The following is a 55,400-nucleotide window of genomic DNA, read 5'->3' on the forward strand; positions in this document are numbered from 1 at the left end:
GCAAGGACGACGGGCCGGCGAGTCGAGGAGGTCCGAGAAGGGCCGGCAATCGACGGGCGGGTGGAAAACGGCCACGCGGGGCGGTCACCTCGTCGAAACGGTAAAACAAACTCACAGCCGGGCGAGGCCCGGCCGCCCCGCACCCTCCCCAACTTGCGTCGGTCCCCCGCCGGAGGACGAAGACCCGTGTCTGGCGTCCGCCACGGCGAGCCGCTAATCCCGGCGCAAGGAAAATTCAGGGAGACGACGCCATGACCCACACCATCGCCTTCATCGGCCTCGGCAACATGGGCGGCGGCATGGCGGCCAACCAGGCGAAGGCCGGCCATCGCGTCAACGCCTTCGACCTGTCGCAGGCCGCGCTCGGTCGCGCCGCCGAACACGGCTGCACCCCCGCCGGCTCGGTCGCCGCGGCCGTGAAGGACGCCGACGTGGTCATCACCATGCTCCCGGCCGGCCCGCACGTGCTCAAGGTTTATTCGGAACAGATCATCGGCGCGGCCCCGACCAGCGCCCTGCTGCTCGACTGCTCGACCATCGACGTCGAGACCGCGCGCAAGGTCGCCGGCCTGGCGAAGGACGCCGGCTACGCCTTCGCCGACGCGCCGGTGTCGGGCGGCACCGCCGCCGCCGACGCCGGGACCCTGGCCTTCATGGTCGGCTGCGACGAGACCGACTTCGCCCGCGTCGAGCCGGCGCTGGCGCCGATGAGCCGCATCACCATCCGCGCCGGCGACCACGGGGCGGGGCAGGCGGCCAAGATCTGCAACAACATGCTGCTCGGCATCTCGATGATCGGGACCTGCGAGGCCATCGCCCTGGCCGAGCGGCTGGGCCTCGATCCCGAGCGCTTCTTCGAGATCGCCACCAAATCCTCCGGCCAGTGCTGGTCGGTCAGCAACTACTATCCGTGGCCCGGTCCGGTGCCGGCCGCCCCCTCGAACCGCGGCTACGAGGGCGGATTCGCGGGCGCCATGATGCTCAAGGACCTCAAGCTCGCCCAGGACGCCGCCGCCAAAAACGGCGCCACGACCCCGCTCGGCGCCCAGGCCGAGGCGCTCTACGCCCTCTACGACCGCCTCGGCTACGGCGGCCGCGACTTCTCCGGCATGCTTCAGTTGCTGCGCGGCCGGCTCGACGACCTGCCGAAAGCCTGACCTCCGTCGGCCGCACGAATGAACCTGAGAACCGTTATCAATTAGAAGGTTGCGACGATTTAACCGGCTCCGCTGATAGACTTTCGCCCGGCTGCGGCGCAAAACCCGGCCATTCCGGAACGATCAGACGAGCCACAGGTTTGTTCGACTACAAGGCCGCCTTCCAGACCGCCGTGGAGCAGGTCAAGAGCGAGGGACGCTACCGCGTCTTCGCCGACCTGAAGCGCGTGCGCGGCCAATTTCCGAAAGCGATCCGCCGCCGCGCCGACGGCTCCGAGCAGGAGGTCGTGGTCTGGTGCTCGAACGACTATCTCGGCATGGGCCAGCATCCCGTGGTGCTCGAGGCCATGCAGGCCGAGATCGATGCGGTCGGCGCCGGGGCCGGCGGCACCCGCAACATCTCCGGCACGACCCGCTCGGCCGTCGACCTCGAGGCCGAACTGGCCGCCTGGCACCGGAAGGAGGCGGCGCTCCTCTTCACCTCGGGCTACGTCGCCAACGAGGCGACCCTGACCACCCTGCAGCGCATCCTGCCGGGCCTGATCGTCTTCTCCGATTCGCTGAACCACGCCTCGATGATCGCCGGCATCCGCAACGGCGGCTGCGAGCGGCACATCTACGCCCACAACGACCTCGAACACCTCGAAAACCTGCTCCGCGACGCGCCCGCCGGCGCGCCCAAGCTGATCGCCTTCGAGAGCGTCTACTCCATGGACGGCGACATCGCCGACCTGGCCGGCACCATCGCCCTGGCCCGGAAGTACGGCGCCATGACCTATCTCGACGAGGTCCACGCCGTCGGCCTCTACGGCCCCACCGGCGCCGGCGTCGCCGAGCGCGACGGCCTGCTGGACGGCATCGACATCGTCGAATGCACCCTCGGCAAGGCCATCGGCGTCATGGGCGGCTACATCGCCGCCGACGCCGTCATCGTCGACGCCGTGCGCAGCTGGGCCTCGGGCTTCATCTTCACCACCAGCCTGCCGCCGGCCCTGACGGCCGGCGCCCTGGCCTCGGTCCGGCATCTGAAGGCCCATCCGGAACTGCGCGAGGCCCACCAGGAGCGCGCCGCCACCCTCAAGGCCCGCCTCGCGGCGGCCGGCATCCCGGTGCTGCCGTCCGAGAGCCACATCGTGCCGGTGCACGTCGGCGACCCGGTCCACTGCAAGATGATCTCGGACATGCTGCTCGAGGACCACGGCGTCTACGTCCAGCCGATCAACTATCCGACCGTGCCCAAGGGCACCGAGCGCCTGCGTTTCACCCCGTCGCCGAACCACACCGACGCCATGATGGACGACCTCGTCGCCGCCATGGACAAGCTCTGGACCCACTGCAACGTGGCGCGCCTCCCTGCCGTCGCCTGACGCCGATCCGGGCCCCGACCTGGGCGAAGTCATCATCGAGATGACCCGCAACGGGCCCTATCTGAAGTGTTCGGCCGTCCACGTCGCCACCGGTCTTGAAGCCTCCGCCGTCGGCCCCGCCGCCGAGCCGAAAGGCCTCGAACGCATCGCCCTCGCCAAGCTCAGACGCGCGTTGGCGGCCCGCTAACCACAAGATGTTGTGGCCGGCCCTGCACAGGCCTAAATGAAGCGCCGCAATTCGGGGACTCCTGTGACCGCCTTCACCCACGCCGACTATTTCTCGAAATCCCTCGCCGACGCCGACCCCGACATCTTCGGCGGCATCCAGGGCGAACTCCGCCGCCAGCAGGAGCAGATCGAGCTGATCGCGTCCGAGAACATCGTCTCGAGGGCGGTGCTGGAGGCGCAGGGCAGCGTCCTGACCAACAAATACGCCGAGGGCTATCCGGGCCGCCGCTACTACGGCGGCTGCGAATACGTCGACGTCACCGAGGACCTGGCCCGCAGCCGGGCGAAGGAACTGTTCGGCTGCGCCTTCGCCAACGTCCAGCCGCACTCGGGCGCCCAGGCCAACCAGGCGGTCTTCCAGGCCCTGCTGACCCCCGGCGACACCTTCCTCGGCATGGATCTGGCCGCCGGCGGCCACCTGACCCATGGCTCGCCCGCCAACCAGTCCGGCAAATGGTTCCGGCCCGTGACCTACAAGGTCACCGAAGACACCCACCTGATCGACTACGATCACGTCGCGGAAATGGCCGACAAGGAGAAGCCGAAGCTGATCCTCGCCGGGGCCAGCGCCTACAGCCGCCACATCGACTTCAAGCGCTTCCGCGAGATCGCGGACTCGGTCGGCGCGTATCTGATGGTCGACATGGCGCACTATGCGGGCCTGATCGCCGGCGGCGTCTATCCCGACCCGCTGCCGCATGCCCATGTCGTCACCACCACCACCCACAAGACCCTGCGCGGCCCGCGCGGCGGCATGGTGCTGTCGAACGACGTCGAGCTGGGCAAGAAGATCAACTCCGCCGTCTTCCCCGGTCTGCAGGGCGGCCCGCTGGAGCACGTCATCGCCGCCAAGGCCGTGGCCTTCGGCGAGGCGCTGAAGCCCGAGTTCAAGATCTATGCCCGCCAGGTGGTGACCAACGCCCAGGCCCTCGCCGCCGTGCTGGTCGAGCGCGGCGCGGCCATCGTCTCGGGCGGCACCGACAGCCACCTGATGCTGGTCGACCTCAGGCCCAAGGGCGTCACCGGCAAGGCCACCGAGGCGGCGCTCGAACACGCCCTGATGACCTGCAACAAGAACGGCGTCCCGTTCGACACCGCGCCCTTCACGGTGACGTCGGGCGTCCGCCTGGGCACGCCGGCCGGCACCACCCGCGGCTTTGGCGTCGCCGAGTTCCAGCAGGTCGGCCACTGGATCGCCGATGTGATCGATTCGATGAAGGGCACGGACGAGGCCGACGCCGTCGTGTCGCAGCACGTCGCGGAACAGGTGCGCGACCTGACGCGCCGCTTCCCGATATACGGATGACCCGCCGATGAAATGCCCCTTCTGCGGAAACCAGGACACCCAGGTGAAGGACAGCCGCCCGTCCGACGACGGCGCCGCCATCCGTCGCCGCCGGTCCTGTCCGCAGTGCAGCGGGCGTTTCACCACCTTCGAGCGGGTCCAGCTGCGCGAGCTGATGATCCTCAAGCGCAACGGCCGCCGTACGCCCTTCGACCGGGACAAGCTGGAGCGGTCGCTGAACGTCGCCCTGCGCAAGCGCCCGGTGCAGGCCGAGCAGGTCGAACAGCTGGTCAGCCGCATCACCCGCCAGCTGGAAAGCCTCGGCGAGACCGAGATCCCGTCCTCGACCGTCGGCGACTTCATCATGAAGGCGCTGAAGTCGGTCGATGAGGTCGCCTACGTCCGCTACGCCTCGGTCTACAAGGACTTCCGCCACACCAACGACTTCGCCAAATTCCTCGGCGACGAGGGTCTGGACGACGAGCGGAGCTGATGCGCCCGCGCGTCACCCTGAAGCTGGCCACATCGCTGGACGGCCGCATCGCCACCGCCTCCGGCGAAAGCCGGTGGATCACCGGCGAGGCCGCGCGAGCTGAGGGCCACAGGCTGCGGGCCTCCCATGACGCCATCCTGATCGGCGTCGGCACGGCCCTGGCCGACGACCCGATGCTGACCGCCCGGCCGCCGGGGCAGGAGAGTCGCCAGCCGGCCCGGGTCGTTATGGACAGCCGCCAGCGGCTGGACCGGGGCTCCAGGCTGGCCCGTTCGGCCGGCGAGTGGCCGGTGATCGTTCTGACCGTCCAGCTGCCCTCGCCGGCCCTTGTGCGGGCGGGCGTCGAGGTGATCCAGGTGCACACCGGCCGGGACGGCCGCGTCTCCCTGCGGCATGCCCTGACGACGCTGCGGGATCGGGGCTTCATCTCCCTGTTGGTCGAGGGCGGCGGCGAGGTCGCGGCCAGCTTCCTGCGCGCCGACTCGGTGGATCGCATCGAATGGTTCCGCGCCCCCATTCTCCTCGGGGCGGAGGGACGTCCGGGCGTCGGCTCGCTCGCCGTAGGGGAGCTCGGTCAGGCGCGCCGGTTCCGGCGCCTTGCGGCGGAGCCTTGCGGTGACGACCTGTGGGAGCGCTACGAGAGGCTCTGAATGTTCACAGGCATTGTCACAGACATCGGCCGGGTCCGCTCGGTCCGCCAGACCGAGCGTGATCGGCGGTACGAGATCGAAACGGCGTGGGATACCTCGACCATCGATCTGGGAGCCTCGATCAGCCATGCCGGATGCTGCCTGACGGTGACCGGGAAGGGGCCGGGCTGGTTCGCCGTCGAAGTCTCCGGCGAGACGCTGTCGAAGACCAGCCTCGGCGACTGGGCCGAGGGCCGGCGCGTCAATCTGGAGCGGGCGGCGAAGCTCGGTGACGAATTGGGCGGCCATATCGTCTCCGGCCATGTCGACGGGCTCGGACGCATCGTGGCTGTCGAGCCGGAGGGGGGATCGCACCGGGTCCATATCGAGGCTCCGGCGCCGCTGCACCGCTACATCGCCCCCAAGGGCTCGATCACCGTCGACGGCGTGTCACTCACCGTGAACCGGGTCGAGGGCCAGCGCTTCGAGGTGAACATCATTCCCCACACCTGGGAGGCGACCACGCTCGGCAGCCTGAATCCAGGCGACGCCGTCAATCTCGAGATCGACATGCTGGCGCGATACCTCGCGCGGTGGCAGGAGACGGCCTGATGCAATTGGCGGCCAACATGAACGACAGCCCGATCAGCCCGATCGAGGACATCCTCGAGGACGCCCGCAACGGCAAGCCCTACATCCTCGTCGACGCCGAGGATCGCGAGAACGAGGGCGACATCATCATCCCGGCCCAGTTCGCGACCCCGGACCAGATCAATTTCATGGCCCGGCATGCGCGAGGCCTGATCTGCCTGGCCATCACCGCCGACCGCGCCCGCCAGCTTCGCCTGCCGCCGATGGCGGCCGAGAACCGCGAGAGCATGGGCACCGCCTTCACCGTTTCGATCGAGGCGAAGGAAGGGGTCACGACCGGCATCTCCGCCGCCGACCGCGCCCGCACCGTGCAGGTGGCCGCGGACCCGACCCGGGGGGCCGACGACATCGTCTCGCCCGGCCACGTCTTCCCGCTGGTCGCCCGCGACGGCGGCGTGCTTGTCCGCACCGGCCACACCGAGGCGGCGGTGGACATCTCGCGGATGGCTGGCCTGACCCCGGCCGGCGTGATCTGCGAGATCATGAACGACGACGGCTCGATGGCGCGAATGCCCGATCTGGTCGCCTTCGCCCAGTTGCACGGCCTGAAGATCGGGACGATCGCTGACCTGATCGCCTATCGCCGCCGCACCGAGCGCTACGTCGAACGGGTCATGGACACGCCGTTCGAAAGCATCCACGGCGGTCCGTTCCGGCTGATGCTGTACCGCAACACCATCGAGGGCGTCGAACACGTGGCCCTCGTGAAGGGCAAGATCGAAGCGGGCAGGCCCACGCTGGTGCGAATGCACCAGGTCGATTTCGCCGCGGACCTGCTGGGCCATGTCGAGGCCCGTCAGGATTATGTGCCGCGCGCGTTGAAGGCGATCAGCGAACATGCCGGCGCGGGCGTCACCGTGTTCCTGCGCGATCCGGAACTTCATGGTCTGGCCGAGCGGCTGGCCGGCGTTGAAAAGCCCAAGGCGGTCGACCGGGCCCTGCGCAACTACGGCGTCGGCGCGCAGATCCTGCTCGACCTCGGCGTCCGGGACATGATTGTGATGAGCTCGACCCGGCCCAATCCCACCGCGCTGGAGGGTTACGGCCTGCGCATCGTCGGCTGGCGCGACATGGACGGAGAAGACCAATCGTAAGCGACCCCTTTCGCGTTCTCATCGTTGAGGCGCGCTTCTATGACGATCTGGCCGACGCCCTGCTGGACGGGGCGAAGGACGCCCTGCGCGCGCAAGGCGCCGAGTTCGACGTGGTCTCCGTCCCGGGCGCGCTGGAGGTGCCGACCGCCATCGCCCTGGCCGAGGAGGCCGGCCGGTTCCCCACCGCGCCCCGCTATGACGGCTATGTGGCGCTGGGCTGCGTCATCCGCGGCGAGACCTATCATTTCGAGATCGTCGCCGATCAATCGGCGGCCGGCATCCGCAACCTCGGCCTCAAGGGCGTCATCGTCGGCAACGGCATCCTGACGACCGAGGACGAGGACCAGGCCTGGGCCCGGGCCCGGATCAGCGAGGGCGACAAGGGCGGCGGCGCGGCGCGCGCCTGTCTCGACCTGATTGCCTTGCGCAAGCGGCTGCGCGTAGGACTGGCGTCGTGACCGAACCCGCCAGCCTCAAATCCGTGCTCGAGCAACTCGCCGAAGCCGAAAAACAGCGCGCCGAGCCGCAGCTGACCTCCCGCCAGCGCCGCGCCCGCACCGTGGCGCGGCTCGCCGCGGTCCAGGCGCTGTACCAGATGGAGCTGGCCGGAGAGGGCGTGGAGACGGTCATCGCCGAGTTCTCGAACCATCGCTTCGACGCCGACATCGAGGGGGAACCCCTCGCCGAAGCCGACGAGGACTGGTTCGCCGGCATCGTGCGCGGCGTGGTCGACGGCCAACGCGACATCGACGGGGCGGTCAAGGCGCGGCTGGCGTCGAACTGGCGGCTGGAGCGGCTGGACTCGACCTTGCGGGCCCTGTTGCGAGCCGGCGCCTGGGAGTTGCGGGAGCGGCAGGATGTGCCGAAGGAGATCGTGATCGACGAATACGTCGAACTGGCCAAGGCCTTCTTCGACGACGCCGAGGCCAAATTCGTCAACGCGGCGCTGGACGGCGTGGCCCGGGACGCCCGCGGCTCCTGATGGCGGCGGTCGATGTCGCCGGTGAGTTTGAAACCATCCGGCGGCTGTTCGCGCCCCTCGCCCACCCCGAATGGGGCCGGGGTCTGAAGGACGACGTCGCCGTCGTGCCGTCGAAGGCGGGTTACGACCTGGTCCTGACCAAGGATGCCATTGTCGAGGGCGTGCACTTCCTGCCCTCCGATCCGCTCGACACCGTGGCCAGGAAGCTGTTGCGGGTGAACCTGTCCGACCTGGCCGCCAAGGGGGCCGAGCCGTTCGGCTACCTGCTGGCCTGCCACTGGTCGGAACGCTGCGGCTGGCCCGAGCGCATGACGTTCGTCGATGGTCTCCGCGCCGACCAGAAGACCTTCGGCGTCGCCCTGCTGGGCGGGGACACCGTCGTTACGCCGGGGCCGGCGAGTTTCTCCATGACCCTGCTCGGCTGGACGCCGAAGGGGCGCACGGTCGGCCGCGCCGGCGCCCGTCCGGGCGATCTTGTCTTCGTCACCGGATCGATCGGCGACGGTTGGCTGGGCCTTCAGGCGGCGCAGCAAAAGCTCGCCCTGGATCCGGATCGGATCGCCGCCTTGCTCGAGCGGTACCGAACGCCGACGCCGCGTGTCGATTTCATAGTCCCGATCCGCGACTTCGCCAGCGCTTCGATCGACGTGTCCGACGGCCTGATCGCCGATCTCGGGCACATGGCCGAAACGGGTGAGGTCCGGATCGAGATCGATCTGGAGTTGGCGCCGCGCTCAGCCGCGGGCCAGGCCTGGTACGAGGGGCGGGTCGACGAGCAGGCGGCGCTGGAACGGCTGGCCACCGGCGGCGATGATTACGAGATCGCCTTCACGGCCCGTCCGTCCGATGAGGCCGCGCTGCGGCGCGAAGCCGAACGGCGCCACTTGCGGCTGACCCGCATCGGCCGCGTCGTGGCGGGGCAGGGGGTCGTCGCCCGGTTTGCCGGTCAGCCGATCCTGATCGACCGACCGGGCTTCACCCACGGCTGACAACGAAATCTCAAGGCGATCGCTCCATCGTCGCTCCATGCGCCGCCGTGACCTGATCGCCGCCTCCATCGCCCTGCCGTCGATCGCTGCGGGCACGACGGCCAGCGCCAGCGACACGCCCGCGGCGGGGGCCAGCCTGGGGATCGCCGGCCTGGGGCTGCCGATCATCTCGGGCGGCCGCATCCGCAACTACATCTTCGTCTCCCTGCGCCTGCACCTCGGAGGATCGGCGACCCCCGAATCGATGCGGCCGAAAGAGGCCTATCTGCGTGACGCCCTCGTCCGCGCGGGACACCGGACGCCCTTCGTCGTGGAGGATGACTGGACCCGGATCGACACCGCGGCCCTGTCCGCGAGCCTGATGCGCGCCGCGGTCCCGATCGCCGGACGCGGGGCGGTGACACGGGTCGAGGTCATCAGCCAGGCGCCCCGGCGGCGCACCGGCGTGGGCGGAGCCTGAGCCCCGTTCACTAACCCTGTTGCGTCGCCCCGGCGCATTTGGCACGTTTCCGCCGCATTTCCCCAGGGACGCAGACTCGCGTCCGGTGCGCACGGGGGGACCGGAAGGCGGACAGAGGCGAATAACGCCCGCCGCGCCAAGGGTCCGGGCGCCTCTAGAAACACAGGGTTTGGAAACGCCATGAGTAACTATCTGTGGCTGGTCATCGCCGCAGGCGCGCTGGGGGTCCTCTACGGACTGATCCAGACCGCCTCGCTGATGAAGGCCTCGACCGGCACCGACAAGATGCGCGAGATCGCCGCCGCGATCCAGGAAGGCGCCTCGGCCTATCTGCGGCGGCAGTACACCACCATCGCCATGGTCGGCGTCGTCATCCTCGTCGCCGCGTATTTCCTGATCGGCCCGTGGGCGGCCATCGGCTTCGTGATCGGCGCGGTCCTGTCCGGCCTCGCCGGCTTCGCGGGCATGCTGATCTCGGTGCGCGCCAACGTCCGCACCGCGCAGGCCGCCTCCGAGAGCCTGTCGAAGGGTCTCGACCTGGCGTTCCGCTCCGGCGCCATCACCGGCATGTTCGTGGCCGGCGGGGCCCTGCTGGGCGTGGCGGGCTATTACGCCTTCCTGACCGCGGGCATGGGCTTTCCGAGCACCAGCCGCGAGGTCATCGACGGCCTGGTCGCCCTGGGCTTCGGCGCCTCGCTGATCTCCATCTTCGCCCGTCTCGGCGGCGGCATCTTCACCAAGGGCGCCGACGTCGGCGGCGACATGGTGGGCAAGGTCGAGGCCGGCATTCCGGAGGATGATCCCCGCAACGCGGCGACCATCGCCGACAACGTGGGCGACAACGTCGGCGACTGCGCCGGCATGGCCGCCGACCTGTTCGAGACCTATGCGGTGACCACGGTCGCCACCATGGTGCTGGCCGCCATCTTCTTCCGCGACCTGCCCTATGTCGAAACCATGATGCTGCTGCCGCTGGCCATTTGCGGCGTCTGCATCGTCACCTCCATCATCGGCAGCTTCTTCGTCCGCCTGGGCAAGAAGCAGAACATCATGGGCGCTCTCTATCAGGGCCTGATCGTCACCGGCGTGCTGTCCGTCGGCGCCCTCTGGCTGGTGATCAACCAGCTGCTGCCCGGCAACGCCGTGGTCACGCCGGTCGGCGGCGACCCGATCACCGCCATGAACCTGTTCTGGTCCGGCCTCGTCGGCCTCGCCGTCACGGCCGCCATCGTGGTCATTACCGAATACTACACCGGGTCGAACTTCCGTCCGGTGCGCTCGGTCGCCAACGCCTCGGTTTCGGGTCACGGCACCAACGTCATCCAGGGCCTGGCCGTCTCGCTGGAGTCGACCGCCCTGCCGGCGTTGACCATCATCGTCGGCATCATCACCAGCTACCAGCTGGCGGGCCTGTTCGGCATCGCCATCGCCACCACGACCATGCTCGGCGTCGCCGGGATGATCGTGGCGCTGGACGCCTTCGGGCCGGTGACGGACAACGCGGGCGGCATCGCCGAGATGGCCGGACTTCCGTCCGACGTTCGTCACTCGACCGACGCCCTGGACGCCGTCGGCAACACCACCAAGGCCGTGACCAAGGGCTACGCCATCGGCTCGGCCGGCCTCGGAGCCCTCGTGCTCTTCGCCGCCTACACGTCGGACCTGGAGTATTTCGCGGCCAATGCGGCGGAGTTCCCCTTCTTCGCCAACATGGGCACGGTCGACTTCGCCCTGACCAATCCGTACGTCGTCGTCGGCCTGCTGTTCGGGGGGCTGCTGCCCTTCCTGTTCGGCGGCATGTCGATGATGGCGGTCGGGCGCGCGGCCGAGTCCGTGGTGGCCGAGGTGCGCCGCCAGTTCCGAGAGAACCCCGGCATCATGACCTATGAGGTCAAGCCGGAGTACGGCCGGGCCGTCGACATCCTGACCAAGGCGGCGATCCGCGAGATGATCGTGCCGTCGCTTCTGCCGGTGCTGTCGCCCATCGTCCTGTTCGTCGCGGTGCTGATGATCTCGGACAAGGCCACGGCCTTCGCGTCGCTTGGCGCCATGCTGATGGGTGTGATCGTGACCGGCCTGTTCGTGGCCATCTCGATGACCTCGGGCGGTGGCGCCTGGGACAACGCCAAGAAGGTGATCGAGGAAGGCTTCACCGATCGCAACGGCGTCGTCCATGGCAAGGGCTCCGAGGCTCACAAGGCCGCGGTGACCGGCGACACGGTCGGCGATCCCTACAAGGACACCTCCGGTCCGGCGGTGAACCCGATGATCAAGATCACCAACATCGTCGCCCTGCTGCTGCTGGCGGTTCTGGCCAGCGGCAACGTCGGCTGAGCCTCCGCCTTCCCGCCGCGTCCTCCGGGACGCGGCGGACCCCAACGAAAGACGCCCCGGAGAGCGATCTCCGGGGCGTTCTCGTGTGTGGCGATGCGGATGCAGGCCCTAGTCGGGGCGGCGCTGGCCCGGGATATCCTCGTCCGTGCGGGGCAGCTGGCCGCGGCCGACGTTGCCGAGCAGCTGTTCGAGGATCGTCAGCTGACGACCGCGGGTCGGGGTCTCGCGTCCGTTCATGGCGAGCTGCTGCCCGTCATCGAGGCCGAGCGTGCGCACCCCGGCGACCTGCCCGGCGTCGTTGAAGGTGATCTCGGTGACGGTCCGTTGGGTCACCTGGGGGCGGTTGTAGGTGTATTTCTCGGTGACCTGGCTGATGTAGTACCAGATGTTGTCACGCTCGAAGGTCGAGGTCGTGGATGGCGTACCCAGCTTGGTCAGCACGGTCTGCTTGGTGTCCGTGCCAGCCACGATATCGGCCGGCTTGGCGTCAATGGCCTGGAAGCCGTTCTGGCCCACGACGGGAGCGCAGGCCGCGGTCAGGGCGGCGGCCGACAGGGCGGCGATAAGGAGCTTGGTACGGAGCATGGACGGCGCCTGCGAGAGAACAAGGTCTTTGACCTAACCGGACCCGAGCCTTAGTTCAACGGCGCGGCGGAAAAGGGGCCGCATGATCATGCTTCAGAATCTCTTCCGAACCCGTCCCCGCGAGCGTCTGGGCGAGCCGCTGTATGAACGGGCGGTGCAGCAGGCGCGCGATCCGGGCTTCTATACGCGAATGGGCGTCGCCGACCGGATCGACGCCCGATTCGAGCTCTACACCCTGCACGTGCTGCTGCTGGTCATGCGGTTGCGCGATGAGGGGGAACAGGGCGCCGAGGCCGGGCAGGCGCTGTTCGACACCTATGTGTCGGCTCTGGACCACGCGCTTCGCGAGCTCGGAGTCGGCGATATCTCGGTGGGCAAGAAGATGCGCAAGCTCGGCGAGGCCATGTACGGTCGCATGTCCGCCTATGAGCCGCCTTTGCGCCAGGGAGACGCGGCGGCTCTGGCCGCGAGCCTGTCCCGCAACGTGTTCGAGAGCCACGACCCGGTCGTGGGCGAGGCCCTGGCGGCCTATGCGCTGGCCAGCCGCGCCCGGCTGGCGGCGCAGGACTATTCGGCCGCGACAACGCGGCCTGACTGGGCGGAGATCAAGGCATGAGCGGCATGGACCTGCCCTATAGCGAACCGGTGCGACTGCATCAGGTCGGCGGCGGCGTGACGCGGACCCTGCAGCCCGACGCAGCGGCGCGGGCGCGGATCGCCAAGGCCCTGGACCTCGTCTCGCTGGACGCCTTTGTGGCGGAGATGACCCTCGCACCGTCGCCCGGCGGCTGGCGGCTGTCCGGCCGGGTGCGGGCCAGCCTGGCCCAGACCTGCGGCATCACCCTTGAACCGTTGCCGGTCGAGATCGACGCGCCATTCACCGTCTCTCTGGCGGAGGCGATCGACGAGAATTCCGACGAGATTGTCATCACCCTGGACGATGAATCGCCTGATCCCATCGAGGGCGGACAGGTCGATCTGGGGCAGTATGCGGTCGAACAACTCGCCCTGCGGCTGGATCCTTTTCCGCGCAAGCCCGGCGCGGAATTCGTGCAGCCGCCCGAGCCGACGGAAATCTCGCCCTTCGCGGTGCTGAAGCAGCTTCGGCCGTCCGACGAAGGTTGACGCAAGAGCGGCGCGGTTGCATCCCCCCGGTGCGGCGCTATCGTCGCCCCAGACGAGCGCCGGGCTGACGGCGCGACGGAGTCGAAACGGCTTGCCATCCCCAGTTCTGATTTCGCTCGACGCCATGGGCGGGGACCACGGCCCGCCAGTCGTGGTGGCGGGGGTGCGTGACTACCGAAAGCGCCATGGCGGCGAGGGTGTGCGCTTCCTCCTGCACGGCGACGAGGCGGCGATCCGCGCCGAAATGGCGAAATGCGCGCTCGGCGACGATGTCTGCGAGGTGCGGCACACCGACAAGGTCGTGGCCATGGACGAGAAGCCGGCCCAGGCCATGCGCCGGGGCAAGGGCTCGAGCCTGTGGAACGCCATCGAGGCGGTGAAGTCGGGCGAGGCGGGCGCCGTCGTGTCGGCCGGCAACACCGGCGCGCTGATGGCCATTTCCAAGCTGATCCTTCGCATGTCGGCCCACGGTCTGGAGCGGCCCGCCATCGTCGCCAGCTGGCCGACCCTGCGCGGCATCACCGCGGTTCTGGATGTCGGGGCGAACATCGAAAGCGATGCCGAGCAACTGGTCGAGTTCGCCATCATGGGCGAGGCCTTTCATGCCGCCGTGCATGGCGGCGGCCAGCCTACAATCGGGCTGCTGAATGTCGGTTCGGAGGACATGAAGGGCCATGAGGAGGTCCGCGAGGCGGGGCGCATCCTGCGCGAGGGCGGTCTGGGCCTCGACTACAAGGGCTTCGTCGAGGGCGACGACATCGCCAAGGGCACGGTCGACGTGGTCGTCACCGACGGCTTCACCGGCAATATCGCGCTGAAGACCGCCGAGGGCGTGGCGCGGTTCATCTCGGCGCTGATGAAGGAGGCGCTGACTTCCAGCGTGCCGGCGAGGGCGGGCGCCCTGCTGGCCCTGCCGGCCCTGAGGCGGATGCGCCAGAAGATCGACCCCAGCGCCATCAACGGAGGCCCGCTGCTGGGTCTGAACGGCATCGTGGTCAAGAGCCACGGCGGGGCCGACGCCAAGGGATATGGAAATGCGATCCGCATCGCTGTCGATCTGGCCCGCAGCGACTATCTGAAGAAGGTCAGCGAAAGCCTCAACCGGCTGACCGTCGTGCTTGAACAGCCGGCCGCGGAGAATGCGGCCATGGAGACTCCCCAGTGAGCGTAATTCGCAGCGCCGTGACCGGCGTCGGCTCCTATCTGCCGGAACAGGTCGTGACCAACGCCGACCTCGCGAAGATCGTCGACACCTCGGACGAGTGGATCGTCGAACGCACCGGCATTCGCCAGCGGCACAGGGCGCGCGACGACCAGCCGACCAGCGATCTGGCCGTCGAGGCGTCGAAGCGGGCGCTGCGCGACGCCGGTCGGACCGCCGCGGACGTCGACATGATCATCGTCGCGACGACCACGCCCGACATGACCTTCCCGTCGGTCGCCTCCATCGTGCAGCGCAAGATGGGCGTGCCGACCTGCATCGCGTTCGATGTCCAGGCGGTCTGCTCCGGCTTCGTCTATGCGCTGAGCGTCGCCGACGGTTTCGTGGCCCGCGGCATGGCCAAATGCGCCCTGGTCATCGGCGCCGAGGAAATGACCCGGCTGATGGACTGGACCGACCGCTCGACATGCGTGCTGTTCGGCGATGGAGCCGGAGCCGTGGTCATGGAGCCGCGCGAAGGGCAGGGGACCAAGGCCGACCAGGGTCTGCTCGGCTTCGCCCTGCGCTGCGACGGAACCAAGACCGACCTGCTGTATGTCGACGGCGGGCCGGCCACGACGGGGACGGTAGGGCACCTGCGGATGGCCGGCAACCAGGTGTTCCGCAACGCCGTGGTCAATATCGCCGAAGCGATCACGGCCGCCTGCGCGGCCTCGGACATTGAGATCGCCGACGTCGACTGGTTCGTGCCGCACCAGGCCAACCAGCGGATTATCAAGGGCGTCGGCGACCGCCTGGGCCTGGACGAGAACAAGGTGATCTCGACGGTGGCCCTGCACGCCAACACCTCGGCGGCCTCGATTCCGCTGGCGCTGGACGCGGCGATTCAGGACGGACGGATCAAGCGCGGCGACCTCGTTCTGGCGGAGGCGATGGGCGGCGGCCTGACCTGGGGGGCCTGCGCCTTTCGCCTGTAGGGCGCAATTCGGCTTTCCATTTGAAGGCGCTTGCTCTTTTATGGGTGCTACGGACTTTTCGAGGGGAGCGGACGATTGGCTCAGCACCAGACCCTGACGCGGGCGGACCTGTGTGAGGCGGTCCACGAGGAGGTCGGCCTGTCGCGGCAGGAATGTTCGGCCCTGGTCGAGCGGACCCTCGAGCTGATCATCGAATCCCTCGAGCGCGGCGAGACGGTGAAGCTGTCCGGCTTCGGCGTCTTCCAGGTCCGCGAGAAGCGGGCCCGGATGGGCCGCAATCCCAAGACCGGCGAGCCTGCGGCGATCCATCCGCGGCGCGTGATCAGCTTTCGCGCCTCGCAGATCATGAAGGGCCGGGTTCACGACGCCGTCGTGGAGGCCTGACGCGCTGTGGCCAAGAGCCCGAACGCCTTCCGCACCATTTCCGAAGCGGCTGACGAGGTCGGGGCGCCGCAGCACGTGCTGCGCTTCTGGGAGACCAAATTCCCGTTCATCACCCCGCTGAAGCGGGCCGGGGGGCGGCGGTTCTATCGACCGCAGGACGTGGTGCTGCTCAAGGCGGTCAAGCGGCTGCTGCATCAGGACGGCCTGACCATCAAGGGCGTGCAGCGCCTGCATCGCGAGCAGGGGCTGAAGCGGCTGGCCGCCTACGGCGACCCCGAGGGCGCCGTGCCGTTCGAGCCTGAGGGCGGCGCCGGAGCGGCTCCGGAGCCGACGGTTCGGACGGGCGCTTCGTCGGTCCGGCTGCGTCAGATCCTGGCCGAACTGGAGGGCGCGCGGGCGCGTCTCGAGGCCGTTCTTTCGAGAACCGCCTGAGAGGTCGCTTTTGGGTTTGCGGGGCGGCGGCGCCCCGTCTATAGGGAGCGCCTCTCGGAGCGTGGCGCAGCCTGGTAGCGCACTTGACTGGGGGTCAAGGGGTCGCAGGTTCGAATCCTGTCGCTCCGACCATTCTTCCCTTGACCCGGAAACCGCGGCGGCGCCGCGAACCTCAATCCCGTTTCTTGCCCGAGCCGCGTTCGGCCCAGCGGAACAACGGATAGAGGGGCACGCCCCACCCGATGCCGGCGACGGCGAAGAACAGCAGATCGAGCAGTTGCGAGGGCGGCAGCAGGCCCCGGATGCTGATCGCGCCCCAGATCCAGACCGCGAGGAAGGCCAGCACGCCGAGCATGGCGATGAAGCGGCGGGTGCGCGGACCCATGTCAGCGCTTGTTGCGGAACAGGAAGAAGGTCGCCAGCGCCAGCGTCGAGGCGACCAGCGACCAGCCGACCCAGGTCCAGCCGTCCATGGTCGAGACGGCGAAGACGCGAACGGCCAGGAACCAGCCCGCGATCGCGGCCACGGCCGAGACCAGCGAGGTGGCGAACAGGCCGCGCCGGCCCGTCAGCTGGTCGGCCGTCCACGCCAGGGCGAAGGCCCCCGCGACGGCGACGACGATATCGGCGTATTGCACCCGGCTTCTCCTGACCTGCGACGCAGCGGCGTCCAAAAGCGACTCGATCTCGCCGTCGTGGGCGGGCATACCGCTCGCTCGGGCGTCGGACCAGCGGCGCGCCGCGTATTGTAACGGTCGGGACGGCGGGCGTCGAATGAAGCGTTTCAGCACGGGCGATCAGAGCAGGGCTGTGGCCATCTGGCTGTTCGTCACGGCGGCGCTGGTGTTCGCGATGGTGGTGGTCGGCGGCGTCACCCGGCTGACCGGATCGGGTCTGTCGATCACCGAGTGGAAGCCGATCATGGGCACCCTGCCGCCGATGACCGCGGCGGACTGGGCCGGGGCGTTCGAGAAATACCGCGCCATCCCGCAGTACGAGCAGGTCAACGCCGGCATGACCCTGGGCGAGTTCAAGGGCATCTTCTGGTGGGAGTGGTTCCACCGGCTGCTGGGGCGGCTGATCGGCGTGGTCTTCGCCGCGCCGTTCGTGGTCTTCCTCGTGCTGCGCAGGATGCCGCGGCGGCTGATCGGGCGCTGCGCGGTGCTGCTGGCGCTGGGCGGGCTGCAGGGGCTGATCGGCTGGTGGATGGTGTCGAGCGGGCTGAGCGAGCGGGTCGACGTGGCGCCGGAGCGGCTGGCGGTTCACCTCGGCCTGGCGCTGCTGATCTTCGCGGGGCTGATCTGGACCGGGCTGGAGGCCTGGAACGGCGAGGAGCGGTCGCGCCATCCGGCCGGCTGGAGCCGGGGCGCGGCGATCCTGCTGGGCGCGGTGTTCGTGCAGTGCCTGCTGGGCGGGCTCGTGGCCGGGGCCAAGGCCGGCTTCGTCTATACCGACTGGCCGTTGATGAACGGCGAGGTGCTGGCGCCGGTGGAATGGAGCCGGGGGGCGCTGGCCTTCCTGCACGACCAGGCGCTGGTGCAGTTCAATCACCGGATCATGGCCTACGGCCTGCTGATCGGCGGGACGATCTATGCGCTGCAGGCGTGGCGCTGGCGGCTGGCCGAGGGGCTGGGCGCGGCGGCCTTCACCCTGGCGGCGGCGCTATGGCTGCAGGCGGCGCTGGGCGTGATCACCCTGATCAACGCCGTGCCCCTGTGGCTCGGCGCCCTGCATCAGGCCGGCGCGGCGCTGGTGCTGGCGGCGGCGACGGTGAACCTGTGGCTGGTCCGCCGCTCGCAGCCGCGGCTGTTCATGTCCGGACCGAGGTCCAGGGTCCTCTGATCGCGAAGGTCACGCCCGGGTACATGATGTTGACGAACAGCACCTCGCCGTCGGGCGAGAAGACCGCGCCGGCGAACTCGCTGTTGCCGGTGAAGACGTTGCGGCCGATCGTATAGACCTTGCCGTCCGGGGTGACGCCCTTGAGGTGGTTGCGGATGTCGGACGAGTAGTTGTCCTCGCAGACGATCAGGTGGCCCCAGGGCGCGATGGTGATGTTGTCGCCCATGTTCATGGTGCGCTCGTCGGCGCTTTCGAGAAACAGCTGGATGCGGCCCGGGCGGCGCGCCTCGCCGCGACGGCCCTCGTCGCGCGAGGGGACGTAGCGCATGATCTGGCCCCGGCGGAGGGGACCGCCCGAGGTCGCGGTCATGTAGAGTTCGCCGTCGCCCCAGAAGATGCCTTCCCCGCGGGCGACCAGGGCGGCGCCGGCGGCGTGGCCGCGGAAGCGCAGGTCGGCGTTCGGGGCCTCGACGTCCTCCATGTCGATCCAGACCACCTCGCGCCAATCTCCGACGGCCCATTCCCGGGCTTCCTGATTGGTCGAGTCGGCGCCGGGCCTGCCCTTGAAGGCCATGGCCTGGAGGCGGCCGCCCTCGACCAGCTTGCCGGGCGTGGTCGGGATGAAGCGGTAGAACAGGCCGTCGTTCTTGTCCTCGGTCAGGTAGACGATGCCGGTGCGGGGATCGACGCAAACGGCCTCGTGCTCGAACCGGCCCATGGCCTTGAGCGGGACGGGATCGACGAGGCCGGTCGCGTTCGCGGGGACCTCGAAGACGAAGCCGTGGGGTTTGGTCACGTCGGCGTCGGCCGGGGTCTCCTCGTTCTCCTCGCAGGTCAGCCAGCTGCCCCAGGGCGTGTGGCCGCCGCAGCAGTTGGTCGAGGTGCCGACCAGAGACAGGTGCTGGCTGACGGTGCGGCGGGTCTCAAGATCGTAGACCAGGGTGGTCGTGCCGCCGGGCAGGGCGCGGCCGTCCTTGTAGGTGTCGTAGCCCTTCGCGGGATCGAGCAGGCCGATGCGCTCCTGATGGAAGCCGCCGGGGCCGAGGTTGCGGTGCAGGGCGCTGGAGCCCTTGAGCTCGTGGTTGCGGACCAGGGCGACCTTGCCGCCGCCGAGATCGAAACAGCCCATGCCGTCAGGCTGGCCGGGGACGAACAGGCCGTCGTCCATGGTGTCGCCGCTCTGGGAGATGACCTGGTAGGTGAAGCCCTCGGGCAGGTCGAGCAGGCGGTTGGGGTCGCGGACCAGGGGGCCGTAGCCGTGGATTTCGTTGACGTAGGTCTCTTCGGTCGCGGCGGCCGCCGGAGTTTGGGCCTGAACGTTGCGGGCGAGGCCGGTGAAGGCGACTGCGGCGGCCGAGCCGGTGAGAAGGTCGCGACGCTGCAGGCGCATGGGAATCTCCGAGAGGGCCGGGGGACTTATGGCGAGCCGGGCGGCGGCGGTCATCATGGTTCTGTGACGGTGGGGCGGGGCGTCCGGGTCGGGCGGCCCGGCGATCGCGATTCAGACTCAAAACACAGTCTGAACAGTCTGAAGAGTCTGACTCCGCCGCGTCCGGTTGGGAATTGCGACGCGCCTGTGCCGGTGCGCGGCGGTTCGATTGTCAAAGACCCGGCGCTCAGTCTGCGGCGCCCGTCTCCTGTGGCGGGAAGAACGGGTCGAGAATCGGGGATATGATTGAAAGGGCAAGCTATTTTCCGCCGAACCCGACTATAGATTCGCGGATTGTCAGCACAGCGTCACGGCGCTTCCGTCTCCTCCCTGTCGCGCAGCGATCGGGAGGGGGACCGCGAAGCGGTGGAGGGGCTCGGCGGACACAACGGTCGAGCGTCGGAAAGGCGCCCCTCCGTCACGGCGCGTAGTCGCGCCGCGCCACCTCCCCAACGCTGCGCGACAGGGAGGAGACACGAGGGCGACGCCATCCGGATGCGGTATTTTAATACCGTGTCTGATATATGTTTCAAAAACAATGCTCTAGCGCTCCATGTGCTCACCATCCCGCATTGACCTTCCGATCCGCTTCCTCTATCAGCGCGCCTTCCGCTCATCCCGGTCACGGGACGGGCACTCCGTTCGTCCTCCCGGGAACCCTCGTCATGCTGAAGAGCACCACGGCTTCGCTGAAGCCGGCCGAGGTCACGAAGAAATGGATCCATATCGACGCCGAAGGCGTCGTGGTGGGCCGTCTCGCGACCTTCATCGCCAACCGTCTGCGCGGCAAGCACCGCGGCGACTACACCCCGCACGTCGATTGCGGCGACTATGTCGTCGTCACCAACGTCGACAAGGTGGTGTTCACCGGCAAGAAGAACACCGACAAGATCTACTACCGCCACACCGGCCACCCGGGCGGCGTCAAGCAGACGACCCCCGAGAAGGTGCTGAACGGCCGCTTCCCCGAGCGCGTGCTCGAGAAGGCCGTCGAGCGCATGCTGCCCAAGGAGAGCCCGCTGGCCCGCCTGCAGATGACGCACCTGCGCCTGTTCGCCGGCGCCGCGCACACCCACGAAGCCCAACAGCCGGAAACGATCGACTTCAAGTCGGCGTCTCCCAAAAACACCCGGAGCGTCTGAGCATGACCGACGTGACTGCTGAAACGCCCGCCGTGGAAACCCCCGCCGCCGAAACCCTGACCGGCTTCGACGCCCTGAAGGGGATGCAATCCCCGGGCGCGGGCGAAGAGCACCCGGTGTACGTCCAGAAGCTGGACGCCCAGGGCCGCGCCTATTCGACCGGCAAGCGCAAGAACGCGATCGCCCGCGTGTGGATCAAGCCGGGCACCGGCAAGATCACCATCAACGGCAAGGATCAGCTGCAGTATTTCGCCCGCGAAATCCTGCGCATGATGATCGCCCAGCCGCTGGAAGTGACCGACCGCGTCACCCAGTTCGACGTCGACTGCACCGTCCAGGGCTCGGGCCTGTCGGGCCAGGCCGGCGCCATCCGCCACGGCCTGTCGCACGCCCTGACCCACTATGAGCCGGCGCTGCGCCCGGTCCTGAAGCCGCACGGCTTCCTGACCCGCGACAGCCGCGTCGTCGAGCGCAAGAAGTACGGCCGCGCCAAGGCCCGCAAGTCGTTCCAGTTCTCGAAGCGCTAGGCCGTTTCAACACGGTTTGGATGGGGGCGCTTCGGGAAACCGGAGCGCCCTTTTTCATTGGCTGGAGCCACCGATGTACGAATTCCCGCCCTCAGAGAAGCTGGCGTTCCTGCTCGATGAGCCGGCGCGGCTGATCCAGATCGCGCTGAACGCGGCATCCCTTCGCCTCGTGTTCGATAACGACTGCTATGTCGATGTCGGCTTGAACATGACGTACGTCAGACCGGACGAGACGCGCGTGGCCTATGCCAAGGAGTGGTTCGCCGAGAAGCCGCTCGAGTTCCATGTTCTCCTGGACCAAGACGCCATTTCGCTTGAGACAGACGGTCTGGAGATGCGGATCGGCTTCAGTAGAGGCGGAGCGCTGCTTATCTACTCTGATATCGGTCCCTACGAAGCGGTCACCGTGGCGAAGCGCGGCGGCCCGGAGTTCTACATTTGACCCACACCATCTTCATCGACGGCGAGGCCGGGACCACGGGGCTGGAGATCCGCGAGCGGCTGGAGGCGCGTTCCGATCTGGAGTTGATCCTGCTGGGCGACCGGCGGCGCGACGTCGAGGCGCGGCGCGAGGCGCTCAACAGCGCCGATGCGGTGATCCTGTGCCTGCCGGACGACGCCGCGCGGGAAGCCGTGGCGATGATCGAGAACTCCAGGGTGCGGGTCATCGACGCCTCGACGGCCTATCGGGTCGATCCGGCCTGGACCTACGGCTTCGCCGAGATGGCGCCGGGGCAGCGGGAGCGGATCGCGGGGGCGACGCGGGTGTCGAACCCGGGCTGCTATCCGACGGGGTTCATCGGGCTGGTCCGGCCGCTGGTCTCGGCTGGGATCATTCCGGCGAGCTGGCCGGTGACGGTCAACGCCGTGTCCGGCTACTCGGGCGGCGGCAAGGCGATGATCGCGGAGTTCGAGGCGGGAGCTGAGCCGTATCGGGCCTATGGGCTGTCGCTGAAGCACAAGCATGTGCCGGAGATGACGGCGCACACGGGACTGGAGCGGCCGGTGCTGTTCGCGCCGGCGGTCGGGGCCTACCGGCAGGGGATGCTGGTCGAGGTTCCGCTGCATCTGGCGGCGCTGCCGGGCTCGCCGTCGGTGGAGGTGGTGCACGGGGCGCTCGCAGCGGCCTACGCCGGGGCGCGTTTCGTCGAGGTGGCCGAGCTGGAGGCGACCGAGGTTATGACCGGGATCGATCCGGAGGGGCTGAACGGCACCAACCGGATGCGGCTGCACGTGTTCGGCGACCGGGCGGGCGAGCAGGTGAGGCTGGTGGCGCTGCTGGACAATCTCGGCAAGGGGGCGTCGGGGGCGGCGGTGCAGAATCTCAACCTGATGCTGGGGCTGGCGGAAGAGACGGGGCTTCAATGATCCGCTCATCCCGGCGAAAGCCGGGACCCAGTCCTGTCCAGCTTGACGCCAGCGTTTCAGGCCAGCGGGCCCGAGATCACAGGCGCCGCCGCATCACCCAAAACACTGGGTCCCCGCTTTCGCCGGGATGAGCGGTTTTGTGAGTGTCTCCGCTTGAAACCGAGGTGATCGTGCCGACCTATCAGCGGTCATGACCCCCCTTTCCCGCCGCCATCTGCTGCTCACCGCCGGCGCGCTGGCCCTGTCGGCCTGTTCGTCGGACAGCGCCGACGCCTCCGAGGCGCAGTACGCCGGCTCGCCGTTCCGGCGGCTGACCGACGCCCAGTGGCGGGCGCGGCTGCCGGCGGCCAGCTACCGGACGCTGCGGCACGCGGCGACCGAGCGGCCGGGAAGCAGTCCGCTGAACGACGAGCACCGGCGCGGGACCTTCGTCTGCCGGGGCTGCGAGCTGCCCCTGTTCCGGTCGCAGTGGAAGTTCGACAGCGGCACCGGCTGGCCCAGCTTCTACGACGTGATCGCCGCCAATATCGGGACGAAGACCGACTTCGAGATCGGCATTCCGCGCACGGAGTATCACTGCGCCCGCTGCCTCGGGCACCAGGGGCATATTTTCGACGACGGGCCGCGGCCGACCGGAAAGCGCTACTGCAACAACGGCGTGGCGCTGAGCTTCAGGCCCGCCTGACGGCGGTGATTGCGGACTCGAGGGTGACGCCGAACCAGACGGCGGCGATGATCACCAGCAGGCCGTAGTCGTGGCCCGGCCAGAAGATCGGCACGGCGGCGGCGAGGATGACCCCCATCGGGAACAGGCCGGCCCAGGCCGCCGTGCCGGGGCTGTCGCGATGGATCATCGGCGGGCGGGCGGGGCGTTTCAGGCGGCGCTGCAGGATCGGATTCAGCAGCACGAAGCCGATCGAGCAGGCCCCCGCCAGGGCCAGATTGCGGGCCAGCTGGACCGTGGCGCCGTAGAAGCTGGTCGTCACCACCACGAGGATGAGCGCCAGCCCGGTCGACAGGGCCAGCAGCAGGTTGGGTTCGATCCGCTTCAAGACTTCACCTTCACATAGGAGCCGGGGGCCGGTTCTATCGCGGGAAGCGGGCCTTTTTTGGGGTCGCGGGCCGGGACCCAGTCGCCGGAGCGGGCGTGCAGCCAGTCGGCCCAGTGGTTCCACCAGCTGCCGGGATGCTCCTCGGCCCCGGCCTGCCACTCGGCGAGGGAGTCGGGGAGGGCGGGATTGATCCAGTGCTGGTATTTGTTGGCGGAAGGCGGATTGACCACGCCGGCGATGTGGCCCGAGCCGGCCAGGGTCAGGGTGACGGCGGCGTTGGAGAAGGCTTTCGCCGAGCGGTAGACCGAGGCCATCGGGGCGATGTGGTCCTCGCGGCTGGCCTGGAAGTAGAGCGGGATGCGGACCTTCGACAGGTCGGCGCGGACGCCGCCGATCTCGAACTCGCCCTTCGAGAGGGCGTTGCGGCCGTACATGGAGCGCAGGTAGTCGAGGTGCAGCTTCTTCGGCATGCGGGTCTGGTCGGCGTTCCAGAACAGCAGGTCGAAGGCCGGCGGGTCCTTGCCCATCAGATAGTTGCTGACGAAGAACGACCAGATCAGGTCGTTGGCGCGCAGGGCGTTGAAGGTCTCGGCCATGGCCGCGCCGGGCAGGACGCCGCCGGCCGCGTCCATCTGCTGCTCGATCTCATGGAGCCAGTGGTCGTCGGTGAACAGCAGCAGGTCGCCGGCCTCGGCGAAGTCGTGCTGGGCGGCGAAGAAGGTGTTGGCGGTGACGCGGTCGTCGCCACGGGCGGCCATGTGGGCGAGGGCCGCGCCCATCAGGGTGCCGCCGATGCAGTAGCCGACGGTGTTGATGTGGTCGGCCCGCGACTGCTCCAGCGCCTTTTCGACGGCGCGGTAGATGCCCTTCTCCAGATAGTCGTCGAAGCCGTAGTTCGCCTTGTCGACGTCGGGATTGACCCAGGAGCAGACGAAGACGGTGAAACCCTGGGCCGAGAGCCAGCGGATCATCGAGTTCCCGGGCTGGAGATCCAGGATGTAGAATTTGTTGATCCACGGCGGGAAGATCAGCAGCGGGACGGCGCGCTGCTTCTCCGTGGCCGGATCGTACTGGATCAGTTCGAACAGCTCGTCGCGCCAGACCGCCTGGCCGGGGGCGGTGGCGACGTTTTTGCCGACCTCGAAGCGGCCGTAGTCGGCCTGGCTGATCTTCAGCTTGCCGGCGCCGCGCTCCATGTCGGCGGCGAAATTCTGCATCCCCCTGACCAGCGATTCGCCGTTGGTCTCGGCCAGCGCCTTGAGGGCGGCCGGATTGGAGGCGAGGAAGTTGGAGGGGGAGAAGGCGTCGGTCAGCAGCTTGGTGAAGAACTCGGCCCGCCGTTTGGTGCGCGGGTCGATGTCCTCGACGCTGGAGACGAGGCCGTTCATCCAGTCGGCGGTGACCAGATAGGACTGGCGCATGACGTCGAACATCGGGTTCTCGGACCAGGCCGGGTCCTTGAAGCGCTTGTCCTTCGCGGAGGCCGCGGGCGTCTCGTCGCCGGCGGCGCGGCGGGTCGTGGAGGCCCACAGGTCCATGTAGCGGTTGAACAGGTCGGCCTGGGCGGCGAACAGCTTGTCGGGACGCGAGGCGAGGCCGGTCATCACCTGGGTCATGGCCGGGCCGACGTTGAACGGATCGGGCGACAGGGCGGCGGGGCGGTCGGCCTGGGCCAGGGCGGCCTCGGCGATGGCCGACTGGGCGGTCATCGCGGCGCGGGCGAGGTTGAGCGACAGGGTCTCGAGCATCTGGCGCTGGTCGGCGCCGGGCAGGGCGAAGTCCGGGGCGGCCTGGGGTTGCGGAGCGGAATCCGGCGCGGCCCGGGCGGCGGGCGCGGGCTCCACAGCGGCCGCCTTCGCCGCGCGAGGGCGGGGGGGCTTGGCCGAGGTGGGCCGGCCGGACTTGCGGACCGGGCGCGGGGCGCCGGTTTCAGAGGCCGGAGACGGGGTGGTCGGACGCTTGGCCATGCGCGGAGGCTCCGGGGAGGACGTCAGGATCGGTCGTAAGGGTCGCCGTCGCCCTTCCGCCCGGAGTGATCATGGCATATGACCGCCCCTGACATGAACGCGCCGATCCGGAAATTCGCAGCGGTCCTGACCGCCGCCGTCGCCACGGCCGGTCTGACGGCCTGCGTGGGGGCGTTCAATCCGGAGACGGACCCGACATCAGCGGTGGCGCCGCGGGTCCAGGCGCTGGTCGACGCCCACCGCGAATACCCCCGCTGGGCGGACTTCCCGAAGTCGCTTCAGCCCGAACCGGAGCCGGCGGTCCTAGCCGCGCGCGTCGGCGCCCTGAACGCGTCGCGCGGTTCGCTGGCGGACGAGGTCGCCCGGATCGAATGGACCCTGACGGAAGACCCGGCCGCCTTCGCGGCGGCGACACAGGCCCGGGTCGAGGCGGTGCAGGTCGCGCCGGTGACGCAGGAAACCGCCGCCGAGATCGAGGAATTCGCCCGGCGCACCCGCGAGCGGGGCCGCGCGCCGCCGCCGGTTCCGCGCCGCTAACCCATACTAACGGTCGCCGGGACGACAGAATCCCGGGATCATCGTCCTCAGGAGAACGCCCATGGCCGCCACGGCCCCCTATGCCTCCACGCTGGCCGCCGACGCCGCGCGGGTCACCGAACTGGCCGCCATCGCCAGCTACGCCCAGATCGGCCGCGGCGACGAGAAGCAGGCCGACCAGCTGGCCGTCGACGCCATGCGCACGGCGCTGAACGCGCTCGACATCGACGGCAAGATCGTCATCGGCGAGGGCGAGCGCGACGAGGCGCCGATGCTCTACATCGGTGAGAAGGTCGGCACCGGCAAAGGCCCGGCCATCGACATCGCCCTGGATCCGCTGGAAGGCACGACCCTGACCGCCAAGGCCATGGCCAACGCCCTGTGCGTGCTGTCGATGTCGGCCTCGGGCGGCATGCTGCACGCGCCCGACACCTATATGGACAAGATCGCCATCGGGCCGGGTTATGCGCCGGGCACCGTCGACCTCGACATGAAGCCGCAGGACAACGTCCGCTCGCTGGCCTCGGCCAAGGGGGTCGATCCGCGCGACATCACCGTCTGCGTCATGGACCGTCCGCGCCACGCCGAACTGATCGCGGCGCTGCGCGAGGTCGGGGCCAAGGTGCTGCTGATCACCGACGGCGACGTGGCCGGGGTGATTCATACGGCCGAGCCGGAGACCGGCATCGACCTGTACCTGGGTTCGGGCGGGGCGCCGGAGGGCGTGCTGGCCGCCTCGGCGCTGAAATGCGTCGGCGGCCATTTCCAGGGCCGGCTGATCTTCCGCAACGACGACGAGCGCGCCCGGGCCGAAAAGACCGGCGTGACCGACTTCGACCGCAAATACGACCTGCATGAACTGGTCTCCCGGGACGCCATCTTCGCGGCCACCGGCGTGACCAAGGGCGCCATGCTGGACGGAGTCCGGGTCGCCAACGGCTTCGTCTCGACCCATACGCTGGTGATGGATTCCTCGACCCGCACGATCCAGCGTATCCGCACGACACGGCCGCTCTGATGGCCGACGGGGGGGCGATTCCAGGATTCGGGCCTGCGTTCCTCGGCGTCTCCCGCTCGCTGTCCGGGCGCGCCTGGCGGCAGAGACCGGCCGAGGCGGGGCTGATCCGCGCCCATATGCAGGCGCTGAATCTCGAGGAGCCGCTGGCCCGGGCGCTGGCGGCGCGCGGGGTGGGCGCCGACCAGGGCGCGGACTTCCTGCAGCCGACGCTGAAGGCGCTGTTCCCCGACCCGTCCAGCTTCCTGGACATGGACGCCGCGGCCGAGGCGATCCTCGACGCGCTGCAGGCGCAGGCCTCGGTCCATGTGTTCGCCGACTACGACGTCGACGGGGCGTCGAGCGCGGCCCTGCTGGTGCGCTGGTTCCGGGCCATGGGCGCCGAGCTGCCGATCTATGTGCCCGACCGGGTCACCGAGGGATATGGACCCAGCCCGAAGGCCTTCGACACGCTGAAGGCCTCGGGCGCAGAGCTGGTCATCACCGTCGACTGCGGGGCGGCGGCCAATGAGGCGGTGGCCCACGCGGCGGCGATCGGGCTGAAGGTGGTGGTGATCGACCACCACATGATGCGCGAGCATCCGCCCCGGTGCATGGCCGTAGTGAATCCCAACCGGCCGGGCTGCAACTCGGGGCAGGGCAATCTGGCGGCGGCGGGCGTGGTGTTCGTGCTGCTGGCGGCGCTGAATCGCGAGGCCCGGCGGCGCGGGATGTTCGAGGGGCGGGAGCAGCCGGACATCCGCCAGTGGCTGGATCTGGCCGCCATGGGGGCGATCTGCGACGTCACCGGCCTGACCGGCTTCAACCGGGCCCTGACCAGCCTGGGGCTGCGGGTCATGTCGGACTGGGGCAATCCGGGCCTGCGGGCCCTGCTCGCGGCCGCGGGAAGCGAGCCGGGGCCGGCCAAATCGACTCACGCGGGCTTCATCCTCGGCCCGCGCATCAACGCCGGGGGGCGGATCGGCAAATCGGACCTCGGCGCGCGCCTGCTGTCGACCGATGACGCGGACGAGGCGCGCGAACTGGCGCAGGAACTGGACGCGCTGAACCTCGCCCGCCGCGAGGTCGAGAGACAGGTGACCGATCAGGCGACGCGGATGGTGGAAGCCAGCGGCGTCCACGCCGACGGCTCGGCCGTCGTGGTCATCGAGGGGGCGGACTGGCATCCCGGTGTGGTCGGCATCGTCGCGGGACGGCTGCGCGAGCGCTGGCGCAAGCCCGTGGTGGTCATCGGGGTTGATGCGGTGAACGGCGTCGGAAAGGGCTCGGGCCGTTCGCAGCCGGGCATGAATCTGGGCCGGGCGGTTCAGGCCGCCTGGGAGGCCGGCGTGCTGATGGCCGGGGGCGGGCACGCCATGGCGGCCGGGCTGACGGTCAGGGCCGAGGCGATCGGGCGGCTGCGCGACTTTCTCAACGAGCGGATGGCCGGCGAGCAGGCGGCGGCGGACGCGCTGGACGGGGTCGAGATCGACGCCCTGATCGAGCCCGGGGCGGCGTCGCGGGCGCTGTTCGAGCAGTTCGAGCAACTGGCGCCGTTCGGACCGGCCAATCCCGAGCCGCTGTTCGCGCTGGAACACGTCGCCGTGCGCGAGCCCGTGGCCATGAACGGCGGCCATGTGCGCTGCCGTCTGGTCGGGGCCGACGGGGCCTCGGTCAAGGCGATCGCCTGGCGCTGCGCCGACCTGCCGTCGGGCAAGGCGCTGCTGGCCGGGCAGGGCGGTCTGAGCGTCGCCGGACGGCTGAAGGCCGACGACTGGAACGGCCGGCGCGGCGTGCAGTTCGAGATCGAGGACGTCGCCGATCCGCGCATGGCGTAAACGTCGATCACCACGCGCATTTTCTACGGCAAAGCCGCTTGCACCCTGCGGAATCGGCGGCTATATCGCCGCTTCCCCGCGCCGCGGTCCCTTCGTCTATCGGTTAGGACGTCAGGTTTTCAACCTGAAAAGAGGGGTTCGACTCCCCTAGGGACTGCCACGCGGGGCCTTCCCACACATCGCCGGGCGCCGCCGCCTCCTGGACCCCGTCCCGGGGCCGCGACCGCCGTGGATCGTCGGTTTGGAGCACGATCCCACCCCGGCGAGGCCATTCTCGGGCTGTCACGCCCCGCTGTTGGAAGCGGTTACAGGCGACAGTTGAAAAAAATGTTCGCCTTCGGGATGAAAACTTGCGTTTTTGTCTTTTCCGAGCTTCGCCGAACCGTGTTAAACAAGGCGCGTCCGCACTGCGCGCGGACAGGGGGAAGGCTGTGTCCGACTACGAGGGCGTTGAGACGGTCGAGACGGTGCGGATCGCCGGCCGGGTGAAATGGTTCGATCCCGGCAAGGGATATGGCTTCATCGTGCCTGACGAGCCGACTCTGACCGACATGAAGGATGTGCTGCTGCACGTCTCCAGCCTGCGCGACAGCGGACGCGACACGGCCGCCGAAGGCGCGCCCATCACCTGTGACTGCGCCCGCCGGCCCAAGGGCTGGCAGGTGACCGAAGTGCACGATCTCGGCGAAGGCGATCCCGACGCAGCCCTCGCGCCGCGACGCGGGGGCTACGAGGCCATGCGCCGCGAGCCCCGGGGACTGACCGCCCCCGACGACGACGGCGACGGCGTGATGGAGCGGGCCGTGGTCAAATGGTTCAACCGCACCAAGGGCTACGGATTCGTCGTCCGCGACGGCCAGCCCGGCGACATCTTCGTCCACGTCGAGACGCTGCGGCGCTGCGGGCTGGACGACCTGCTGCCCGGCGAGACCGTGGCCGTGCGCTTCGCCGAGGGCCCGAAGGGCCTGGTGGTCGCGGAAATCCGCCCGGCCGGCTGACCGGCTTTCCGACGCCCCGGCGACAGACCGGGGCTTGCCGCGGGCGCGGATCGGCGCAATCTGCGGCGAAATGATCCTGAGGATGGAATGATGCTGGTTCGTCGTGGTTTTCTGGCCGGTCTCGCCGGTCTGGTCCTGCTGGCGGGATGCGCGGGCGCGGGCAAGGCGCCGAACGGCGAGCCGCTGGAGCCGCTGACGGTCACCACCTCGACCGGCGAGCACCGCTTCATGGTCGAGATCGCCGACGACGAGATGGAGCGCCAGCGCGGCCTGATGCATCGCGAGCCGCTGGCCGACGACCGCGGCATGCTGTTCCAGTTTCCGGACGTGGCCGAGCGCGGCTTCTGGATGCACAACACGCCCAGCTCGCTGGACATCATCTACATCGATCCGCACGGCCGCATCGTCTCGATCGCGAAGAACGCCCCGCCCAACTCGGATGCGATCATCCCGTCGAACGGTCCGGCCAGCGGCGTGCTGGAACTCCGCGCGGGCCGCGCCGACGAGATCGGGGCGAAGCCCGGCGACCGGGTCCGCCATCCCTTCTTCGCCGAATAGCCGCTGTTGCGCGTTGCGGCGGTGGGCGGCGCGTGGCAAACACCGCGCCTCTGGATCGGGGTGTAGCGCAGCCTGGTAGCGCATCTGCTTTGGGAGCAGAGGGTCGGAGGTTCGAATCCTCTCGCCCCGACCAGTCTCACGCAACCGTGACCGCGGGAACGTTGCGGGCGTGATTAACCTTCCACAGCCTTGGATGGAAGGAACAGCCAGATGCCCACCTTTGAAGGAACCAGCGGCCCCGATCTCATCAATGGATCGGCCGGAGACGACAACATCTACGGACGGGGCGGCGACGATGTCCTGAACGGGCTGGCCGGCAATGACCGGTTCTACTGGTACGAAACCCTGTCCAGCGATGACGGGCTGGATACGGTGAACGGCGGCGATGGCGTCGACACTGTGCGGCTGCAGTGGCTGACTTCGTTCACCAACCACACGGTAAGTCTGTCGGCGGTCGGAACGACGGCCGTCGTGGAACTGGGCAGCGGCGGCATCGGCGACCCGAGGTACGCGGTGAACTATTCGCAGAACGTCGAGAACCTCGACCTGATGTTCGGACCGCCCGGCGAGTTCACCTCGGTCGCCCTGTTCCTCGATGACATGACCGGCACGGCGATGACCGGCCGGATCACCATCGACGCGCGGGGCCTGGGCTCCCTCAACCTGATGACGGCCGAGACCCTCAACGCGCTGACGGTGTACGGCACTGCAACAGGCGACAATTTCACGGGCGGGGCCGGCAATGACCAGCTGTTCGGCTATGCCGGCAACGACGTCCTCGACGGCGGGCGCGACGGGGCCGACACCCTCATCGGCGGGCTGGGCGACGACACCTATGTCCTGACCGACTTCCGCGACTCTTTCGTCGAACTGCCCGGCCAGGGCGTCGATTCCCTGATCGTCGGCCTGCGCAGCTGGACGCTGGCGGCGCATCTCGAGAATCTGACCGTCGGCCTCTCGGGAAACAGCCAGGGCTTCAACGGCATCGGAAACGCCGCCGATAACCGGATTTCAGGCGGGGGCGGCGCCGACTATCTGATCGGTCTCGGCGGCGACGACCGCCTGAGCGGCAATTTCGGCCTGGCCAACACCCTGCAGGGCGGGGTCGGGAATGACACCTATGTCGTGGCCGTGGCCGGCGACACGATCATCGAATACGCCGGCGAGGGCACCGACACGGTCGAGACCTTCCTGACCAGCTATACGCTGAAGGCCCACCTCGAGAACCTGACCTTCGCCAGTAGTTCGGGCTCGGGGTACGGCAACGCCGTGGCCAACCGGATGCAGGGGGCGACCGGGGCCGACACCCTGTACGGGCTGGACGGCGACGACGTTCTGCTGGGCGGCGCGGGCAATGACCGGCTGGTCGGCGGCAATGGAGTCGACACCCTGACCGGCGGCCTCGGCGGCGACGAGATGACAGGCGGGGCCGGGGCCGACCTGTTCGTCTACAACAGCGGGTCGGAGGCGGCGGACCTGATCCATGACTTCACCCACGCCTCCGGCGACCGGATCGACGTGACCGCGATCATGGACGCCCTGGGGCCCCTCGGCGATGATCCGTTCGGCAACGGCGTTCTGAGCCTGCAGGCCACGACCTGGGGGTCGGGCGCGCTGCCCGCGGTCGACGTCATGTTCGATCCGGACGGCGCCGGACCGGCGGCGGCGCAACGGCTGCTGACGGTGCTGGGCAACGCCATCCAGCAGGACAGCTTCATCTTCTGACGCGGGTGGTCCGCGCCGGGCATCTTGATCGTCGGGCTGAAGGCTTCTAGAGCCGGACAGCCCGGCGACGGCCGGTCTGAAGAGGTCGCCCATGCTCGCCCGCATCTACCGCCCCGCCAGGAACGCCATGCAGTCCGGCAAGGCCAGGTCGAGAGACTGGCGGCTGGAATTCGAGCCGGCGTCGGCGCGCACGATCGATCCGCTGATGGGCTGGACCAGCTCGTCGGACATGAAAGGCCAGGTGCGGCTGGACTTCGATTCGAAGGAGGAGGCGATCGCCTACGCCGAGCGCCACGGCATCCCGTTCCGCCTGCAGGAGCCGCAGGAGCCGCCGATGATCATCAAGGCCTACGCCGACAACTTCGCCACCAACCGCAAGGTGTCCTGGACGCACTGAATTAGTGCGGCTACCGCGCTTCGCGCTACTTGAGGCGCAGGTCGATCGCTCGTACGCCGACCACGGGCGCCCATAGCTCAACCGGATAGAGCACCCGCCTTCTAAGCGGACGGTTGCAGGTTCGAGTCCTGCTGGGCGCGCCATTCCGCCGCCGCCGCGGCAACCCGCCGGCGAGCGGGACCGTTGAAGGCCGGTGAAGATCGCCACTTTCAACATCAACGGGATCAATACGCGGCTGGCCAACCTGCTGGCGTGGCTGGACGGGGCGAGGCCGGACGTGGTCTGCCTGCAGGAACTGAAGGCGACCGACGCGCAGTTTCCGGCGGCGGCGCTTCGGGCGCTGGGGTATCACGCCGCCTGGAAGGGCGAGCACCGCTGGAACGGGGTGGCGATCCTGGCGCGGGACGCCGAGCCCGTGGTGACGCGGCGCCGTCTGCCGGGGGAGCCGGGGGACGTTCAGAGCCGCTATCTGGAGGCGGCGGTGGGCGGGGTGCTGGTGGCGTCGCTGTACCTGCCCAACGGCAATCCGCAGCCGGGCCCGAGGTTCGACTACAAACTGGCGTGGATGGAACGGCTGAACGCGCATGCGGCGGAGCTGCTGGCCAGCGGCGTCCCCGTGGTGCTGGCGGGGGACTACAATGTCGTGCCGACCGAGGCCGACATCTACAACAGCCGCTCGTGGAAGAAGGACGCGCTGCTGCAGCCGGAGAGCCGGGCGGCGTTCGCGCGGCTGCTGGCGCAGGGCTGGACCGACGCGCTGCGCGAGCGGTATCCGGCCGATCCGCCGCCGTGGACCTTCTGGCAGTATTTCCGGCAGGCCTGGGAACGGGACGCGGGCCTCCGGATCGATCATCTGCTGCTTAGCCCGGCGGCCGCGGAGCGATTGACCGACGCCGGGGTCGACCGCGAGGTGCGGGGGCGCGAGCGGGCCAGCGACCACGCGCCGGTGTGGATCGAACTGGACTGAACCGGCGGCGACCCTGGTCGTTGGGTGGGGATGGCGCGAAAGCTGAAGGTGTTCTGCTATTCGGACGGCTTCCATTCGTGGACCGTGGCGGCGCCGTCGCGGGCGAAGGCGCTGGAGGCGTGGGGCGTCCGGCGGGACCTGTTCAAGGACGGCTCGGCCACGGAGATCGACGCCGGCCCGGACCGGGAGGCGGCGCTGGCGGCGCCCGGAGAGCTGATCGAGCGCGGGCTGTCAGTCGACATCGGCAAGGTCGAGCGGACAAAGGCTCCGAAGGCGAAGCCGAAGCCCGCGCCGGATGCGAAGGCGAAGGCGCGGGTGGAGGCGCTTGAGGCGGAACTGGCGGCGCTGGACGAGGCGCAGGCGCAGGAGCGCGCGGCGCTGGAAGCGGAGCAGGAAGCGCTGGACCGGCGGGCGGCGGCGCTGGCGAAACGGCAGGCGAGGGCGCGGGACGACGTGAAGGCGAAGCTGAAGGCGGCGCGGGCGAAGCTCAGCCGGTAGCGGCGGTCCAGGCGGCGAGGCCACGCTCGAGGTCGGCGATCAGGTCGGCGGGGTCCTCGAGGCCGACGTGGAGGCGGAGCAGTTCGCCGGCGAGCCCGTGCGGGGAGCGGCGGAAGGCGAGTTGCCCCGTCTCGTGGGTGATCAGACTCTCGAACCCGCCCCAGGAATAGCCGAGGCCGAACAGCTCCAGCGCCGACATCAGGGCGTGGGCGGCGGCCTCGGACCCGCCATGCATGACCACGCCGAAGATCGAGGCGGCGCCCGTGTAGTCGCGACGCCAGAGGTCGTGACCGGGCGCGCCGGGCAGGGCGGGGTGGAGGACCTGGGCCACCTCGGGCCGCGCCCGGAGCCATTCGGCCACCGTGAGGGCGGAGCGGGCCTGTTCGGCGTAGCGCAGCGGCAGGGTGCGCAGGCCGCGCAGGGCCAGCCAGGCGTCGTCGGACGAGACGCGCCAGCCGAGATCCTCGATCGTCCCGGCGATCTGGCGGCCGATGGCCGGATCGGTGACGGCGATCGAGCCCATCAGCAGGTCGGAGTGGCCGCCGACATATTTGGTCACCGCCTGGACGCTGACATCGACCCCATGCGCCAGCGGGCGGAAGGCCAGGCCGGCGGCCCAGGTGTTGTCGATAACGGTGAGCACGCCCCGGGCCCGACAGGCGGCGGCGAGGGCCGGGACGTCGACCAGTTCGAAGGTCAGGGAGGCCGGCGATTCGATCAGCAGCAGACGGGTCCGGTCGCTCATGGCCGCGAGGATTTCGTCCACGCCCGCGCCGGGGGCGTGGAAGGCGCTGGCGATCCCGCGCGCGCCCAGGTGCCGGTTGAGGAAGCGCCGGCTGGGACCGTAGAGGGCGTCGGTGGCCAGCACCGCGTCGCCGGGGCGAAGCAGGGCGGTCAGCGGCACGGTGACGGCGGCGAGGCCCGATGGAACCAGCCAGGCGTCGGCGGCGCCTTCCAGATCGGCGAGGGCGGTCCGCAGCTCGCGGGCGGCGGTCAGGTCCTCGATGCCGTAGACCGGACCGTCGGTCCCGTCGCGCATGGCCCCGGGGGAGTCGTTGAGCAGGGTCGAGGCGCGCTCGACCGGCGGGCTGACCGGGCGGCGGCCGGAACCGCGGCGGGTGGCGGAGGCGATCAGGCGGGTGCGGTCGGCGTGGTCGGGCATGGGGCCGGTCGAGGGTTGCGGTTCAGGCTCCAAAGGCCTCTAAAGCGGGCAGGGGCGCAAGGTCTGGAATAGCCCGGGCGAGGACCAGGATGCGGACAGAGGTGGTTCGGCGTGCAACGGGAGCGGGCGTGGCCCTGGTCCTCGGCCTGACCGCGGCGGCGTGCGGCGGCGGCGACCGGAAGAGCGAGACGGACGATGAGCCCGTCGTGACCGCGACCGAGGCGCCCGCGTTCGTCAGCCCGACCCTCGAGGCGATCAAGCGCCGGGGCCGGCTGAACTGCGGCGTGCACGAGGGGCTGGTCGGCTTCGCCTACACCGACAATCGGGGCGAATGGCGGGGTTTCGACGCCGACTTTTGCCGGGCGCTGGCGGCGGCGGTGCTGGGAAATCCCGACGCCGTGCGCTTCGTGCCCCTGACCTCGAGCCAGCGTTTCGACGCGCTGCGGGGCGGCCGCGTCGACGTGCTGTGGCGGGCCACCTCGTGGACCCTGTCGCGGGAGGTGTCCGAAGGCATCCGCTTCGCCGGCGTCAACTACTATGACGGTCAGGGCTTCCTGGTCCGCCGCTCGCTCGATCTGGCCAGCGCCGCCGAGTTGAACGGCGCGCGGGTCTGCGTGCAGCGCGAGACGACGTCGGAACTGAACGCCTCGGACTTCTTCCGGGCCCGGGGGATCGAATACCGGCCGGTCGTGGCCGCGAACGGAGAGGCGGCCCGAAACGCCTATGCGCGGGAAGACTGCGACGCGTTCAGCGCCGACATATCGGCTCTGGCGGCGGCGCGGACCCTGCTGTCGAACCCCGAGCAGCACGTCATCCTGCCGGACGTCATCTCCAAGGAGCCGCTCGGGCCGGCGGTGAAACGCGGCGACGAATCCTGGACCTCGATCGTGCGCTGGACCCTGAACGCCCTGATCCTGGCGGAGGAGCTGGGCGTCACCGCCGCCAACGCCGGGCAAATGGCCGAAGATTCGCGCGATCCGCGGATTCGCCGGCTACTGGGCGTCGAGGGCGAGCTCGGATCGACCATGGGCCTGTCGAGAGATTGGGCGAGGAACGCGATAGAAGCTACGGGCAACTATGGTGAAATCTTCAATCGAAATATCGGGCCGGATTCATCTCTCGACCTGACGCGAGGCCTTAACGCACAATGGAACGCTCGGCCGGGCGGCCTGATCTACGCCCTGCCGATCCGATAACGACATCGGCCGAGGGCCGGGGGGAAGCATGGAAACGACGAAACGCGGCGGGGTCCCGCTCTATCTGTGGATGCTGCTGGGCTTTGTGGTGGGTCTGGGCGGCGGACTGTACGTCAACCTGACCGGCCAGGTGGTCATGCCCTGGGCCATGGATCTGATCCAGGCCGTGGGCCAGATTTTCCTGCGCCTGCTGTTCATGCTGGTCCTGCCGCTGCTGTTCGCGGCGCTGGCGGTCGGCGTCGCCGAGATGGGCGACCTGAAGTCGCTGGGACGCGTCGGCCTGAAGACCCTGCTGTTCACGATTCTGGTGTCCGCCATCGCCGTCGGCATCGGCCTGGGCATGGTGAACCTGTTCCAGCCGGGCGCGGGCGTCGACAAGGACCTGGCGGCCCAGCTGCTGGCCCAAGGCGCCGACGGCGCTTCGGCCATCGTCGGCAACGCGCCCAAGACCATCGAGGCGGGCGAGTTCTTCCTCGGCATGATTCCGTCGAACGTGTTCGCCGCCGCGGCCGAGAACCAGATCCTGCCGGTGATGGTGTTCGCCCTGATCTTCGGCATCGGCATGGTCATGGCCAGGAGCCAGGCCACCGACCGGCTGCAGGAGACGCTGCAGGGCCTGCTGGAGGTGATGATGAAGCTCATCAACCTCGTCATCAAACTGGCCCCCATCGCCATCGCCTCCCTGATGTTCAGCCTCGCGGCCGTGTTCGGCTGGGATCTGCTGATCCGCCTCGGGGCCTATGCCGCCGTGGCCGTCGGCGCGATGGCCATCCACATGTTCGTCGTCTACCCGCTGCTCGTCTGGGTGTTCGGCGGGATGAACCCGCTGACCTTCGCCAAGGGCGTGCGCGAGCCGTTCGTGGTGGCCTTCTCGACGGCCTCGTCCAACGCCACCCTGCCGATCGCCATCAAGGCGGCCGAGGAGAAGCTGAAGCTGCCGCGGCGCATCTCGCGCTTCGTGCTGACCGTGGGCGCCACCGCCAACCAGAACGGCACGGCCCTGTTCGAGGGCGTCACGGTGCTGTTCCTGGCCCAGTTCTTCGGCGTCGAACTGGGCATCGGCCAGCAACTGGTCGTCATGCTGGTCTGCATCCTCGGCGGCATCGGCACGGCGGGCGTGCCGGCCGGATCGCTGCCGGTCATCGCCCTGATCCTGACCATGGTCGGGGTCCCGGCCGAGGGCATCGGCCTGATCCTCGGCGTCGACCGCTTCCTCGACATGTGCCGGACCACGCTGAACGTCACCGGCGACCTGGTGGCGGCGACCGTGGTCTCGCGCGGCGAGAGCGACGAGATCGTGCCGCCCGGACTGGTGGAGCCGGTGGCGCCGCCGGCCTGAGTTCTTGTCCGCTCGCCCCGGCGAACGCGGGGGTCCAGTTCACGAGAGCCGGGCGACCGGACGTGCGCACCGCGCCTCTTGACGAATGATGGCGTTTTCCATCTGGGTCCCGGCATTCGCCGGGATGAGCGGTCTGATGATCAGGCGGCGACGACCGGCGTATCCGCCCGTCCGCCCCATTCGGCCCAGCTGCCGTCGTAGAGGCGGGAAGGGCGGCCGAGGGCGGCGAGGCCGAGACTGAGGATGGCGGCGGTGACGCCGGAGCCGCAGCTGGTGATCACGGGCCGGTCCGGATCGACGCCCGCCGAGCGGAAGACGGCGTCCAGCTCGTCCGGGGACTTCATCGTGCCGTCGGCGTTCAGGATGCGCGGGAAGGGCAGGTTCAGCGCGCCCGGCATATGGCCCGAACGGAGGCCGGGGCGGGGCTCGGGCGCGCGGCCGTGGAACCGGTCAGAGGCGCGGGCATCGAGCACCTGGACCTCGTCCGCCGGCGCGGCGCGAACGGCTTCGAGGTCCGCGAGGCGCTCCGCGTTCAGGCGGGCGGCGAAGACCGCCGGGACCGCTGGAGCCGGCGGGCCGGAGTCGACGGGGCGGCCCTCGGCCCGCCATTTCGGCAGGCCGCCGTCGAGCACCTGAACCCGTGGCGCCCCCATGGCGTGGAACATCCACCAGGCCCGGGCAGACGAGCGGATGCCGACGGTGTCGTAGACGACGATGTGGTCGGTTTCGGAGAGACCCAGCCCGCCCATGCGGGCCCCGAACGCCCCGGGCGACGGCAGCATGTGCGGCAGGTCGCTGTCGGGGTCGGACGACGCCTCGAGATCGAAGAAGACCGCGCCGGGCAGGCGGGCCGCCTCGAAGTCCGGACGGCCGTCGCGCCCGTCCAGATGCCAGCTGGCGTCGACGAGGCGGAGATCCGGCTCGCCCAGGCGGGCGGCCAGATCGGCGGTGGAGATCAGCGGCGGGAGATCGGGCATGCCCCAGTCTAGCCCTAGCTCAGGCGCGCGAAAGCCCGAGCTGGATCACATTGGTCCGGGCGGTGCGGAAGCCGGCCTCGCAATAGGCGAGGTAGAAGCGCCACAGCCGGCGGAACCGCTCGTCGAAGCCGCTGAGGCGGCGGATGTCGTCCCAGGCGGCCTGAAAGCGCTCGTCCCACAGCCTCAGCGTCTCGGCGTAGTCCTGGCCGAACCGGTCGACGGCCCGCCAGTCGAGGCCGGCGCCGGCGACGACGGGCTTCAGGGCGGATTCGGACGGCAGCATGCCGCCGGGGAAGATGTATTTCTGGATGAAATCCGTGCGCTTGCGGTACCGGGCGAAGACGGCGTCGTCGATGGTGATGATCTGCAGGCCGGCGCGGCCGCCGGGCGTGAGCACGTCGCGGATCTTGCCGAAATAGGCGGGCCAGTACTCCTCGCCGACCGCCTCGAACATCTCGATCGAGGCGACACGGTCGAAACGGCCCTGGACGTCGCGATAGTCGATCAGCTGAATGTCGGCCCGCTCGGACAGGCCGGCGTTGAACATCCTCTGGCGGGCGAAATCGTACTGTTCGCGCGAGATGGTGATGCCCGTGACCCGGGCGCCCACCTCCCTGGCCGCGAACTCGGCGAACCCGCCCCAGCCGCAACCGATCTCGAGCACGGACTGGCCGGACTGGAGATCCATGGAGCGGGCGAGGGCGGCGTATTTCTCGCGCTGGGCGGCCTCGAGCGGCATGCCGGAGCGGGCGAACCGCGCCGACGAATAGGTCATCGTCGGGTCCAGCCAGGCGGCGTAGAAGGCGTTGCCGATGTCGTAGTGGGCGTGGATGTTCTTGCGCGAGCCCGAGCGGCTGTTGCGGTTCATGCGGTGCGACAGCCAGTGCACGGCCTTCATCACCGGGTTGCCACCGGTCAGGCGGCGAATCTGGTCCTGGTTGGCGGCCAGCGCCTCGAGCAGGGCGGCCAGGTGCGGCGTCTCCCACTCGCCGGCCATATAGCCCTCGGCGAAGCCGATATCGCCGGAGGCGAGCACCCGGCCGGCGAACCGGTAGTCGCGGATGTCGAGGGTGGCGGACGGCCCGGCCTCGCTTCCCTCCAGCAAATGGCTGGTCCCTCCGGGCAGAAGCACCGTCAGGCGGCCGAAGGTCCAGTTGGAGGCCAGCAGACGCAACAGCAGGCCGAACCCGCGTGGCGTGCGGGCGGCGGCTTCGGAGCGATCGGCGGTGACCGACGTCATGCGGTGAAGGTTGGGTTGGATGGGCCGGATCGTCAATCCCCCGTGCGCGGCCCCGCGTCGCGCCCGGCGCGGTGGCCTTGCGACCGGCCTCCGTGTAGCTTGCCAAGCCGAAGGTCCGACGCCACCTGATCGCCTTACAGGCGCCGCAAGGGGGCGTCCGCCGCTCCAGCCGTCATTCCGGGAACATCGCCGTGTCCAAGCCCAACGCCATCATCGACATCAAGGCCGGCCTGAAACGCCCCGTCAGCATCGGCGGCGGCCAGCGCATCGTCTTCATCGCCGGCCCCTGCCAGCTGGAGAGCCGCCAGCACGCCCTGGAGATGGCCCACGCGCTGAAGGAGATCGGCGAACGGCTGAATGTCGGGATCATCTACAAGACCAGTTTCGACAAGGCGAACCGGACGTCGGCCACGGCCGCGCGGGGCTTCGGCCTCGAGGGCTCGCTGCCGATCTTCGCCGAGATCCGCGAGGTCACGGGCCTGCCGGTGCTGACCGACGTTCACACCGAGGAGCACTGCCGCATCGCGGCGGAGGTCGTGGACGTGCTGCAGATCCCGGCCTTCCTGAGCCGCCAGACGGACCTGCTGCTGGCCGCCGCCGCGACCGGCAAGGCCATCAACGTCAAGAAGGGCCAGTTCCTCGCGCCCTGGGACATGAAGAACGTCGTCGCCAAGGTGGTGGGGGCGGGCAATCCGAACGTCATGGCCTGCGAGCGCGGCGCCAGCTTCGGCTACAACACCCTGGTCAGCGACATGCGGGCCCTGCCGATCCTGCGCGAGATCGGCTGCCCCGTGGTGTTCGACGCCACCCACAGCGTGCAGCAGCCGGGCGGGCAGGGGACGTCCTCGGGCGGCCAGCGCGAGTTCGTGCCGGTGCTGGCCCGGGCGGCCGTGGCCGTAGGCGTCGACGCGGTGTTCATGGAAACCCACCAGGACCCCGACAACGCCCCGTCCGACGGGCCGAACATGGTGCCGCTCGACCAGTTCGAGGCTCTGTGCGCCGACCTGATCGCCTATGACGACCTGTCGAAGGCGCGGATGGCGAAGGCCGCCTGAGTCGTCGACCATCCTTGCCGCGGCTTGCAGGCTTCGCCGCGACATTCGGGATGGGCTGGAGTCGTGATGAGCGGCCGGGCCGAACTGGCAACGGGCGCGCCAGCGCCGCGTGAAACCAGTGCGATCCAGACTTTACCGATCTGGCCTTCGTACTTCCAGGACCAGCCTGTCGTAATCGATCCGCGCTCGTAACACAGCCAGCAGTTCCGCTCCGATCAGCCCGTCGAAGACGGGCAGGTCGTGCGCCGCGTGTAAATCCCGGAGCGCGGACAGGTCGACGACGCTCACTTGATGGTTCGTGATGACGATCCGGCCCAGCACAAGGTCGACAAAGGCCAACTGGCGCCGGCCGCCCACCCCGCTGATGCCAAAGGCCTCATCCTCGGTATCGGTGAGAGGCAAGCCGAGCTGGCGAACCACATTGACGTCCAGGACCGTCGTCGCGCCGGTGTCGACAAACAGGTTGAGCGGTTTTCCATTCACCACAACCGTCAGGTACAGCTTGTGGTCGACTGAGCGTTGAAGCGGGATGGCGGACCGGCCCGAAGGTCCGGCGAAATAGGTGACTGGAGTCGGAGGATGTTGAGCGTGCACGCCTGTCGCCGACAAGGCCAGGGCGAGCAGTGCGAGCCATTTTGTGCGCATGACGCTCCTGTCTGCTCGGCAAGGGCTACCGCACCGCTTATACGTTTCGCGCTGAATGCCCGCAAGAATCGACCCCAAGGGTTGTGCGGGTCGACCTTGGCGGGCCCGGGCTCAGGGCCCTGTAATCGCCTCGCCAAATTGACCAATGGCGGCGACCAGAACGACCAAGGTCGCCAACGATGACGGTTGTGCGCGCGGCGGGCAGGCTTTAGCTCAGGCAGATGGCTGAACGGACCCTCGATCTCGGCGGACTGCAGGCGCTGCTGGAGCGGGTGCGCGGGCTTAAGATCGCCTGCGTCGGCGACCTGATGCTGGACCGGTATGTCTATGGCGAGGTCAGCCGGATTTCGCCCGAGGCGCCCATTCCCGTGCTGCGCACGCGGCGGACGATCGCCATGCCGGGCGGCGTGGGCAATGTGGCCCGCAACGTGGCCGCCCTGGGGGGTGTGGCGCGGCTGGGCGCCGTGGCGGGGCGGGATGCGGCCGGCGACGAACTGGCGGCCCTGATCGCCGCCGAGCCGGGCGTCGAGGACGCCGTCGAGCGCCGCGCCGGCGTGGCCACCATCGTCAAGACGCGCTTCGTCGCCGCCGGCCAGCAGCTGTTGCGGCTGGACGAGGAAGCCGCCGCCCTTATGGGTGAGGAAAGCGGCGCTTTTACCGGTGCTTCGGTCTATCTTCTGTCCGATTATGCCAAGGGCGTGATCAGCGATCTTGTCATCGGCCAGGCCCTGAAGGCGGCCCAGGCCAGCGGCGCGCCGGTCGTCGTCGATCCCAAGGGGCGCGACTTCGCCCGCTACGGCGCCGTCGACCTGATCAAGCCCAACGCCAGCGAACTGGCCGGAGCGACCGGCCTGCCGGTGGACACCGATGACGAGGTCGAGGCGGCCCTGAGAGCCCTGTTGCAGGCCACGACGGCCAGGGCCGTGGTAGTGACCCGGGCCGGCAAGGGCATGAGCCTGATGCGGCGCGGCGAGACCGCGAAGCATTTTCCGGGGCGGGCGCGCGAGGTGTTCGACGTCTCCGGCGCCGGCGATACGGGGCTGGCGGCGCTGGGGCTGGCGCTTGGCGCGGGCGCGTCGCTGGAGACGGCGGTGGAGTTCGCCATCCTCGCCTCGGGCGTGGTGGTCGGCAAGGCGGGCACCGCCGTGGTCACCCCGGCCGAGCTGATCGACGCGGAGATGAGCCAGCACGCGGCCGGGGCCCACGCCAAGGTCATGCCGCTGGAGGAGCTGGCGCATGTGGTCGAGGGTTGGAGGCGGCAGGGGCTGAAGGTCGGCTTCACCAACGGCTGTTTCGACATCCTGCACCGCGGCCACGTCGCCTATCTGTCCCAGGCGCGGAGCTGGTGCGACCGGCTGGTGGTGGCGCTGAACACCGACGCCTCGGTGCGCCGGCTCAAGGGCGAGGGACGGCCGATCAACGACCTGGACAGCCGGGCCGTGGTCATCGGCGGCCTGGCGAGCGTCGACCGGGTGACCTCGTTCGACGAGCCGACTCCGCTGGCCCTGATCGAGCGGCTGAGGCCGGACGTGCTGATCAAGGGCGCGGACTACACCCGCGAGGGCGTGGTGGGCGGCGACCTGGTCGAGAGCTGGGGCGGCGAGGTCAGGCTGGCGACCTTTGAGGATGGCTATTCGACCACGAAGACGATCGAGAAGATGAAGGACGACAAATGAGTCGGCGGATGATCGTGGTCACCGGCGGGGCCGGCTTCATCGGGTCGAACATCGTCGCCCGGCTGTGCGCCGAGGACCGGCGCGACGTGGTCGTCTGCGACCGGCTGGAAGACGCCGCCCTCGGCAAGTGGAAGAACATCGCCAAACACCCGGTCGCCGACTTCTGGCAGCCGGAGGAGCTGTTCGAACAGCTGGAGCGGCACGCGGAACGGATCGAGGCGGTGGTGCACATGGGGGCGATCTCGTCGACGACGGAGGCGGACGCCGACCTGATCCTGCGCACCAACTTCACCCTGTCGCGGGACATCTGGGACTGGTGCGCGCTCAGGGACGCGCGGATGGTCTACGCCTCCTCGGCGGCGACCTACGGTGACGGCGAACAGGGGTTTCTGGACGACGACAGTCTTGAGGCCTTGGCGTCGCTCAGGCCGCTAAACGCTTACGGATATTCGAAAATGCTGTTCGACCAGTACGCCGCCCGGCAGTCGGACCGGGGGCAGTCGCCGGGCCAGTGGGCTGGGCTGAAGTTCTTCAACGTCTATGGCCCGAACGAATACCACAAGGGCGGCATGAAGTCGGTCGTGGCGCAGATCTGGCCCAAGGTGGCGGCGGACGAGCCGGTCACCCTGTTCCGCTCGCACAACCCCGCCTACGCCGATGGCGGGCAGATGCGCGACTTCGTGTTCGTGGATGACGTGGTCGATATCGTCGACTGGCTGCTCGAGACGCCGGCGGTGTCCGGCGTATTCAACGCTGGCTCGGGACGGGCGCGGTCGTTCCTGGACCTGGCCAATGCGACCTTCGCGGCGGCGGGCAAGGCGCCGCGGGTGGAGTATGTCGATACGCCGGTCTCGATCCGCGACAAGTACCAGTATTTCACCGAGGCCCGGATGGAGCGGGTGCGCGCCGCCGGGTTCGGGGGACAGTCGACGCCGCTGGAAGAGGGCGTCCGGCGCTATGTCCAGGACTTCCTCGCCACGGCGGACCCGTATCGATGAGAGGCCCGAAGCTGACCCTCCGGCAGTGGATCGGCTGGTTCGGTTTCGGCCTGGTCTTCCTGCTGACCGCCGCCCTTGCGGTGTGGCGGGGAGACATTCTCAGGGCCGGACTGGACCCCCAGGTGCCGTTCCAGACCTACGAGCCGCCGCCCGCGCCGGACTATGCGCGTCCCGCGGCCTGGGCGATGAGCGAGACGCGAGCATCCGACGCCGGGCCGGCCGCCGTCTTCTTCGTGCATTCGACCACCTATGACGGCGGGCGCGACTGGAACGGGCCGATCGGGCACGGCAAGGCCGACGCCTATCTGCGGCGGGTGGTGCTGCCGAACTATGCCGGGCCCTTCTCACGGCTCGGCGCGGTCAGCGCCCCGCGATACAGGCAGGGCAGCCTCTACACGCGGCTGACCCTGCGGGATGACGCCCGCGAGGCAAGAGCGTTCGCCTACCGGGACATCGCCGCCGCCTTCGAAAGCTGGATCGGTCGTCACCCTGACGGACCTCTGGTCCTGGCCGGGGTGGAACAGGGCGGCGAATTGATCGAGCGGCTGCTGCGGGAGCGGGTGGCGCCCGATCCGGCGCTGCGCGAACGGCTTGTCGCGGCCTATCTGATCGACGTGGTGACCCCGGCCAACGGGTTGTCGCCGCAGATTCCGGCTTGCCAACGGCCCGACCAGATCGGCTGCGTCGTCGGCTTCTCGCCGGTCAGCGAGGGCAACGACGGGGCCGCGCGACGGCGGCTCAGACGGGCGCTGGTCTGGGATGCGCGGGGACGGCTCGTCGAACTCGGCGAGCGTCAGGCGCTGTGCGTCAATCCGGTGACCGGTTCGACCTCGACGGCGCCAGTGGCGGCCCGACAGAATCGCGGCGCGACCAATGCGACGGGGCTGGAATGGGGGACCCATCCCGCCCTGCTGGCGCGCGAGATCGCCACCCAGTGCCGGGACGGCCTGCTGCGCTACAGCGAGCCCGAGCGGGAGTCCTTCCGCCCGACTGGAAGCTGGGCTGACCGGAGAAAATCTCGGCCGTACAATCTGTTTTACGGCGATATTGAAGCTGACGCCCAGGCGAGACTGGCGGCCTGGCAGGCGCAGACGCCCTGAAGAGGGCGGGCTGATGGAAGCGACCCACCAGCCCGGCCGTCCTATGCGGGCATCCGCTCGAATTTCCGCAGCCCGGCGTCCAGCGTATCCCAGGCATGGCCGCGAACGCCGTAGGTGACCGCCTGCGGCGTGAACCGGCCGGCGTCGTCGAGGCTGGCGGCGGGGACCGCGATCATGTCGGGCATGAACGAGAACGTCAGATGGACCGGTGTCCCGCAGGTCGGGCAGAAGGCATGGGTCTTCTCGTTCCCGTTGTCGGCCGTCACGCGCCAGGTGCTGGCCTCGCCGCTAATCGCCATTCCGGCCCGATCGGGGAAGGTCAGCCACGAGCCGTGTCCCGCGCCGCTCCGTTTTTGACAATCGAGGCACTGGCAGTGGTTCTGGAAGACGGGTTCGGCGCTCGTTTCGTAGCGAACGGCGCCGCAGGCGCAGCCGCCGGCGTAGGGGCCGGTCATGGTCAGGCCGCCTTCGGCTTGGCGAAGACGTCGAGGCCGCGGCCGGTCTCGAGGAAGGATTTCAGGCTGGAAAGGACGACCGGCCAGCCCTTCTGGACGCCGTTGGCCATGCCGCTGTCGGCCTGGAGATCGTCGTGGCTGACGGTCAGCCGGACCATGTCCTCATAGGGTTCGATGTCGAACGTCACCCGGCTTCGGGCGGCCGGATCGTCGGCCTGTGAGGCGTTGGCCCAGGTGATGACGAGACGGGTGGGCGGCGAGGTCTCGACGACCTCGCCGACGAGTTCGACGGTCCGTTCGTCATTGGCGCGGATGTGTTCCCATTTCGACCCCGGCGTCCAGTCGGAGACGTTCTCATGGCCCCAGTAGCGGCGCGCGAGCTCGGGTCTGGTGATGGCTTCGAAGACCTTTTCCGCGGTCGAAGCGATGTAGGTCACATAGACGAAGCTGATGGTTTCGCCGGTCATTTCGGGTCTCCTTCGAGTTCCTGTTTGAGGTCGTGCAGCAGGCTGAGCCGCCGGGTTTCGAATTTCCGCACCCACCGCTCGTAGACTTCGTGGATCGGGACGGGGTTGATGAAGTGCAGCTTCTCGCGACCCCGCCGGAGCGTGCTCACCAGATTGGCCGCCTCGAGAATCTCAAGGTGCTGCGTCGCGGATTGACGCGCCATGGCGAGGTGTTCGCAGAGTTGGCCGAGCGTCTGACCGTTCTTCTCGGAGAGAAGGTCGAGCAGCTTTCTGCGCGTCGGGTCGGCCAGCGCCTTGAAAACCTTGTCGTCGTGCATCGGTCTCACTCGGTGTGAAAGGACAATAGGCAGGTAAATGCCTGCATGTCAAATCATCGTCAGGCCGCCGCGGGCTGAGGGTAGGGGCTAGTCGAGTCCCGGGCGGTCGTTACGCCAGTCGAACAAGGCCTCGAGCACCCTGACCGCCTCGCCCCGGGGGGAGGCCAGGTCCGGATCGCGGCCGAGCACCAGCCGGGCGTCGTCGGCGGCGGCGAGCAGCAGCTCGCGATGGCGGATCGGATCGGCGAAGCGATAGGCCGGGAAACCGCTCTGCTTGAGGCCGAGCGGATCGCCACCGCCGCGCAGGCGGAAGTCCTCTTCGGCGATCTCGAAGCCGTCCTCGGAGCGGCGCAGAATCTCCAGCCGTTCGCGGGCGGTGTCGCCGAGGCCGCCGTCGCCGCCGCCGTAGAGCAGCAGGCAGGTGCTCGCGGCGGTCCCGCGCCCGACCCGGCCGCGCAGCTGGTGCAGCTGGGCGAGACCGAAGCGGTCGGCGTGTTCGATGACCATGATCGAGGCGTTGGGCACGTCGACGCCGACCTCGACCACGGTCGTGGCCACCAGAAGGGGCAGGCGGCCGTCGGCGAACTCGGCCATCACCGCCTCGCGTTCGGCGCCCGGCATCTGTCCGTGGGCGAGGCCGACCTCGACGCCCATGATGCGGCGCAGGTCGGCGGCGCGGGCCTCGGCGGCGGCGAGGTCGGACGCCTCGCTCTCGGCCACCAGCGGACAGATCCAGTAGGCCTGGGCCCCGCTGTCGAGAGCGGCCTTGAGCCGTTTGGCCACCTCGCCGATGCGGGCCAGCGGCAGGACGGCGGTCGTCACCGGCGTGCGGCCCGGCGGCTTTTCGGTGAGGCGCGACACCTCGAGTTCGCCGTACTGGGTCAGCTCCAGGGTGCGGGGGATCGGGGTGGCGGACATGGTCAGCAGGTGGACGCCGCCGGTGCGCGGATCGCCCTTGGCCTGCAGCCGCTGGCGCTCGTTGACGCCGAAGCGGTGCTGCTCGTCGATCACCGCCAGCGCCAGCCGGTCGAAGCGAACGGCGTCCTGGAACAGGGCGTGGGTGCCGATGGCCACCCGGGCCTCGCCTGCGGCCAGGGCAGCCAGCCGCGTCCGCCGCTCGGCGGGGGTATCGCGACCGGTCAGCAGGATGGTGGGAATGCCGGCGGCCTCCAGCATTGGAGCCAGCCGCTGCCAGTGCTGGCGAGCGAGGATTTCGGTGGGAGCCATCAGGGCGGACTGGAAACCCGAGGCGGCGGCGTCGGCTAGCGCCAGGGCGGCCACCGCCGTCTTGCCCGAGCCGACGTCGCCCTGCAGCAGGCGGCCCATCTGCTCGCCCGAGGCGAGGTCGCGGCGGATTTCGGCGATCGCCTGGACCTGGGCGCCGGTCAGGTCGAAGGGCAGGGCCTTCAGCACACGGTCCGAGGGCCCGCCGGGCATGATGACGGGCGCCGGGGTGATCTGACGCGCCCGGCGGCGGCGGGCGAGGGCCAGCTGGTGGGCCAGCAGTTCGTCATAGGCCAGCCGCTGGCGGACGGGGGCCTCGGGCAGGAGGTCGGGTTCGGCGGCGGGCGCGTGCAGGGCCTGCAGGGCGCCGCGCCAGGCGGGCCAGCGGCGTTTGGCCAGCCAGGCCGGGTCCTGCCATTCCGGCAGCTCAGGCGCGTGTTCCAGAGCGGACTGGACCAGTTTGCGGATGACGCGGGAGCTCAGCCCCTGGGTGGCCGGATAGACCGGCTCCACGGCGGCTATGTCGTCGGCCTGGGCCAGGGTGAAGACGTCCGGGTGGACGATCTGAACCTCATTGTTGAAGCGCTCGACCTTGCCCGAAACCAGCCGGCGCTCGCCCTTGGGCAGCAGCCGGTCGATATGCTGGGCCGAGCCGCCGAACCAGATCAGGTGCACGAAGCCGTCGGCGTCCGTGGCCCGCACCTTGATCGGCGCGCCGGGCTTGCCCGGGACAATCAGGCGGTCGACGACGATCTCGAAGATTCCGACCTGGCCCTCGACCGCGGTCGTCGCGGTCATTGGCCGGCGGACAATCAGCCCCGAGGGCGACAGGAACAGCAGGTCGCGGACCAGCGGGCCCGCCAGCTTCTGCACGAGCGGCAGCACCTTGGGCCCCACGCCCCTCAGGGTGGAGACCTCGGCGAACAGGGGAAAGAGACTCGGCGGCCGCATCTAGGTCGCCCCCGGCCCCGGATACGCCCGTCGGTTGCGCGCACCCGGGTCTCGCGCCATGATCGCCGACGAACGCGGATTTTCGAGAGGGAAGATCATGTCCGTGACAGCTTTACAGCAGAATCTGAAGGCCAAGGGGTTCAATCCGGGGATCATCGACGGCCTGCTGGGGAGGGACACCTATCAGGCCCTCGCCAGCTATATCTCCGACGGAAGGGCGCCGGATGGCGCCGGCGGTCTGCTGGCCCTGCATCTGAAGGGCGGGGACATCACCAATCGGCTGCGCAAGATTCATTTCTTCGCCCAGGTCACCCACGAGAGCGGTTTCCGGCCGGTCGAGGAGAACCTGAACTACAGCGTGGCCGGGCTGAAGGCGACCTTCTCGCGCCAGCGCATCTCCGCCGCCCAGTGCGAGGCGCTGGGTCGCAAGCCCGGTCGGCCGGCCGACAAGGCGGGGATCGCCAACGCCGTCTATGGCGGGTCGTGGGGCAGGACCAACCTGGGAAACACCGAGCCGGGGGACGGCTATCGCTATCGCGGGCGGGGGCTGATCCAGCTGACCGGGCGGGCAAACTACCGGCGGACGGGTGTGGAGTACGAGATCAATCCCGATCTGGTGCTGACTCCGGCGGGATCGATCAAGGCGGCGGTCGATTTCTGGCGGACGCGGGGGCTCAATCCGGCCAGCGACGCCGACGACGTGCCGCGGGTGACGAGGCTCATCAACGGCGGCGCTCACGGACTGGCCGAGCGCCAGGCGCTGACGGCGAAGCTGAAGGCGATCTGGCCGGCCTGATCACCGGCGCGGCTGGCGGCCGGAGCCTCCGGCGGGTATATCCGCGCGCTCATGACCGATGACACCCTCCAGACCAGACTGGCGAGGGCGCGTTTCCGCGCCTGGCGTCGGGGATTCCGCGAGGCCGACCTGATCCTCGGCCCGTTCGTCGACGCCGAGGGACCTGACCTGAACCCGGAGGAACTGGAGGCGCTCGAGGCGCTTCTCGATCAGGATGACCACCAACTCTACGCCTGGATCCTCGGCAATGCGCCGACGCCCGCGCCGCATGACGGCCCGGTGATGGCGCGCATCCGGGCCTTCATGGCCGCCCATGTCGCCGCCGCCGTCGCGGAAGGGGCCGGTTGATGGACGCCGTGGTCCTGAAACGTGATGACCGGGAACTGGGCGGCGCGCCGGAGGGGCTGGACGCCCTGACCGTCGCCGAGCGACTCAAGGCGGATGGCGGGGTCGGCGCCTTCATCGCGCGCGACTACGCCCGCATGGGCGAGTTCGTTCAGGCCTTCCGGTTCTTCGCCAATGATATCGATGTGGTGGAGTTTCCGGCCTGGGATTGCCTGCCATACGACCGGCTGAGTCCGACCTCGTCGGTGTCGGCCGAGCGGATGGCGGCGCTGACCCGGTTGGCGCAGCGTGATCCCGGCGACCGCCGGCCGCTGCTGCTGGTGACGACGGTCGGTGCGGCCATGCAGCGGACGCCGCCGCGCGAGGTGACCTGCGGGGCCGGATTCGAGACCACGGTCGGGCTCGACCTCGATACGGCGGCGCTGGAGCGGTATTTCGCCGCCAACGGCTATATGCGCGCCTCCACGGTGTCGGAGCGCGGCGAGTTCGCGGTGCGCGGCGGGGTGATCGACGTCTATCCGCCGGGCTTCGAGGAGCCGGTGCGGCTGGACATGTTCGGCTCGGAGCTGGAGTCGATCCGCACCTTTGATCCGGCCACCCAGCGCTCGACCGGACAGCTGCGCGAGGTGTCGCTGGCGCCCGTGTCGGAAGCCCTGCTGGACCCGGACAGCATCTCGCGCTTCCGCACCGGCTATCTGGAGCTGTTCGGCGCGCCGGGCGACGACGCCCTGTATTCGGCCATCAGCGAGGGCGCGCGGCGGCAGGGCATGGAGCACTGGCTGCCGCTGCTCTACGCGCGGCTGGAGACGCTGTTCGACTATCTGCCCGATGATGCGCGGCTGTTCCTCGACAATCAGGTCGAGGCGGCGCGGGCCGAGCGCTGGACCCTGACGAAGGACGCCTATGACGCCCGGCGCGACGCCGCCATGGGCAAGGGCGGAGCGGCCTACCGCGCCCTGCCGCCGGAGCGGCTGTATCTGCCGGAGAGCGACTGGAACAGCGCGCTGGCGGGGCGTTGGGTGCGGCGGCTGTCGCCGTTCACCGGACCGGGAGAGAACGCGGGCGGACGGCTGGGGCGCAGTTTCGCGGCCGAGCGGGCGCAGGACAGCGTCAATCTGTTCGAGGCGGTGGCGCGGCACGCGGAGGCGGTGAAGGCGGCCGGCAAGCGGGTGTTGTTCGCCTCGTGGACCGAGGGCTCGTCCGAGCGGCTGGCCTCGATGCTGGCCGACCACGGCCTGGAGCATGTGGTCGCGGTGCGGGACTGGGCCGATGTCCAGACGGCGCCGAAGGACCTCTATCTGCGCGGCGTCCTGCCGGTCGAGCATGGGTTCGAGACGGATGAGATCGCTGTCATCTCCGAGACCGACATGCTGGGCGACCGGCTGGCGCGTCCGAAGAAGAAGCGGCGGGCGTCGAACTTCCTCGCCGAGGCGTCGGCGCTGACGACCGGCGATCTGGTGGTGCACCTCGATCACGGCATCGGCCGCTACGAGGGGCTGAAGACGCTGGAGATCCAGGAGGCGCCGCACGACTGCCTGGAACTGCTCTACGCCGGCGACAGCAAGCTGTACCTGCCGGTCGAGAACATCGACCTGCTGACCCGCTACGGCACGGATGCCGACGGGGTGCAGCTGGACCGGTTGGGCGGGGCGGGCTGGCAGGCCCGCAAGGCCAAGGCCAGGGCCCGCCTGCGCGATATGGCCGAGGGGCTGATCGCTCTCGCTGCGAAGCGCAGCCTGCGGACTTCGGAGGCGATCACGCCGCCGCATGGGCTGTTCGACGAGTTCTGCGCCCGTTTCCCGTATGAGGAGACCGACGACCAGCTGGCCGCCATCGGCGACGTGCTGGAGGATCTCGGCAAGGGCACGCCGATGGACCGGCTGATCTGCGGCGACGTCGGTTTCGGCAAGACCGAGGTGGCGCTGCGGGCGGCCTTCGTGGTGGCCATGACGGGTCAGCAGGTGGCCATCGTCTGCCCGACGACCCTGCTGGCGCGGCAGCATTTCAAGACCTTCAGCGAGCGGTTCGCCGGCTGGCCGATCAAGGTTCGGCACCTGTCGCGGATGGTCACGGCGAAGGACGCGGCCGAGACGCGCGCGGGGCTGAAGGACGGCTCGTTCGAGATCGTCGTCGGCACCCATGCGGTGCTGAGCGAACAGGTCGGGTTCAAGGACCTGGGCCTGGTGATCGTCGACGAGGAGCAGCATTTCGGGGTCAAGCACAAGGAGAAGCTGAAGTCCCTGCGGGCGGACGTTCACCTGCTGACCCTGACCGCCACCCCGATCCCGCGCACGCTGCAGATGGCGCTGTCGGGCATCCGCGAGATGTCGATCATCGCCACGCCGCCGGTCGACCGTCTGGCGGTGCGGACCTATGTCACGCCGTGGGATCCGGTGCTGGTGCGCGAGGCCCTGCTGCGCGAGAAATATCGCGGCGGGCAGGCGTATTACGTCGTGCCTCGCCTGTCGGACCTGCCGGACATCGAGAAATTCCTGCGCGAGCAGGTGCCCGAGATCAAGTTCGTGGTCGGGCACGGCCAGATGTCGCCGACCCAGCTGGAAGACGTGATGAGCGCCTTCTACGACGGCAGCTACGACCTGCTGCTGTCCACGACCATCGTTGAGTCCGGACTTGATGTTCCGACCGCCAACACCTTGATCGTGCACAAGGCGGACATGTTCGGTCTGGCGCAGCTGCACCAGATCCGCGGCCGGATCGGGCGGGCCAAGGCGCGGGCCTTCGCCTATCTGACGACGCCGCCCGAGAAGCCGATGAGCCTGTCGGCCGAGCGGAGGCTGCAGGTGCTGCAGTCGCTCGACAACCTGGGGGCCGGCTTCCAGCTGGCCAGCCACGACCTCGACCAGCGCGGCGGCGGCAATCTGCTGGGCGATGAGCAGTCGGGTCACATCCGCGAGGTCGGGGTCGAGCTGTACCAGCAGATGCTGGAGGACGCGGTGGCCGAGCTGCGTCAGGCGGGCGAGGGCGGGGGCGCCGTCGACCGGGGCTGGTCGCCGGCCATCAACGTCGGCGCGGCCGTGCTGATTCCAGAGGATTACGTTCCGGACCTCAATGTTCGCTTGAGCCTGTATCGTCGGCTGTCGGACGCCGAGAACAGCGAGAGCCGCGAGGCGCTGGCGGCCGAACTGATCGACCGGTTCGGGCCGCTGCCGGACGAGGCGAAGCAGTTGCTGCGCATCGTCGGCATCAAGGCCAACTGCAAGACCGCCAGCATCGAACGCATCGACATCGGGCCCAAGGGCGCGGTGCTGACCCTGCGCAACAACGAATTCCCCAATCCGATGGGGCTGGTCGGTCTGATCCAGAAGAACCACGCCTTCTGGAAGCTGCGGCCGGATCAGAAGATCGTGGTCAAGGGCGACTGGGACACGCCGGCGGAACGGCTGAAGGTCGCCGAGCGAATCACGACCGACCTGGCGCGGGTGGCGGGGGCGGCCTGAGGTGCGGATCCGCGAGGCGACAGAGGCGGACTGGCCGACGATCTGGCCGATCGTCGAGGCCGTCGTGCGCGCCGGCGACACCTACACCTGGCCGCGCGATCTGACCGAGGTGGACGGACGGGCGCTGTGGAACCTGCCGTCGTGCGTCGTTCTGGTGGCGGTCGACGAGGCCGGTGCGGTGCTGGGCACGGCCAGGTTCGGGCCAAACCAGCTCGGCCCCGGCGCGCACGTCGCCAACGCCAGCTTCATGGTCGCACCCGCCGCCCGGGGGCGAGGCGTCGGCCGGGCGCTCGGCGAGGCGGTGATTCGCGGTGCGGCGCGGGCCGGCTACCACGCCATGCAATTCAACGCCGTGGTCGAGGCGAACCGGAGCGCCGTCCATCTGTGGAAGACGCTGGGTTTCGAGATCATCGGCACCGCGCCCGAGGCCTTCGACCATCCGACCGAAGGACTGGTCGGATTGCACATCATGTACCGGCGACTCTGATCGTCAGCAGCCGGGCTCGACCGTCTCGAAGCGTTCGTCCCACCATGCCTGCCAGTGGTCCTTCAGCCCGGCGAGGTCGGCGTCGGACAGTCCGTAGGTCGTCAGGGTCAGCATGGTCGAGCCGCGCGGCTTCTTTTCGGTCGGCGGCTGATCAACCACCACCAGCAGGCCGTCGCCCCAGGCGTCGACGGTGACCCCCAGCTGATGACGGGCGGTGAACCAGACCTGGCCGGAGGCGTCCGCGTGGGGCCCCAGCGGCATCGACCAAGGCTCGCCCGGGGCGGGGGCGGCGTCGAGGCCGAGCAGGGATCGCGCCAGGCGATCCTCGCGCGGCGGGCCCGAGAAGAAGAGCGTGCGGCGGGTCTCGCCAGGGTGACGCGCGAAGGCGAAGGCCAGCTGCCAGGTGAAGGAGATCCAGCCCTCGATCATGCCGTCGAAGACATCCGACCAGTCACCGGCGGGAGCGGAGCGGACCACCCGGACAATGCTGGAATCGCCGCGCGCCTCGACCTCGTAGCGGTCGTTGACGCCGACGAAGGTCACGGTGCGGCGCGCCTCGTCGGCCTCCGCGTGGGTGACGAAGATGAAATCGATCTCATCCTTCAGGCCGTCGGTCTCCCAGCCGAACCAGTCCTTGATCTTCTGGGGGTCGCGCAGGGCCGCCCAGACCGCGTCGGCGGGGGCCGGGACCGTGACCTCGACGAGGACGTGGTCTTCCATGAGCTGGGCGGCTTCGGTCATGGCGTTCAGTTCCTTGTCGGGGCCGATTTGACGATGGCCGGATGGGCGGCGGCGGTGAGGCGGTAGCGGCGACCCGAGGGGGCCGCATATTTTCGGGCGAGCGCGGCGACGGCGTCGGCCACGTCATTGGTGAAGGCGTCGAAGTCGGCGGGCGCGGCGAAGCAGACATCGGCCTCGACCGTCAGGGTCAGCAGGCGCGCGCCCTCGGCCGCGGCGGCCTGGCGCATGCGGGCGACGTCGCGGACCATGGCGGAGGCGGTGGAGATAAGGTGGTCGGCGGCATGACGGTCCTGCGCCTCAACGGCGTCGGGATCGGGCGGCGCCTGAAGCAGGGCGGGATCCAGCACATATTGTTCGGCGGCGACGAACAGGCGCTCGGTGAAGCCGCGCTTCTTCCGTTCTCCGGCGAGGCGGACCAGGCCGGCGGCCTCAAGCGCCCTGAGATGGTGGCCGATCTTCTGGCGGGGCATGTCCAGCTGCTCGGCCAGGCCCGTCGCGGAGGCGGGCTCGACGAGAGCGGCGAGTATCCGGCGCCGGATCGGGGCCATCGCCAGCAGGGCGGTGTCCAGGTCGTCAAGCAGGGCTGAGGGCCGGGCTG

The 55,400-nt window shown here is 69.3% G+C and carries 60 protein-coding genes and 4 tRNA genes (1 of these 64 running past the window's edge); 48 read left to right on the plus strand and 16 right to left on the minus strand.

Annotated features, from left to right (window positions below; translation table 11 throughout):
* Positions 1-233 precede the first annotated feature (233 nt).
* The 13 genes from mmsB to VEB62_RS10160 all read left to right on the plus strand — a co-directional run bounded on the left by mmsB (position 234) and on the right by VEB62_RS10160 (position 11,669).
* Positions 234-1,157, plus strand: coding sequence for a 3-hydroxyisobutyrate dehydrogenase (gene mmsB, locus VEB62_RS10100; RefSeq protein WP_324799283.1), 924 nt, complete (start codon positions 234-236; stop codon positions 1,155-1,157).
* A gap of 140 nt (positions 1,158-1,297) precedes the next feature.
* Positions 1,298-2,524, plus strand: coding sequence for a 5-aminolevulinate synthase (hemA, locus tag VEB62_RS10105; protein WP_324798846.1), 1,227 nt, complete (start codon positions 1,298-1,300; stop codon positions 2,522-2,524).
* A 19-nt stretch (positions 2,525-2,543) separates the two neighbouring features.
* Positions 2,544-2,711 (plus strand): DUF6898 family protein, encoded by a 168-nt coding sequence (locus VEB62_RS10110; RefSeq protein ID WP_414642030.1) that lies wholly within the window; start codon positions 2,544-2,546, stop codon positions 2,709-2,711.
* A 36-nt stretch (positions 2,712-2,747) separates the two neighbouring features.
* Complete coding sequence (gene glyA, locus VEB62_RS10115) at positions 2,748-4,058, plus strand: serine hydroxymethyltransferase (protein ID WP_414642021.1); 1,311 nt, start codon at positions 2,748-2,750, stop codon at positions 4,056-4,058.
* A 7-nt stretch (positions 4,059-4,065) separates the two neighbouring features.
* Positions 4,066-4,530, plus strand: coding sequence for a transcriptional regulator NrdR (gene nrdR / locus VEB62_RS10120; RefSeq protein WP_324798855.1), 465 nt, complete (start codon positions 4,066-4,068; stop codon positions 4,528-4,530).
* The gene (locus VEB62_RS10125) at positions 4,530-5,180 is read left to right on the plus strand and encodes a RibD family protein (protein WP_324798857.1); all 651 of its coding nucleotides are present in this window, start codon (positions 4,530-4,532) and stop codon (positions 5,178-5,180) included. The genes nrdR and VEB62_RS10125 overlap by 1 nt, the downstream gene beginning before the upstream one ends.
* Positions 5,181-5,771 (plus strand): riboflavin synthase, encoded by a 591-nt coding sequence (locus VEB62_RS10130; protein ID WP_324798860.1) that lies wholly within the window; start codon positions 5,181-5,183, stop codon positions 5,769-5,771. It begins immediately after the preceding gene.
* The gene (gene ribB, locus VEB62_RS10135) at positions 5,771-6,904 is read left to right on the plus strand and encodes a 3,4-dihydroxy-2-butanone-4-phosphate synthase (protein WP_324798863.1); all 1,134 of its coding nucleotides are present in this window, start codon (positions 5,771-5,773) and stop codon (positions 6,902-6,904) included. Before VEB62_RS10130 ends, ribB begins: the two co-directional genes overlap by 1 nt.
* A complete protein-coding gene (gene ribH / locus VEB62_RS10140; RefSeq protein ID WP_324799286.1) occupies positions 6,898-7,362 on the plus strand; it encodes a 6,7-dimethyl-8-ribityllumazine synthase in 465 nt (154 codons plus the stop codon). The genes ribB and ribH overlap by 7 nt, the downstream gene beginning before the upstream one ends.
* The gene (gene nusB / locus VEB62_RS10145) at positions 7,359-7,886 is read left to right on the plus strand and encodes a transcription antitermination factor NusB (RefSeq protein ID WP_324798866.1); all 528 of its coding nucleotides are present in this window, start codon (positions 7,359-7,361) and stop codon (positions 7,884-7,886) included. Before ribH ends, nusB begins: the two co-directional genes overlap by 4 nt.
* Positions 7,886-8,875 carry a thiamine-phosphate kinase gene (gene thiL / locus VEB62_RS10150; RefSeq protein ID WP_324798869.1) on the plus strand — a complete coding sequence of 330 codons (990 nt, stop codon included), beginning with the start codon at positions 7,886-7,888 and terminating at the stop codon, positions 8,873-8,875. The genes nusB and thiL overlap by 1 nt, the downstream gene beginning before the upstream one ends.
* Positions 8,876-8,912: 37 nt before the next feature.
* On the plus strand, positions 8,913-9,335 hold the full coding sequence (locus VEB62_RS10155) for a hypothetical protein (RefSeq protein ID WP_324798871.1): 423 nt from the start codon (positions 8,913-8,915) through the stop codon (positions 9,333-9,335).
* A 180-nt stretch (positions 9,336-9,515) separates the two neighbouring features.
* Positions 9,516-11,669, plus strand: a complete 2,154-nt coding sequence (locus VEB62_RS10160; protein ID WP_324798874.1) for a sodium-translocating pyrophosphatase — start codon at positions 9,516-9,518, stop codon at positions 11,667-11,669.
* Between the two features lie 108 nt (positions 11,670-11,777).
* On the opposite strand, the gene VEB62_RS10165 is transcribed toward VEB62_RS10160, so the two are convergent.
* On the minus strand, positions 11,778-12,254 hold the full coding sequence (locus tag VEB62_RS10165; protein ID WP_324798877.1) for an outer membrane protein assembly factor BamE: 477 nt from the start codon (positions 12,252-12,254) through the stop codon (positions 11,778-11,780).
* A gap of 82 nt (positions 12,255-12,336) precedes the next feature.
* Between VEB62_RS10165 and VEB62_RS10170 the strand changes: the two genes are divergently transcribed.
* From VEB62_RS10170 to VEB62_RS10200, 7 genes are all read left to right on the plus strand, one after another.
* Positions 12,337-12,870 (plus strand): ubiquinol-cytochrome C chaperone family protein, encoded by a 534-nt coding sequence (locus VEB62_RS10170; protein ID WP_324798880.1) that lies wholly within the window; start codon positions 12,337-12,339, stop codon positions 12,868-12,870.
* Entirely contained in the window at positions 12,867-13,379 is a 513-nt protein-coding gene (locus tag VEB62_RS10175) for a YceD family protein (protein WP_324798883.1), read from the plus strand. The genes VEB62_RS10170 and VEB62_RS10175 overlap by 4 nt, the downstream gene beginning before the upstream one ends.
* Positions 13,380-13,470: 91 nt before the next feature.
* Positions 13,471-14,544: a phosphate acyltransferase PlsX gene (gene plsX, locus VEB62_RS10180; protein ID WP_324798885.1), complete on the plus strand. Its 1,074-nt coding sequence runs from the start codon at positions 13,471-13,473 to the stop codon at positions 14,542-14,544.
* Complete coding sequence (locus tag VEB62_RS10185) at positions 14,541-15,518, plus strand: beta-ketoacyl-ACP synthase III (RefSeq protein WP_324798888.1); 978 nt, start codon at positions 14,541-14,543, stop codon at positions 15,516-15,518. The genes plsX and VEB62_RS10185 overlap by 4 nt, the downstream gene beginning before the upstream one ends.
* A gap of 75 nt (positions 15,519-15,593) precedes the next feature.
* The gene (locus VEB62_RS10190) at positions 15,594-15,902 is read left to right on the plus strand and encodes an integration host factor subunit alpha (RefSeq protein ID WP_324798891.1); all 309 of its coding nucleotides are present in this window, start codon (positions 15,594-15,596) and stop codon (positions 15,900-15,902) included.
* A gap of 6 nt (positions 15,903-15,908) precedes the next feature.
* The gene (locus VEB62_RS10195) at positions 15,909-16,334 is read left to right on the plus strand and encodes a MerR family transcriptional regulator (protein ID WP_324798894.1); all 426 of its coding nucleotides are present in this window, start codon (positions 15,909-15,911) and stop codon (positions 16,332-16,334) included.
* 55 nt (positions 16,335-16,389) lie between these two features.
* A tRNA-Pro gene (locus VEB62_RS10200) sits at positions 16,390-16,466 on the plus strand.
* 40 nt (positions 16,467-16,506) lie between these two features.
* On the opposite strand, the gene VEB62_RS10205 is transcribed toward VEB62_RS10200, so the two are convergent.
* Positions 16,507-16,719 (minus strand): DUF2842 domain-containing protein, encoded by a 213-nt coding sequence (locus VEB62_RS10205; RefSeq protein WP_324798897.1) that lies wholly within the window; start codon positions 16,717-16,719, stop codon positions 16,507-16,509.
* 1 nt (position 16,720) lies between these two features.
* Complete coding sequence (locus VEB62_RS10210; protein WP_324798901.1) at positions 16,721-16,972, minus strand: transglycosylase; 252 nt, start codon at positions 16,970-16,972, stop codon at positions 16,721-16,723.
* A gap of 136 nt (positions 16,973-17,108) precedes the next feature.
* On the opposite strand from VEB62_RS10210, the gene VEB62_RS10215 reads away from it, so the two are divergent.
* Positions 17,109-18,176 carry a COX15/CtaA family protein gene (locus VEB62_RS10215; protein ID WP_324798903.1) on the plus strand — a complete coding sequence of 356 codons (1,068 nt, stop codon included), beginning with the start codon at positions 17,109-17,111 and terminating at the stop codon, positions 18,174-18,176.
* Here VEB62_RS10215 and VEB62_RS10220 read toward each other — a convergent pair.
* Entirely contained in the window at positions 18,145-19,566 is a 1,422-nt protein-coding gene (locus VEB62_RS10220) for an alkaline phosphatase PhoX (RefSeq protein ID WP_324798905.1), read from the minus strand. The genes VEB62_RS10215 and VEB62_RS10220 overlap by 32 nt on opposite strands.
* 704 nt (positions 19,567-20,270) lie before the next feature.
* Here VEB62_RS10220 and rplM point away from each other — a divergent pair.
* The 5 genes from rplM to msrB all read left to right on the plus strand — a co-directional run bounded on the left by rplM (position 20,271) and on the right by msrB (position 23,327).
* The gene (gene rplM / locus VEB62_RS10225; RefSeq protein WP_324798907.1) at positions 20,271-20,747 is read left to right on the plus strand and encodes a 50S ribosomal protein L13; all 477 of its coding nucleotides are present in this window, start codon (positions 20,271-20,273) and stop codon (positions 20,745-20,747) included.
* A gap of 2 nt (positions 20,748-20,749) precedes the next feature.
* A complete protein-coding gene (gene rpsI / locus VEB62_RS10230; protein WP_414642023.1) occupies positions 20,750-21,274 on the plus strand; it encodes a 30S ribosomal protein S9 in 525 nt (174 codons plus the stop codon).
* Between the two features lie 73 nt (positions 21,275-21,347).
* On the plus strand, positions 21,348-21,716 hold the full coding sequence (locus VEB62_RS10235) for a hypothetical protein (protein WP_324798910.1): 369 nt from the start codon (positions 21,348-21,350) through the stop codon (positions 21,714-21,716).
* On the plus strand, positions 21,713-22,642 hold the full coding sequence (gene argC, locus VEB62_RS10240; protein WP_324798913.1) for an N-acetyl-gamma-glutamyl-phosphate reductase: 930 nt from the start codon (positions 21,713-21,715) through the stop codon (positions 22,640-22,642). The genes VEB62_RS10235 and argC overlap by 4 nt, the downstream gene beginning before the upstream one ends.
* 190 nt (positions 22,643-22,832) lie before the next feature.
* Entirely contained in the window at positions 22,833-23,327 is a 495-nt protein-coding gene (gene msrB, locus VEB62_RS10245; RefSeq protein ID WP_324798917.1) for a peptide-methionine (R)-S-oxide reductase MsrB, read from the plus strand.
* Here the strand turns inward: msrB and VEB62_RS10250 are convergent.
* Both VEB62_RS10250 and phaC read right to left on the minus strand, forming a co-directional pair.
* Positions 23,314-23,694 carry a hypothetical protein gene (locus tag VEB62_RS10250; protein WP_324798919.1) on the minus strand — a complete coding sequence of 127 codons (381 nt, stop codon included), beginning with the start codon at positions 23,692-23,694 and terminating at the stop codon, positions 23,314-23,316. The two genes, msrB and VEB62_RS10250, sit on opposite strands and share 14 nt — an antisense overlap.
* Positions 23,691-25,661 (minus strand): class I poly(R)-hydroxyalkanoic acid synthase, encoded by a 1,971-nt coding sequence (gene phaC, locus VEB62_RS10255; RefSeq protein WP_324798922.1) that lies wholly within the window; start codon positions 25,659-25,661, stop codon positions 23,691-23,693. Before phaC ends, VEB62_RS10250 begins: the two co-directional genes overlap by 4 nt.
* A gap of 78 nt (positions 25,662-25,739) precedes the next feature.
* On the opposite strand from phaC, the gene VEB62_RS10260 reads away from it, so the two are divergent.
* The 12 genes from VEB62_RS10260 (at position 25,740) to VEB62_RS10315 (ending at position 34,173) form a co-directional block, all read left to right on the plus strand.
* The gene (locus tag VEB62_RS10260) at positions 25,740-26,198 is read left to right on the plus strand and encodes a hypothetical protein (protein ID WP_324798924.1); all 459 of its coding nucleotides are present in this window, start codon (positions 25,740-25,742) and stop codon (positions 26,196-26,198) included.
* A gap of 61 nt (positions 26,199-26,259) precedes the next feature.
* Complete coding sequence (gene glpX / locus VEB62_RS10265; RefSeq protein WP_324798927.1) at positions 26,260-27,216, plus strand: class II fructose-bisphosphatase; 957 nt, start codon at positions 26,260-26,262, stop codon at positions 27,214-27,216.
* Positions 27,216-29,030, plus strand: coding sequence for a single-stranded-DNA-specific exonuclease RecJ (gene recJ / locus VEB62_RS10270; RefSeq protein WP_324798930.1), 1,815 nt, complete (start codon positions 27,216-27,218; stop codon positions 29,028-29,030). The genes glpX and recJ overlap by 1 nt, the downstream gene beginning before the upstream one ends.
* 85 nt (positions 29,031-29,115) lie before the next feature.
* Positions 29,116-29,190 (plus strand) — tRNA-Glu (locus tag VEB62_RS10275).
* A gap of 271 nt (positions 29,191-29,461) precedes the next feature.
* The gene (locus VEB62_RS10280; RefSeq protein WP_324798932.1) at positions 29,462-30,028 is read left to right on the plus strand and encodes a cold-shock protein; all 567 of its coding nucleotides are present in this window, start codon (positions 29,462-29,464) and stop codon (positions 30,026-30,028) included.
* Between the two features lie 90 nt (positions 30,029-30,118).
* Positions 30,119-30,586, plus strand: a complete 468-nt coding sequence (locus VEB62_RS10285; protein WP_324798935.1) for a DUF192 domain-containing protein — start codon at positions 30,119-30,121, stop codon at positions 30,584-30,586.
* Between the two features lie 56 nt (positions 30,587-30,642).
* Positions 30,643-30,719, plus strand: a tRNA-Pro gene (locus VEB62_RS10290).
* 77 nt (positions 30,720-30,796) lie between these two features.
* Positions 30,797-32,311, plus strand: a complete 1,515-nt coding sequence (locus tag VEB62_RS10295) for a calcium-binding protein (RefSeq protein ID WP_324798937.1) — start codon at positions 30,797-30,799, stop codon at positions 32,309-32,311.
* Between the two features lie 91 nt (positions 32,312-32,402).
* Entirely contained in the window at positions 32,403-32,708 is a 306-nt protein-coding gene (locus VEB62_RS10300) for an ETC complex I subunit (protein WP_324798939.1), read from the plus strand.
* Positions 32,709-32,774: 66 nt separating this feature from the next.
* Positions 32,775-32,851: transfer RNA gene (locus VEB62_RS10305), tRNA-Arg, on the plus strand.
* Positions 32,852-32,901: 50 nt separating this feature from the next.
* Complete coding sequence (locus VEB62_RS10310) at positions 32,902-33,675, plus strand: exodeoxyribonuclease III (RefSeq protein ID WP_324798942.1); 774 nt, start codon at positions 32,902-32,904, stop codon at positions 33,673-33,675.
* 30 nt (positions 33,676-33,705) lie between these two features.
* Positions 33,706-34,173, plus strand: a complete 468-nt coding sequence (locus tag VEB62_RS10315) for a hypothetical protein (protein WP_324798945.1) — start codon at positions 33,706-33,708, stop codon at positions 34,171-34,173.
* On the opposite strand, the gene metC is transcribed toward VEB62_RS10315, so the two are convergent.
* Positions 34,163-35,335, minus strand: coding sequence for a cystathionine beta-lyase (gene metC / locus VEB62_RS10320; RefSeq protein WP_324798947.1), 1,173 nt, complete (start codon positions 35,333-35,335; stop codon positions 34,163-34,165). The genes VEB62_RS10315 and metC overlap by 11 nt on opposite strands.
* Positions 35,336-35,463: 128 nt before the next feature.
* On the opposite strand from metC, the gene VEB62_RS10325 reads away from it, so the two are divergent.
* Together VEB62_RS10325 and VEB62_RS10330 are read left to right on the plus strand one after the other, a co-directional pair.
* A complete protein-coding gene (locus VEB62_RS10325) occupies positions 35,464-36,531 on the plus strand; it encodes an amino acid ABC transporter substrate-binding protein (protein WP_324798950.1) in 1,068 nt (355 codons plus the stop codon).
* 28 nt (positions 36,532-36,559) lie between these two features.
* Entirely contained in the window at positions 36,560-37,870 is a 1,311-nt protein-coding gene (locus tag VEB62_RS10330) for a dicarboxylate/amino acid:cation symporter (RefSeq protein ID WP_324798953.1), read from the plus strand.
* 140 nt (positions 37,871-38,010) lie between these two features.
* Here VEB62_RS10330 and sseA read toward each other — a convergent pair whose 3' ends face one another.
* Together sseA and VEB62_RS10340 are read right to left on the minus strand one after the other, a co-directional pair.
* Positions 38,011-38,847, minus strand: coding sequence for a 3-mercaptopyruvate sulfurtransferase (gene sseA, locus VEB62_RS10335; RefSeq protein ID WP_324798955.1), 837 nt, complete (start codon positions 38,845-38,847; stop codon positions 38,011-38,013).
* A gap of 19 nt (positions 38,848-38,866) precedes the next feature.
* On the minus strand, positions 38,867-40,087 hold the full coding sequence (locus VEB62_RS10340; RefSeq protein ID WP_324798958.1) for a class I SAM-dependent methyltransferase: 1,221 nt from the start codon (positions 40,085-40,087) through the stop codon (positions 38,867-38,869).
* Between the two features lie 185 nt (positions 40,088-40,272).
* On the opposite strand from VEB62_RS10340, the gene kdsA reads away from it, so the two are divergent.
* On the plus strand, positions 40,273-41,142 hold the full coding sequence (gene kdsA / locus VEB62_RS10345; RefSeq protein ID WP_324799292.1) for a 3-deoxy-8-phosphooctulonate synthase: 870 nt from the start codon (positions 40,273-40,275) through the stop codon (positions 41,140-41,142).
* Positions 41,143-41,274: 132 nt separating this feature from the next.
* Here kdsA and VEB62_RS10350 read toward each other — a convergent pair whose 3' ends face one another.
* Positions 41,275-41,787 (minus strand): aspartyl protease family protein, encoded by a 513-nt coding sequence (locus tag VEB62_RS10350; RefSeq protein ID WP_324798961.1) that lies wholly within the window; start codon positions 41,785-41,787, stop codon positions 41,275-41,277.
* Positions 41,788-42,008: 221 nt separating this feature from the next.
* Between VEB62_RS10350 and rfaE2 the strand changes: the two genes are divergently transcribed.
* From rfaE2 to VEB62_RS10365, 3 genes are read left to right on the plus strand one after another with little or no spacing between them, the layout of a single operon-like run.
* Positions 42,009-43,463 (plus strand): D-glycero-beta-D-manno-heptose 1-phosphate adenylyltransferase, encoded by a 1,455-nt coding sequence (rfaE2, locus tag VEB62_RS10355; protein WP_324798963.1) that lies wholly within the window; start codon positions 42,009-42,011, stop codon positions 43,461-43,463.
* Positions 43,460-44,461, plus strand: a complete 1,002-nt coding sequence (gene rfaD / locus VEB62_RS10360) for an ADP-glyceromanno-heptose 6-epimerase (protein ID WP_324798966.1) — start codon at positions 43,460-43,462, stop codon at positions 44,459-44,461. The genes rfaE2 and rfaD overlap by 4 nt, the downstream gene beginning before the upstream one ends.
* Positions 44,458-45,561, plus strand: coding sequence for a DUF3089 domain-containing protein (locus VEB62_RS10365; RefSeq protein WP_324798969.1), 1,104 nt, complete (start codon positions 44,458-44,460; stop codon positions 45,559-45,561). The genes rfaD and VEB62_RS10365 overlap by 4 nt, the downstream gene beginning before the upstream one ends.
* Before the next feature lie 41 nt (positions 45,562-45,602).
* On the opposite strand, the gene VEB62_RS10370 is transcribed toward VEB62_RS10365, so the two are convergent.
* The 4 genes from VEB62_RS10370 to recG all read right to left on the minus strand — a co-directional run bounded on the left by VEB62_RS10370 (position 45,603) and on the right by recG (position 48,975).
* A complete protein-coding gene (locus tag VEB62_RS10370; RefSeq protein ID WP_324798971.1) occupies positions 45,603-46,016 on the minus strand; it encodes a GFA family protein in 414 nt (137 codons plus the stop codon).
* A gap of 2 nt (positions 46,017-46,018) precedes the next feature.
* A complete protein-coding gene (locus tag VEB62_RS10375; protein ID WP_324798973.1) occupies positions 46,019-46,483 on the minus strand; it encodes an SRPBCC family protein in 465 nt (154 codons plus the stop codon).
* Positions 46,480-46,800, minus strand: coding sequence for an ArsR/SmtB family transcription factor (locus VEB62_RS10380; RefSeq protein ID WP_324798976.1), 321 nt, complete (start codon positions 46,798-46,800; stop codon positions 46,480-46,482). The genes VEB62_RS10375 and VEB62_RS10380 overlap by 4 nt, the downstream gene beginning before the upstream one ends.
* Positions 46,801-46,887: 87 nt before the next feature.
* Positions 46,888-48,975 carry an ATP-dependent DNA helicase RecG gene (recG, locus tag VEB62_RS10385; protein WP_324798979.1) on the minus strand — a complete coding sequence of 696 codons (2,088 nt, stop codon included), beginning with the start codon at positions 48,973-48,975 and terminating at the stop codon, positions 46,888-46,890.
* 103 nt (positions 48,976-49,078) lie between these two features.
* On the opposite strand from recG, the gene VEB62_RS10390 reads away from it, so the two are divergent.
* Genes VEB62_RS10390 through VEB62_RS10405 form a run of 4 tightly spaced genes read left to right on the plus strand, consistent with a single transcriptional unit; the run spans position 49,079 to position 54,061 of the window.
* Entirely contained in the window at positions 49,079-49,771 is a 693-nt protein-coding gene (locus VEB62_RS10390; protein WP_324798981.1) for a hypothetical protein, read from the plus strand.
* 51 nt (positions 49,772-49,822) lie between these two features.
* Positions 49,823-50,119, plus strand: a complete 297-nt coding sequence (locus VEB62_RS10395; RefSeq protein ID WP_324798984.1) for an FAD assembly factor SdhE — start codon at positions 49,823-49,825, stop codon at positions 50,117-50,119.
* Positions 50,119-53,574, plus strand: coding sequence for a transcription-repair coupling factor (gene mfd, locus VEB62_RS10400; protein WP_324798987.1), 3,456 nt, complete (start codon positions 50,119-50,121; stop codon positions 53,572-53,574). Before VEB62_RS10395 ends, mfd begins: the two co-directional genes overlap by 1 nt.
* A gap of 1 nt (position 53,575) precedes the next feature.
* Complete coding sequence (locus VEB62_RS10405; RefSeq protein WP_324798990.1) at positions 53,576-54,061, plus strand: GNAT family N-acetyltransferase; 486 nt, start codon at positions 53,576-53,578, stop codon at positions 54,059-54,061.
* Between the two features lie 3 nt (positions 54,062-54,064).
* Here VEB62_RS10405 and VEB62_RS10410 read toward each other — a convergent pair whose 3' ends face one another.
* Both VEB62_RS10410 and VEB62_RS10415 read right to left on the minus strand, forming a co-directional pair.
* Positions 54,065-54,802, minus strand: coding sequence for an SRPBCC family protein (locus VEB62_RS10410; protein WP_324798993.1), 738 nt, complete (start codon positions 54,800-54,802; stop codon positions 54,065-54,067).
* Positions 54,803-54,807: 5 nt separating this feature from the next.
* On the minus strand, positions 54,808-55,400 hold the 3' portion of the coding sequence (locus tag VEB62_RS10415) for an ArsR/SmtB family transcription factor (RefSeq protein ID WP_324798995.1). Its footprint extends 4 nt past the window's final position; the window shows 593 of its 597 coding nt (coding positions 5-597); its start codon lies off the right edge, out of view — the gene reads right to left on this strand; the stop codon is at positions 54,808-54,810.

It is taken from the genome of Brevundimonas sp., from assembly GCF_035626975.1.
Lineage (GTDB): Bacteria > Pseudomonadota > Alphaproteobacteria > Caulobacterales > Caulobacteraceae > Brevundimonas.

Coding starts and splice junctions, on each gene's coding strand:
- glyA (WP_414642021.1), top strand. CDS start 2,748: ATGAAGCGCCGCAATTCGGGGACTCCTGTGACCGCCTTCACCCACGCC.
- nrdR (WP_324798855.1), top strand. CDS start 4,066: ATGAAATGCCCCTTCTGCGGAAACCAGGACACCCAGGTGAAGGACAGC.
- VEB62_RS10125 (WP_324798857.1), top strand. CDS start 4,530: ATGCGCCCGCGCGTCACCCTGAAGCTGGCCACATCGCTGGACGGCCGC.
- VEB62_RS10130 (WP_324798860.1), top strand. CDS start 5,181: ATGTTCACAGGCATTGTCACAGACATCGGCCGGGTCCGCTCGGTCCGC.
- ribB (WP_324798863.1), top strand. CDS start 5,771: ATGCAATTGGCGGCCAACATGAACGACAGCCCGATCAGCCCGATCGAG.
- thiL (WP_324798869.1), top strand. CDS start 7,886: ATGGCGGCGGTCGATGTCGCCGGTGAGTTTGAAACCATCCGGCGGCTG.
- VEB62_RS10155 (WP_324798871.1), top strand. CDS start 8,913: ATGCGCCGCCGTGACCTGATCGCCGCCTCCATCGCCCTGCCGTCGATC.
- VEB62_RS10160 (WP_324798874.1), top strand. CDS start 9,516: ATGAGTAACTATCTGTGGCTGGTCATCGCCGCAGGCGCGCTGGGGGTC.
- VEB62_RS10165 (WP_324798877.1), bottom strand. CDS start 12,254: ATGCTCCGTACCAAGCTCCTTATCGCCGCCCTGTCGGCCGCCGCCCTG.
- VEB62_RS10170 (WP_324798880.1), top strand. CDS start 12,337: ATGATCATGCTTCAGAATCTCTTCCGAACCCGTCCCCGCGAGCGTCTG.
- VEB62_RS10175 (WP_324798883.1), top strand. CDS start 12,867: ATGAGCGGCATGGACCTGCCCTATAGCGAACCGGTGCGACTGCATCAG.
- VEB62_RS10205 (WP_324798897.1), bottom strand. CDS start 16,719: ATGGGTCCGCGCACCCGCCGCTTCATCGCCATGCTCGGCGTGCTGGCC.
- VEB62_RS10215 (WP_324798903.1), top strand. CDS start 17,109: ATGAAGCGTTTCAGCACGGGCGATCAGAGCAGGGCTGTGGCCATCTGG.
- VEB62_RS10220 (WP_324798905.1), bottom strand. CDS start 19,566: ATGCGCCTGCAGCGTCGCGACCTTCTCACCGGCTCGGCCGCCGCAGTC.
- rplM (WP_324798907.1), top strand. CDS start 20,271: ATGCTGAAGAGCACCACGGCTTCGCTGAAGCCGGCCGAGGTCACGAAG.
- rpsI (WP_414642023.1), top strand. CDS start 20,750: ATGACCGACGTGACTGCTGAAACGCCCGCCGTGGAAACCCCCGCCGCC.
- VEB62_RS10235 (WP_324798910.1), top strand. CDS start 21,348: ATGTACGAATTCCCGCCCTCAGAGAAGCTGGCGTTCCTGCTCGATGAG.
- msrB (WP_324798917.1), top strand. CDS start 22,833: ATGACCCCCCTTTCCCGCCGCCATCTGCTGCTCACCGCCGGCGCGCTG.
- phaC (WP_324798922.1), bottom strand. CDS start 25,661: ATGGCCAAGCGTCCGACCACCCCGTCTCCGGCCTCTGAAACCGGCGCC.
- VEB62_RS10260 (WP_324798924.1), top strand. CDS start 25,740: ATGACCGCCCCTGACATGAACGCGCCGATCCGGAAATTCGCAGCGGTC.
- glpX (WP_324798927.1), top strand. CDS start 26,260: ATGGCCGCCACGGCCCCCTATGCCTCCACGCTGGCCGCCGACGCCGCG.
- recJ (WP_324798930.1), top strand. CDS start 27,216: ATGGCCGACGGGGGGGCGATTCCAGGATTCGGGCCTGCGTTCCTCGGC.
- VEB62_RS10285 (WP_324798935.1), top strand. CDS start 30,119: ATGCTGGTTCGTCGTGGTTTTCTGGCCGGTCTCGCCGGTCTGGTCCTG.
- VEB62_RS10295 (WP_324798937.1), top strand. CDS start 30,797: ATGCCCACCTTTGAAGGAACCAGCGGCCCCGATCTCATCAATGGATCG.
- VEB62_RS10300 (WP_324798939.1), top strand. CDS start 32,403: ATGCTCGCCCGCATCTACCGCCCCGCCAGGAACGCCATGCAGTCCGGC.
- VEB62_RS10315 (WP_324798945.1), top strand. CDS start 33,706: ATGGCGCGAAAGCTGAAGGTGTTCTGCTATTCGGACGGCTTCCATTCG.
- metC (WP_324798947.1), bottom strand. CDS start 35,335: ATGCCCGACCACGCCGACCGCACCCGCCTGATCGCCTCCGCCACCCGC.
- VEB62_RS10330 (WP_324798953.1), top strand. CDS start 36,560: ATGGAAACGACGAAACGCGGCGGGGTCCCGCTCTATCTGTGGATGCTG.
- sseA (WP_324798955.1), bottom strand. CDS start 38,847: ATGCCCGATCTCCCGCCGCTGATCTCCACCGCCGATCTGGCCGCCCGC.
- VEB62_RS10340 (WP_324798958.1), bottom strand. CDS start 40,087: ATGACGTCGGTCACCGCCGATCGCTCCGAAGCCGCCGCCCGCACGCCA.
- VEB62_RS10350 (WP_324798961.1), bottom strand. CDS start 41,787: ATGCGCACAAAATGGCTCGCACTGCTCGCCCTGGCCTTGTCGGCGACA.
- rfaE2 (WP_324798963.1), top strand. CDS start 42,009: ATGGCTGAACGGACCCTCGATCTCGGCGGACTGCAGGCGCTGCTGGAG.
- rfaD (WP_324798966.1), top strand. CDS start 43,460: ATGAGTCGGCGGATGATCGTGGTCACCGGCGGGGCCGGCTTCATCGGG.
- VEB62_RS10365 (WP_324798969.1), top strand. CDS start 44,458: ATGAGAGGCCCGAAGCTGACCCTCCGGCAGTGGATCGGCTGGTTCGGT.
- VEB62_RS10370 (WP_324798971.1), bottom strand. CDS start 46,016: ATGACCGGCCCCTACGCCGGCGGCTGCGCCTGCGGCGCCGTTCGCTAC.
- VEB62_RS10375 (WP_324798973.1), bottom strand. CDS start 46,483: ATGACCGGCGAAACCATCAGCTTCGTCTATGTGACCTACATCGCTTCG.
- VEB62_RS10380 (WP_324798976.1), bottom strand. CDS start 46,800: ATGCACGACGACAAGGTTTTCAAGGCGCTGGCCGACCCGACGCGCAGA.
- recG (WP_324798979.1), bottom strand. CDS start 48,975: ATGCGGCCGCCGAGTCTCTTTCCCCTGTTCGCCGAGGTCTCCACCCTG.
- VEB62_RS10395 (WP_324798984.1), top strand. CDS start 49,823: ATGACCGATGACACCCTCCAGACCAGACTGGCGAGGGCGCGTTTCCGC.
- mfd (WP_324798987.1), top strand. CDS start 50,119: ATGGACGCCGTGGTCCTGAAACGTGATGACCGGGAACTGGGCGGCGCG.
- VEB62_RS10410 (WP_324798993.1), bottom strand. CDS start 54,802: ATGACCGAAGCCGCCCAGCTCATGGAAGACCACGTCCTCGTCGAGGTC.